Source organism: Embleya sp. NPDC059237, assembly GCF_042754105.1.
Taxonomy (GTDB): domain Bacteria; phylum Actinomycetota; class Actinomycetes; order Streptomycetales; family Streptomycetaceae; genus Embleya.
In genome coordinates this window covers 114220-171044 of the sequence record NZ_JBHZAE010000008.1, presented here as the reverse complement: position 1 = coordinate 171044, position 56825 = coordinate 114220, and the positions used below count along the sequence as shown (strand labels likewise).

50 protein-coding genes and 3 tRNA genes (1 of these 53 running past the window's edge) are annotated in these 56825 nt (G+C 70.8%); 32 read left to right on the top strand and 21 right to left on the bottom strand.

What is annotated here, in order from left to right; translation table 11 throughout:
• The first annotated feature begins 540 nt into the window (after positions 1 to 540).
• The 9 genes from dnaN to ACFXKZ_RS25500 all read left to right on the top strand — a co-directional run bounded on the left by dnaN (position 541) and on the right by ACFXKZ_RS25500 (position 12264).
• Positions 541 to 1674, top strand: coding sequence for a DNA polymerase III subunit beta (dnaN, locus tag ACFXKZ_RS25540; protein ID WP_078976313.1), 1134 nt, complete (start codon positions 541 to 543; stop codon positions 1672 to 1674).
• 200 nt (positions 1675 to 1874) lie between these two features.
• Entirely contained in the window at positions 1875 to 2816 is a 942-nt protein-coding gene (gnd, locus tag ACFXKZ_RS25535) for a phosphogluconate dehydrogenase (NAD(+)-dependent, decarboxylating) (RefSeq protein WP_380003309.1), read from the top strand.
• Between the two features lie 18 nt (positions 2817 to 2834).
• Positions 2835 to 3992 carry a DNA replication/repair protein RecF gene (gene recF, locus ACFXKZ_RS25530; RefSeq protein ID WP_380003308.1) on the top strand — a complete coding sequence of 386 codons (1158 nt, stop codon included), beginning with the start codon at positions 2835 to 2837 and terminating at the stop codon, positions 3990 to 3992.
• Positions 3985 to 4500 (top strand): DUF721 domain-containing protein, encoded by a 516-nt coding sequence (locus ACFXKZ_RS25525; RefSeq protein ID WP_380003307.1) that lies wholly within the window; start codon positions 3985 to 3987, stop codon positions 4498 to 4500. Before recF ends, ACFXKZ_RS25525 begins: the two co-directional genes overlap by 8 nt.
• Positions 4501 to 4891: 391 nt before the next feature.
• Positions 4892 to 6928, top strand: a complete 2037-nt coding sequence (gene gyrB / locus ACFXKZ_RS25520; protein WP_380003306.1) for a DNA topoisomerase (ATP-hydrolyzing) subunit B — start codon at positions 4892 to 4894, stop codon at positions 6926 to 6928.
• A gap of 81 nt (positions 6929 to 7009) precedes the next feature.
• A complete protein-coding gene (gene gyrA, locus ACFXKZ_RS25515) occupies positions 7010 to 9634 on the top strand; it encodes a DNA gyrase subunit A (RefSeq protein ID WP_126640253.1) in 2625 nt (874 codons plus the stop codon).
• A 393-nt stretch (positions 9635 to 10027) separates the two neighbouring features.
• Positions 10028 to 10459: a DUF3566 domain-containing protein gene (locus ACFXKZ_RS25510; RefSeq protein ID WP_380003305.1), complete on the top strand. Its 432-nt coding sequence runs from the start codon at positions 10028 to 10030 to the stop codon at positions 10457 to 10459.
• 50 nt (positions 10460 to 10509) lie between these two features.
• Positions 10510 to 10583, top strand: a tRNA-Ile gene (locus ACFXKZ_RS25505).
• 478 nt (positions 10584 to 11061) lie between these two features.
• A complete protein-coding gene (locus ACFXKZ_RS25500) occupies positions 11062 to 12264 on the top strand; it encodes a hypothetical protein (RefSeq protein WP_380003304.1) in 1203 nt (400 codons plus the stop codon).
• A gap of 31 nt (positions 12265 to 12295) precedes the next feature.
• Here the strand turns inward: ACFXKZ_RS25500 and gcvH are convergent, their stop codons facing one another.
• From gcvH to ACFXKZ_RS25460, 8 genes are all read right to left on the bottom strand, one after another.
• The gene (gene gcvH / locus ACFXKZ_RS25495; protein ID WP_380003303.1) at positions 12296 to 12691 is read right to left on the bottom strand and encodes a glycine cleavage system protein GcvH; all 396 of its coding nucleotides are present in this window, start codon (positions 12689 to 12691) and stop codon (positions 12296 to 12298) included.
• Positions 12692 to 12816: 125 nt separating this feature from the next.
• Positions 12817 to 14130 (bottom strand): hypothetical protein, encoded by a 1314-nt coding sequence (locus tag ACFXKZ_RS25490; protein ID WP_380003302.1) that lies wholly within the window; start codon positions 14128 to 14130, stop codon positions 12817 to 12819.
• 152 nt (positions 14131 to 14282) lie between these two features.
• Entirely contained in the window at positions 14283 to 15044 is a 762-nt protein-coding gene (locus tag ACFXKZ_RS25485; RefSeq protein ID WP_380003300.1) for a class E sortase, read from the bottom strand.
• Positions 15045 to 15109: 65 nt separating this feature from the next.
• On the bottom strand, positions 15110 to 16192 hold the full coding sequence (locus ACFXKZ_RS25480) for a class E sortase (RefSeq protein WP_380003299.1): 1083 nt from the start codon (positions 16190 to 16192) through the stop codon (positions 15110 to 15112).
• 350 nt (positions 16193 to 16542) lie between these two features.
• Entirely contained in the window at positions 16543 to 17181 is a 639-nt protein-coding gene (locus ACFXKZ_RS25475; RefSeq protein WP_380003297.1) for an aminodeoxychorismate/anthranilate synthase component II, read from the bottom strand.
• On the bottom strand, positions 17178 to 17444 hold the full coding sequence (locus ACFXKZ_RS25470) for a hypothetical protein (RefSeq protein WP_380003541.1): 267 nt from the start codon (positions 17442 to 17444) through the stop codon (positions 17178 to 17180). The genes ACFXKZ_RS25475 and ACFXKZ_RS25470 overlap by 4 nt, the downstream gene beginning before the upstream one ends.
• Before the next feature lie 61 nt (positions 17445 to 17505).
• Positions 17506 to 18201 carry a class E sortase gene (locus ACFXKZ_RS25465; RefSeq protein WP_380003296.1) on the bottom strand — a complete coding sequence of 232 codons (696 nt, stop codon included), beginning with the start codon at positions 18199 to 18201 and terminating at the stop codon, positions 17506 to 17508.
• Between the two features lie 49 nt (positions 18202 to 18250).
• On the bottom strand, positions 18251 to 19000 hold the full coding sequence (locus ACFXKZ_RS25460) for a DUF881 domain-containing protein (protein WP_126640326.1): 750 nt from the start codon (positions 18998 to 19000) through the stop codon (positions 18251 to 18253).
• Positions 19001 to 19130: 130 nt separating this feature from the next.
• Between ACFXKZ_RS25460 and crgA the strand changes: the two genes are divergently transcribed.
• On the top strand, positions 19131 to 19382 hold the full coding sequence (crgA, locus tag ACFXKZ_RS25455; protein WP_078976324.1) for a cell division protein CrgA: 252 nt from the start codon (positions 19131 to 19133) through the stop codon (positions 19380 to 19382).
• A gap of 247 nt (positions 19383 to 19629) precedes the next feature.
• On the opposite strand, the gene ACFXKZ_RS25450 is transcribed toward crgA, so the two are convergent.
• Positions 19630 to 20511 carry a rhomboid family intramembrane serine protease gene (locus ACFXKZ_RS25450; protein ID WP_380003295.1) on the bottom strand — a complete coding sequence of 294 codons (882 nt, stop codon included), beginning with the start codon at positions 20509 to 20511 and terminating at the stop codon, positions 19630 to 19632.
• Between the two features lie 62 nt (positions 20512 to 20573).
• Positions 20574 to 21104, bottom strand: a complete 531-nt coding sequence (locus tag ACFXKZ_RS25445; RefSeq protein WP_380003294.1) for a peptidylprolyl isomerase — start codon at positions 21102 to 21104, stop codon at positions 20574 to 20576.
• Between the two features lie 201 nt (positions 21105 to 21305).
• Here ACFXKZ_RS25445 and ACFXKZ_RS25440 point away from each other — a divergent pair, with 201 nt between their 5' ends.
• Entirely contained in the window at positions 21306 to 21914 is a 609-nt protein-coding gene (locus ACFXKZ_RS25440) for a DUF5324 family protein (RefSeq protein ID WP_380003530.1), read from the top strand.
• An 83-nt stretch (positions 21915 to 21997) separates the two neighbouring features.
• Here ACFXKZ_RS25440 and ACFXKZ_RS25435 read toward each other — a convergent pair.
• The 3 genes from ACFXKZ_RS25435 to ACFXKZ_RS25425 form a co-directional block, all read right to left on the bottom strand.
• A tRNA-Ala gene (locus ACFXKZ_RS25435) sits at positions 21998 to 22070 on the bottom strand.
• 136 nt (positions 22071 to 22206) lie between these two features.
• Positions 22207 to 22344: a DLW-39 family protein gene (locus ACFXKZ_RS25430; RefSeq protein WP_170222265.1), complete on the bottom strand. Its 138-nt coding sequence runs from the start codon at positions 22342 to 22344 to the stop codon at positions 22207 to 22209.
• Between the two features lie 236 nt (positions 22345 to 22580).
• Positions 22581 to 23393, bottom strand: coding sequence for an NAD(P)H-dependent oxidoreductase (locus tag ACFXKZ_RS25425; protein WP_380003293.1), 813 nt, complete (start codon positions 23391 to 23393; stop codon positions 22581 to 22583).
• A 125-nt stretch (positions 23394 to 23518) separates the two neighbouring features.
• On the opposite strand from ACFXKZ_RS25425, the gene ACFXKZ_RS25420 reads away from it, so the two are divergent.
• Positions 23519 to 24526 (top strand): helix-turn-helix domain-containing protein, encoded by a 1008-nt coding sequence (locus ACFXKZ_RS25420; RefSeq protein WP_380003292.1) that lies wholly within the window; start codon positions 23519 to 23521, stop codon positions 24524 to 24526.
• Positions 24527 to 24628: 102 nt separating this feature from the next.
• Here ACFXKZ_RS25420 and pknB read toward each other — a convergent pair whose 3' ends face one another.
• From pknB to ACFXKZ_RS25390, 6 genes are all read right to left on the bottom strand, one after another.
• Positions 24629 to 26521, bottom strand: coding sequence for a Stk1 family PASTA domain-containing Ser/Thr kinase (pknB, locus tag ACFXKZ_RS25415; RefSeq protein WP_380003291.1), 1893 nt, complete (start codon positions 26519 to 26521; stop codon positions 24629 to 24631).
• A 206-nt stretch (positions 26522 to 26727) separates the two neighbouring features.
• Positions 26728 to 28257, bottom strand: coding sequence for a peptidoglycan D,D-transpeptidase FtsI family protein (locus tag ACFXKZ_RS25410; protein ID WP_380003290.1), 1530 nt, complete (start codon positions 28255 to 28257; stop codon positions 26728 to 26730).
• A gap of 34 nt (positions 28258 to 28291) precedes the next feature.
• Positions 28292 to 29959, bottom strand: a complete 1668-nt coding sequence (locus ACFXKZ_RS25405) for an FtsW/RodA/SpoVE family cell cycle protein (RefSeq protein WP_380003289.1) — start codon at positions 29957 to 29959, stop codon at positions 28292 to 28294.
• A 10-nt stretch (positions 29960 to 29969) separates the two neighbouring features.
• Positions 29970 to 31565: a PP2C family protein-serine/threonine phosphatase gene (locus ACFXKZ_RS25400; RefSeq protein WP_380003288.1), complete on the bottom strand. Its 1596-nt coding sequence runs from the start codon at positions 31563 to 31565 to the stop codon at positions 29970 to 29972.
• A 5-nt stretch (positions 31566 to 31570) separates the two neighbouring features.
• Positions 31571 to 32110, bottom strand: coding sequence for an FHA domain-containing protein (locus ACFXKZ_RS25395; protein WP_380003287.1), 540 nt, complete (start codon positions 32108 to 32110; stop codon positions 31571 to 31573).
• Between the two features lie 10 nt (positions 32111 to 32120).
• Positions 32121 to 33005 carry an FhaA domain-containing protein gene (locus tag ACFXKZ_RS25390; protein ID WP_380003285.1) on the bottom strand — a complete coding sequence of 295 codons (885 nt, stop codon included), beginning with the start codon at positions 33003 to 33005 and terminating at the stop codon, positions 32121 to 32123.
• Positions 33006 to 33392: 387 nt separating this feature from the next.
• Here ACFXKZ_RS25390 and ACFXKZ_RS25385 point away from each other — a divergent pair.
• Together ACFXKZ_RS25385 and ACFXKZ_RS25380 are read left to right on the top strand one after the other, a co-directional pair.
• Positions 33393 to 33476 (top strand) — tRNA-Leu (locus tag ACFXKZ_RS25385).
• Positions 33477 to 33577: 101 nt separating this feature from the next.
• Positions 33578 to 34960 carry a DUF2252 domain-containing protein gene (locus tag ACFXKZ_RS25380; protein WP_380003284.1) on the top strand — a complete coding sequence of 461 codons (1383 nt, stop codon included), beginning with the start codon at positions 33578 to 33580 and terminating at the stop codon, positions 34958 to 34960.
• A 389-nt stretch (positions 34961 to 35349) separates the two neighbouring features.
• Here the strand turns inward: ACFXKZ_RS25380 and ACFXKZ_RS25375 are convergent, their stop codons facing one another.
• A complete protein-coding gene (locus ACFXKZ_RS25375; RefSeq protein WP_078976338.1) occupies positions 35350 to 35937 on the bottom strand; it encodes a TetR/AcrR family transcriptional regulator in 588 nt (195 codons plus the stop codon).
• A 182-nt stretch (positions 35938 to 36119) separates the two neighbouring features.
• On the opposite strand from ACFXKZ_RS25375, the gene ACFXKZ_RS25370 reads away from it, so the two are divergent.
• Together ACFXKZ_RS25370 and ACFXKZ_RS25365 are read left to right on the top strand one after the other, a co-directional pair.
• A complete protein-coding gene (locus ACFXKZ_RS25370; RefSeq protein WP_078979368.1) occupies positions 36120 to 36926 on the top strand; it encodes a hypothetical protein in 807 nt (268 codons plus the stop codon).
• 167 nt (positions 36927 to 37093) lie between these two features.
• Positions 37094 to 37426 carry a rhodanese-like domain-containing protein gene (locus ACFXKZ_RS25365; protein ID WP_380003283.1) on the top strand — a complete coding sequence of 111 codons (333 nt, stop codon included), beginning with the start codon at positions 37094 to 37096 and terminating at the stop codon, positions 37424 to 37426.
• A 61-nt stretch (positions 37427 to 37487) separates the two neighbouring features.
• Here the strand turns inward: ACFXKZ_RS25365 and ACFXKZ_RS25360 are convergent, their stop codons facing one another.
• Positions 37488 to 38177 (bottom strand): PaaI family thioesterase, encoded by a 690-nt coding sequence (locus tag ACFXKZ_RS25360; protein WP_380003282.1) that lies wholly within the window; start codon positions 38175 to 38177, stop codon positions 37488 to 37490.
• Between the two features lie 162 nt (positions 38178 to 38339).
• Here ACFXKZ_RS25360 and ACFXKZ_RS25355 point away from each other — a divergent pair, with 162 nt between their 5' ends.
• The 16 genes from ACFXKZ_RS25355 to ACFXKZ_RS25280 form a co-directional block, all read left to right on the top strand.
• On the top strand, positions 38340 to 39986 hold the full coding sequence (locus ACFXKZ_RS25355) for an AMP-binding protein (protein WP_380003281.1): 1647 nt from the start codon (positions 38340 to 38342) through the stop codon (positions 39984 to 39986).
• 307 nt (positions 39987 to 40293) lie between these two features.
• Positions 40294 to 40932, top strand: coding sequence for a DUF5819 family protein (locus tag ACFXKZ_RS25350; RefSeq protein WP_380003280.1), 639 nt, complete (start codon positions 40294 to 40296; stop codon positions 40930 to 40932).
• The gene (locus tag ACFXKZ_RS25345) at positions 40919 to 42214 is read left to right on the top strand and encodes an HTTM domain-containing protein (RefSeq protein ID WP_380003279.1); all 1296 of its coding nucleotides are present in this window, start codon (positions 40919 to 40921) and stop codon (positions 42212 to 42214) included. Before ACFXKZ_RS25350 ends, ACFXKZ_RS25345 begins: the two co-directional genes overlap by 14 nt.
• Before the next feature lie 77 nt (positions 42215 to 42291).
• Positions 42292 to 43038: a TrmH family RNA methyltransferase gene (locus ACFXKZ_RS25340; RefSeq protein WP_380003278.1), complete on the top strand. Its 747-nt coding sequence runs from the start codon at positions 42292 to 42294 to the stop codon at positions 43036 to 43038.
• Positions 43035 to 43901 (top strand): NTP transferase domain-containing protein, encoded by an 867-nt coding sequence (locus tag ACFXKZ_RS25335; RefSeq protein ID WP_380003277.1) that lies wholly within the window; start codon positions 43035 to 43037, stop codon positions 43899 to 43901. The genes ACFXKZ_RS25340 and ACFXKZ_RS25335 overlap by 4 nt, the downstream gene beginning before the upstream one ends.
• Positions 43902 to 43924: 23 nt before the next feature.
• Positions 43925 to 45121, top strand: coding sequence for a molybdopterin molybdotransferase MoeA (locus ACFXKZ_RS25330; RefSeq protein WP_380003276.1), 1197 nt, complete (start codon positions 43925 to 43927; stop codon positions 45119 to 45121).
• On the top strand, positions 45118 to 46266 hold the full coding sequence (locus tag ACFXKZ_RS25325; RefSeq protein ID WP_380003275.1) for a potassium channel family protein: 1149 nt from the start codon (positions 45118 to 45120) through the stop codon (positions 46264 to 46266). Before ACFXKZ_RS25330 ends, ACFXKZ_RS25325 begins: the two co-directional genes overlap by 4 nt.
• A 9-nt stretch (positions 46267 to 46275) precedes the next feature.
• Positions 46276 to 47256 (top strand): NAD(P)H-quinone oxidoreductase, encoded by a 981-nt coding sequence (locus tag ACFXKZ_RS25320; RefSeq protein ID WP_380003274.1) that lies wholly within the window; start codon positions 46276 to 46278, stop codon positions 47254 to 47256.
• A gap of 116 nt (positions 47257 to 47372) precedes the next feature.
• A complete protein-coding gene (locus ACFXKZ_RS25315; RefSeq protein WP_380003273.1) occupies positions 47373 to 48086 on the top strand; it encodes a hypothetical protein in 714 nt (237 codons plus the stop codon).
• Positions 48087 to 48230: 144 nt separating this feature from the next.
• The gene (locus tag ACFXKZ_RS25310) at positions 48231 to 49037 is read left to right on the top strand and encodes a hypothetical protein (RefSeq protein WP_380003272.1); all 807 of its coding nucleotides are present in this window, start codon (positions 48231 to 48233) and stop codon (positions 49035 to 49037) included.
• 132 nt (positions 49038 to 49169) lie between these two features.
• A complete protein-coding gene (locus tag ACFXKZ_RS25305) occupies positions 49170 to 49748 on the top strand; it encodes a PadR family transcriptional regulator (protein WP_380003271.1) in 579 nt (192 codons plus the stop codon).
• Positions 49745 to 50506: an ABC transporter ATP-binding protein gene (locus ACFXKZ_RS25300; protein ID WP_380003270.1), complete on the top strand. Its 762-nt coding sequence runs from the start codon at positions 49745 to 49747 to the stop codon at positions 50504 to 50506. The genes ACFXKZ_RS25305 and ACFXKZ_RS25300 overlap by 4 nt, the downstream gene beginning before the upstream one ends.
• A complete protein-coding gene (locus ACFXKZ_RS25295; RefSeq protein ID WP_380003269.1) occupies positions 50503 to 53355 on the top strand; it encodes an FtsX-like permease family protein in 2853 nt (950 codons plus the stop codon). The genes ACFXKZ_RS25300 and ACFXKZ_RS25295 overlap by 4 nt, the downstream gene beginning before the upstream one ends.
• 27 nt (positions 53356 to 53382) lie before the next feature.
• Entirely contained in the window at positions 53383 to 53916 is a 534-nt protein-coding gene (locus ACFXKZ_RS25290) for a bacterial proteasome activator family protein (RefSeq protein WP_078976350.1), read from the top strand.
• Positions 53917 to 54133: 217 nt separating this feature from the next.
• Positions 54134 to 55279 carry a protein kinase gene (locus ACFXKZ_RS25285; RefSeq protein ID WP_380003267.1) on the top strand — a complete coding sequence of 382 codons (1146 nt, stop codon included), beginning with the start codon at positions 54134 to 54136 and terminating at the stop codon, positions 55277 to 55279.
• A 410-nt stretch (positions 55280 to 55689) separates the two neighbouring features.
• Positions 55690 to 56825, top strand: the 5' portion of a protein-coding gene (locus ACFXKZ_RS25280) for a protein kinase (RefSeq protein WP_380003266.1). Its footprint extends 436 nt past the window's final position; 1136 of the gene's 1572 nt are visible here — the first part of the coding sequence; its start codon is at positions 55690 to 55692; its stop codon lies beyond the right edge, outside the window.

The window sequence follows — 56825 nt, the reverse complement described above, 5'->3', positions numbered from 1 at the left end:
CGCGTTGTCCGGTTGTCCACGTCCCGTCCACCGGAATTCGCGGCTTGTCCCCAGGTTGTCCACGGATCTGTCCACAGTCGGGCCGGTTTCACCCTTTACGGTGAATCCCGTGCCGAACGGCGTCCGCAGGGGGTGGGGACAAGTGGCCCCCAACCTGGGGATTGATTGGGGACAACCGGGGGTACGGCTGGGGACGACCTGTGGAGCCAATTCGGGCATCCACAGACACAGGGGGTTTATCCACGGGTCCACCCACACCCCGAAGTGGATAAAAAAGCGGCTCTGACCTGCGCATATACCGGTTATCCACGGTATCCACACCCCCTACTACTACGACCACGCGTAGTTCAAGATCGATCCACGGAAAACGGTCGGGGCGGGCCGAATCTGTGGACTGCGGGTTTGCCGGGGGCTGCGCGGGCTGTCGGCGCGGTGCGTCAGACTGTGTCCCGGTGGTAGGCCCCGACGGCCCGACACCGACGCCGAAACGAACGGCGACCAAACGACAGACGGCCGGCAACGGCAGGAGGCGGTGAACCGGTGAAGTTCCGGGTCGAGCGTGACGTTCTCGCTGATGCGGTGGCGTGGACCGCGCGGAGTCTCCCGGCGCGGCCGGCGGTTCCCGTCCTCGCCGGATTGCTCTTGGAGGCGGCGGACCAGCGCCTGACGCTGTCCAGCTTCGACTACGAGGTCTCCGCCCGGGGTGGCGTCGAGGCCGAGGTGGACGAGCCGGGCCGGGTGCTGGTGTCCGGGCGACTGCTCGCCGACATCTCCAAGAGCCTGCCGAACCGCCCCGTCGAGGTGTCCACAGACGGTGCCAAGGTGACCGTGGTCTGCGGCAGCGCCCGCTTCACGTTGCCCACACTCCCTGTGGAGGACTATCCGGCGCTGCCGGAGATGCCCACCGCCGCGGGCGCCGTCGAGGGCGACGTCTTCGCCGCCGCCGTGGCCCAGGTGGCCATCGCCGCCGGCCGCGACGACACGCTGCCGATGCTGACCGGCGTCCGGGTCGAGATCGAGGGCGACCTGGTCACCCTGGCCGCCACCGACCGATACCGGCTCGCGGTCCGCCAGTTCCACTGGAAGCCCGAGGCCGACGGCCTCTCCTCGGCGGTGGCTCTGGTGCCCGCCAAGACGCTCAACGACACCGCCAAGTCGCTGACCCAGGGCGACAGCGTGCAGATCGCGCTGTCCGGGGACAAGATCGGCGAGGGCATGATCGGCTTCGAGGGTTCGGGCCGGCGCACCACCACCCGCCTGCTCGAAGGCGAATTCCCCAAGTACCGCGCGCTGTTCCCGGAGCAGTCGGAGACGGTCGCCACCGTCGAGACCGCGCCGTTCGTGGACGCGGTCAAGCGCGTGTCCCTGGTCGCCGAGCGCAACACCCCGGTGCGGCTGTCCTTCTCCGACGGCCGACTCGTGCTCGAAGCCGGCTCCGGCGACGAGGCGCAGGCGTCCGAGGCGATCGAGGCGGGCCTGGAGGGCGAGGAGATCTCGATCGCCTTCAACCCGACGTTCCTGCTCGAGGGGCTCAGCGCGATCAACTCCCCGGTCGCCCAGATCTCCTTCACCACGTCCACGAAGCCCGCCGTGATGACCGGCAAGCCCGACGTGGAGGCCGAGGCCACCGACGAGTACCGCTACCTGATCATGCCGGTGCGGCTCTCCGGCTGATCCGGGCGGCGTCGAACCGGGCCGGGGCGCAACCGGGTTCGGCCGACGCGCCGGTGCATACCCCGCGAGCGCACGGGCAACCGCTACCCGCGTACCGTCGACGCGGTGAAAGCCCCCGCCCCTACGAGGGCGCCGGGGGTGCGGAAGCGGCCTCGGCGGTGCCCCACCCGGCATCGCAGCAGCGAACGAAGGATTTCAGGATGCAGCTCGGACTCGTCGGCCTCGGCAAGATGGGTGGCAACATGCGCGAGCGGTTGCGCCGCGCGGGCCACACGGTGGTGGGCTACGACCGCAACCCCGACGTGGCGGACGTCCACAGCCTCAAGGAACTTGTGGACACGCTCGCCGAGCCGCGCGTGGTGTGGGTGATGGTGCCGGCGGGGGCGCCGACCCAGGCCACCATCGACGAGCTGGGCGAACTGCTGTCCCCGGGCGATGTGGTCGTCGACGGCGGCAACTCGCGCTGGACGGACGACATCAAGCATGCCGAGGCGCTGGCCAAGAAGGACATCGGCTTCGTGGACTGCGGCGTCTCCGGCGGCGTGTGGGGCCGGGACAACGGCTACGCGCTGATGTGCGGCGGGGACGCGGCCGACATCGCCAAGGTGCAGCCGATCTTCGACGCGCTCAAGCCCGAGGGCCCGGCCGGCTTCGTGCATGCGGGCAAGGTCGGTGCCGGGCACTTCGCCAAGATGGTGCACAACGGCATCGAATACGCGCTGATGCAGGCCTACGCCGAGGGCTGGGAACTGCTCGAGGCCGCCGACGTGGTCACCGATGTGCGCGAGGTCTTCCGCAGCTGGCAGGAGGGCACGGTCATCCGTTCCTGGCTGCTCGACCTGGCCGTGCGCGCGATGGACGACGACGAGCACCTGGAGGGCCTGCGCGGCTACGCGGAGGACTCCGGCGAGGGCCGCTGGACGGTCGAGGCGGCGATCGACCACGCCGTACCGCTGCCCGCGATCACCGCGTCGCTGTTCGCCCGGTTCGCCTCGCGTCAGGACGACTCGCCGCAGATGAAGATGGTCGCCGCGCTGCGCAACCAGTTCGGTGGGCACGCGGTCACCGCCGCGTCGACGCACAAGGGCGCCGACGCCCCCGGCGCCGACGTCACGCCGCCGAAGGAGGCCGACGCGGGCTGACCGGCAGCCCGCCCGCCCATGCATGTAGCGCACCTGTCACTCGTCGACTACCGGTCGTACGCCCGGGTCGAGGTTCCCCTCGAACCGGGCGTGACCGCGTTCGTGGGGCCCAACGGCCAGGGCAAGACCAACCTGGTCGAGGCGATCGGCTACCTGGCCACGCTCGGCAGCCACCGGGTCGCCTCCGACGCGCCCCTGGTCCGGCTCGGCGCCGAGCGGGCCTATGTCCGCGCGAGCATCGTCCGCGAGGACGGCCGCAGCGCGCTGGCCGAGTTGGAGATCAACCCCGGCAAGGCCAACCGGGCCCGGATCAACCGCGCGGCCGCCACCCGGCCGCGCGATCTGCTCGGGCTGCTGCGCACCGTGCTGTTCGCGCCGGAGGACCTGGCCCTGGTCAAGGGCGACCCGGGGGAACGCCGCCGGTTCCTGGACGAGTTGTTGACCGCGCGCACTCCTCGGCTGCTCGGGGTGCGGCAGGACTACGACCGGGTGCTCAAGCAGCGCAACACGCTGCTGCGGACCGCGGCGCTGGCCCGTCGGGCGGGCGGCGGCCGCAGCGGGGCGTTGAGCACGCTCGACGTGTGGGACGAACATCTGGCCGCGACCGGCGCCGAGTTGACCGCGGCCCGGCTCGACTTGGTCGCCGCGCTGCAGCCCCTGGTGGACAAGGCGTACGACGCGTTGTCCACAGGCGGTGGACCGATCGTGCTCGACTACCGCAGTTCGATGTCGGAGGACCCGTTGCCCTCGGACCGGGCCGGGATCCACGCGGTGCTCACCGCCGCGATCGCCGCCGGTCGGGCGGCGGAGGTCGAGCGCGGACAGACCCTGGTCGGCCCGCATCGGGACGATCTCGTGTTGCGGCTGGGCCCGTTGCCCGCGAAGGGCTACGCCAGCCACGGTGAGTCCTGGTCGTACGCGCTGGCGCTGCGGCTGGGCTCCTACGAGCTGCTGCGCGCGGACGGGGGCGAGCCGGTGCTCGTGCTCGACGACGTGTTCGCCGAGCTGGACGTCACCCGGCGGGCGCGGCTGGCCGAGATGGTCGCGCACGGCGAGCAGGTGCTGGTCACGGCCGCGGTGGCCGAGGACGTGCCGCCCGCGCTCGTGGGCGCGCGCTACGACGTCGCCGCCGGCGAGGTGCAAAAGGTCGAGGGGACGGGGGTCGAGGGTGAGTGACGAGGGCCACATTCCGCCCGCCGCGGGGGGCGCCGGCGCGGCCGAGCCGACGCGCGGCATCGACCTGGCCCGCGCCGCGCTGACCCAGGCCCGGGCCCAGGCGCGCACCCGTCACGACCACCGGCAGGACCAGGACCGGGCCCGGCGTGGCTTGAAACGCAGCGGTTCCGGACCCGACGACCGCGACCCCCAGCCGCTGCGGCAGATCATGGGGCGCCTGGTCAGCGAGCGCGGCTGGCAGACCCCGGCGGCGGTGCACGGCGTACTCCAGCGCTGGCCGGAAATCGTCGGCCCGGCGCTGGCGGCCAACTGCCGTCCGGAACGTTTCGAGGACGGCGAACTCGTGGTGCGCGCCGAATCCGACAACTACGCCACCCAATTGCGCTGGCTCGCGCCGAAACTGCTCGCCCGGCTCAACCAGGAGCTGGGCGACGGCACCGTCACCTACATCCGCGTCCTCGCTCCGGCCCAGGAGCGCCGCCGGGGCGCGTGGCGCGCCCAGCCGTAGACGGTTTCCGGCCACGGGCCACATGGTCCGCGCCGATCCGGGCGGGTGCGCCGGCCGCCGGGGACGGCGCCGGCGGGGGCGATGTGTCCGGTGTCATACCGGTCTGACACGCTGTCACCATCCGAGTCGCCCGCGCCGCGTGGACAGGCATGAGAGCGATTCGGGACCCCGGGGCAAGTGGGGGGACATGCGACAGGGCGCATCAGGGCGCCACACGCGGACACAGGGCCCTTGGGAACCCATCTTTGTGTCGCCCCGACCGGTAGACTGAACCAGCAATACCGCTCATGCGGATCCTGTTTCGACTTCCGCGGCTCCGTGCCCGGGGGCGCGTCGGGCCGGCTGCCTGCCTTCGACGCACCCTGCCGTTCCTGCTCCCGGGCAGGGAGCCGTGCTGTGCCAGAAAGGGCGCTTCGTGGCCGATTCCGGCAACCCCAAGGAGAATGACGTGGCCGGCTCGCCGGAAACCTCTGCCGCGAGCAACGGGCAGTCCTACGGCGCGAGCGACATCCAGGTCCTGGAGGGCCTCGACGCGGTCCGCAAGCGCCCGGGCATGTACATCGGTTCCACCGGTGAGCGCGGTCTGCACCACCTCGTCTACGAGGTCGTGGACAACTCGGTCGACGAGGCGCTGGCGGGGCACGCGACGCACATCGAGGCGACGATCCTCGCCGACGGCGGCGTGCGCGTGGTGGACAACGGCCGCGGTATCCCGGTCGACATGCACCCGGTGGAGAAGAAGCCCGCGGTCGAGGTCGTCCTGACCATCCTGCACGCCGGCGGCAAGTTCGGCGGCGGCGGCTACTCGGTCTCCGGCGGTCTGCACGGCGTCGGCGTCTCCGTGGTCAACGCGCTGTCCTCGCGTCTCGCGGTGGACATCCGCCGCGACGGCTACCGCTGGACGCAGGACTACAAGCTGGGCACCCCCACCGCGCCGCTGGAGCGGCACGAGGCGGCCACCGAGACCGGCACCACGGTCACCTTCTGGGCCGACCCGGACATCTTCGAGACCACGGTCTACTCGTTCGAGACGCTCTCCCGGCGCTTCCAGGAGATGGCCTTCCTCAACAAGGGCCTGACCATCTCGCTCCGGGACGAGCGCCCGGACCACGTGGACGAGAAGGGCGAGCAGCTCGCGGTCACGTACCACTACGAGGGCGGCATCGCCGACTTCGTGCGCTACCTCAACTCGCGCAAGGGCGAGCTGGTCCACCCCTCGGTGATCGACATCGAGGCCGAGGACAAGTCGCGCACCATCTCGGTGGAAGTCGCGATGCAGTGGAACTCGCAGTACACCGAGGGTGTGCACAGCTTCGCGAACACGATCCACACGCATGGCGGCGGCACCCACGAAGAGGGCTTCCGGTCCGCGCTGACCGCGCTGATCAACCGCTACGCGCGGGAGAAGAAGCTGCTCAAGGAGAAGGACGAGAACCTCGCCGGCGAGGACATCCGCGAGGGTCTGACCGCGATCATCTCGGTCAAGCTCGGCGACCCGCAGTTCGAGGGCCAGACCAAGGACAAGCTGGGCAACACCGAGGCGAAGACGTTCGTGCAGCGGGTGGTGCACGAACACCTCACCGACTGGCTCGACCGCAACCCGAGCGAGGCCGCGGACATCATCCGCAAGGGCATCCAGGCGGCCACCGCGCGGATGGCGGCGCGCAAGGCGCGCGACCTGACCCGGCGCAAGGGTCTGCTGGAGACCGCCTCGCTGCCGGGCAAGCTCAGCGACTGCCAGAGCAACGACCCGTCCAAGTGCGAGATCTTCATCGTCGAGGGCGACTCGGCCGGCGGCTCGGCCAAGTCCGGCCGCGACCCGATGTACCAGGCGATCCTGCCGATCCGCGGCAAGATCCTGAACGTCGAGAAGGCCCGGATCGACAAGATCCTGCAGAACACCGAGGTCCAGGCGCTCATCTCGGCCTTCGGCACCGGTGTGCACGAGGACTTCGACATCGAGAAGCTGCGCTATCACAAGATCATCCTGATGGCGGACGCCGACGTCGACGGTCAGCACATCAACACCCTGCTGCTGACCTTCCTGTTCCGCTTCATGCGCCCGCTGGTCGAGGCTGGCCACGTGTATCTCTCCCGGCCGCCGCTGTACAAGATCAAGTGGAGCCGGGACGACTTCGAGTACGCCTACTCCGACCGCGAGCGCGACGCGCTGCTCGAACTCGGCCGACAGGCGGGCAAGCGGGCCAAGGACGACTCGATCCAGCGCTTCAAGGGCCTCGGCGAGATGAACGCCGAGGAGCTTCGGGTGACCACGATGGACATCGACCACCGCGTCCTGGGTCAGGTCACCCTCGACGACGCGGCCCAGGCCGACGAACTGTTCTCGGTGCTCATGGGTGAGGACGTCGAGGCCCGTCGCTCGTTCATCCAGCGCAACGCCAAGGACGTCAGGTTCCTGGACATCTGACCGGCCGGGGCATCCGCCTGCCGGCGGATATCCACATCCGAGTCGGCCCCACGTCACAGCTCGAAAGGACATTGACCAGCAATGGCCGATGAGAACACCCCGGCGCCCGAAGGCGACCAGGAGGACGCGGTCAACAGCACCGGCGGCCTGCGGATCGAGCCGGTCGGGCTCGAGACCGAGATGCAGCGCAGCTACCTCGACTACGCGATGAGCGTGATCGTCTCGCGTGCCCTGCCCGACGTGCGCGACGGCCTCAAGCCGGTGCACCGGCGCGTGCTCTACGCGATGTACGACGGCGGCTACCGGCCCGAGAAGGGCTTCTACAAGTGCGCCCGCGTCGTCGGTGACGTCATGGGTACGTACCACCCGCACGGCGACACCTCCATCTACGACGCGCTGGTGCGCCTGGCCCAGCCGTGGTCGATGCGCATGCCGCTGGTGGACAGCAACGGCAACTTCGGCTCGCCGGGCAACGACCCGGCCGCGGCCATGCGGTACACCGAGTGCAAGCTCAAGTGGCTGTCCATGGAGATGCTCCGGGACATCGACGAGGAGACCGTCGATCTCCAGGACAACTACGACGGCCGCAACCAGGAGCCGACGGTCCTGCCGGCCCGGTTCCCGAACCTGCTGGTCAACGGGTCCGCCGGCATCGCGGTCGGCATGGCGACCAACATCCCGCCGCACAACCTGCGCGAGGTCGCATCGGGCGCGCAGTGGTTCCTGCAGAACCCGGACGTGTCCGCGGAGGAGCTGCAGGACGCCCTGATCGAGCGGATCAAGGGCCCGGACTTCCCCAGCGGCGCACTGGTCGTCGGCCGGCGCGGCATCGAGGACGCGTACCGCACCGGGCGCGGCTCGATCACCATGCGTGCCGTGGTCGAGGTCGAGGAGATCCAGAACCGGCAGTGCCTGGTGGTCACCGAACTGCCCTACCAGGTCAACCCGGACAACCTCGCGCAGAAGATCGCCGACCTGGTCAAGGACGGCAAGATCGGCGGCATCGCCGACGTGCGCGACGAGACTTCCTCGCGTACCGGGCAGCGCCTGGTGATCGTGCTCAAGCGCGACGCGGTGGCCAAGGTCGTGCTGAACAACCTGTACAAGCACACCCAGCTGCAGGACACCTTCGGCGCGAACATGCTCGCGCTGGTGGACGGCGTGCCGCGCACGCTCTCGATCGACCTGTTCATCCGCAACTGGGTGGACCACCAGATCGAGGTGATCATCCGGCGGACCCGCTTCCGGCTGCGCAAGGCGGAGGAGCGCGCACACATCCTGCGCGGTCTGCTCAAGGCCCTCGACGCGATCGAGGAGGTCATCGCGCTGATCCGGGCCTCGAACACGGTGGACGAGGCGCGTACCGGCCTGATCGGGCTCCTGGAGATCGACGAGATCCAGGCCAACGCGATCCTGGAGATGCAGCTTCGCCGGCTGGCCGCCCTGGAGCACCAGAAGATCACCGCCGAGCACGACGAGCTGATGGCGAAGATCACCGACTACCAGGCGATCCTGGCCTCGCCGGAGCGGCAGCGGCAGATCATCAGCGAGGAACTGGCCGCGATCGTCGAGAAGTTCGGCGACGACCGGCGCAGCCAGCTGGTGCCCTTCGACGGCGACATGTCCATCGAGGACCTGATCGCCGAAGAGGACATCGTCATCACCATCACCCGGGGCGGCTACGTCAAGCGCACCCGGACCGACCTGTACCGCTCGCAAAAGCGCGGCGGTAAGGGTGTGCGTGGGGCGCATCTGAAGCAGGACGACATCGTCGACCACTTCTTCGTGACCACCACGCACCACTGGATCCTGTTCTTCACGAACAAGGGCCGGGTGTATCGGGCGAAGGCGTACGAGCTGCCGGACACCGGTCGTGAGGCGCGTGGGCAACACGTGGCCAACCTGCTGGCGTTCCAGCCCGACGAAAAGATCGCCCAGGTGCTCGACCTGCGCGACTACGAGGTCGCGCCGTATCTGGTGCTCGCGACCAAGGCCGGTCTGGTGAAGAAGACCGCGCTCAAGGAGTACGACACCAACCGCTCGGCGGGCGTGATCGCGATCAACCTGCGCTCGGACGAGGCCGGTGACGACGACGAGGTGATCGGCGCCGAGCTGGTCTCCGCGGACGACGACCTGCTGCTGGTCAGCAAGAAGGCGCAGTCGATCCGGTTCACCGCCACGGACGAGTCGTTGCGGCCGATGGGTCGCGCGACGTCCGGGGTGAAGGGCATGAGCTTCCGCGAAGGCGACGAACTGTTGTCGATGAACGTGGTGCGCGAGGGTACTTTCGTGTTCACCGCCACCGATGGGGGCTTCGCGAAGCGAACCAGTGTGGACGAGTATCGCGTCCAGGGTCGTGGGGGCCTCGGCATCAAGGCCGCCAAGATCGTCGAGGATCGCGGTTCACTCGTCGGGGCACTCGTGGTGGACGACACGGATGAAATCCTGGCCATCACCCTCGGCGGCGGAGTGATCCGTACCCGCGCCGCGGGTGTCCGGCACACCGGACGTGACACGATGGGTGTGCAGCTGATCAACCTGGGTAAGGGCGACGCCGTTGTCGGCATCGCACGTAACGCCGAACCTGAGCCCGAGGCCGAGATCGACCCTGAGGTCGATGGGGCCGAAGCCGGTGCGGCCGATGGCACGCACGAGCCGACCTCCACCATCGCAGGGGAGGTCGCGCCCGGCGGGCAGGAAGGGTGACGCGTGAGCACAGACCGGAAGTCGGCCGGCGGGAGAGGCGAGCGCGCCGACCGGGGTCGAACCGGCGGGCGCGCTGACAGCACGGGTCGCGGCGAGGCGGTGCCGCCGGACGCGGTGCCGCCGAGGCCGGCCGGTCCACCCCCCGTGCACGGGGCCGGGCCCTCCCGGGACGCGGCGGCGCATCCGCCGCGTCCCGCGGGGCCGACCCCGTTCGCGTCCCCCTTCCCTCCCGCGGCTGCGGCGAGCGAGGGTACGGAGCGGCCGCCGGCCGCGGTCAACGGCAGGCCGGCGGCGGCCCGTCCGACGGCGGGCGGCACGATCACCACGCCGCGCCCGATCCGGGGCACCCCGGCCGGCGGGGCCCCGTCGGCCGCCCACCAGCCGGGGCAGCCCATGGCGCAGCAGGGGGGCCGGCCCGGTTTGGGTCCGGAGCCGCAACCGCGGCCGAGCGCGCGCACGCGGCGGGCCCGACTGCGGGCGGCGCGGGTGGATCCGTGGTCGGTGATGAAGGTCGGTTTCCTGCTGTCCCTGGCACTGGGCGTGGTGCTGATGGTGGCGGTGACCGTGTTGTGGCTGGTGCTGGACGGCCTCGGCGTCTTCGCCTCGGTCGGCGACACGGTGAAGGAGGCGACCCAGTCGGAGAACAACTCCGGCTTCGACCTCCAACACGTCCTGTCCCTGAAGAACACGCTCTTCTTCAGCGGCATCGTGGCCATCGTCGACGTCATCCTGGTGACCGCACTGGCCACTCTCGGAGCCTTCCTCTACAACCTCACCGCATCCTTCACCGGAGGCATCGAGGTCACCCTGGCGGAGGAGGACTAAGGATTTTGGTGGCGGGCAAGCGGTGCGGTACGCTCTCTGAGCACGCACGCGGGCCTATAGCTCAGACGGTTAGAGCGCTTCCCTGATAAGGAAGAGGCCACAGGTTCAAGTCCTGTTAGGCCCACTCTCGCAAGTGCAGATCAAGGGCCCTTCCCCATGTTTTGGGGGAGGGCCCTTGATCCGTCCCGGGGGCGAAACGGGGGTGAGCTGATCAGACCGCCCGCCCCTCCGGACGACTTGGCGTAACGACGATTCGGCGCCTTGGGTGCCGGCCCGCACAAGCGCGGCGCGTTCGGACTTCCTCCACGTGTTCAAGGACCGTTTGCCCGCGCTCGGCCGGGGCGCGCCGCGCCTGTGGCGGGTGGGTGTGCCGGGCGCTACATCGAAGCGAAGCGCGCACGCTCCACGTGGCCCCGTTCGGCCGGGTCGAATCGGCGTGGGTCGGTGTGTTCGCGAGGGTGCGTGGCCTGAATGCCCGACCTTGTGTCGGCCAACCTTTTCACGGCTTCTTGTGACGTCCGAAACACGTTCCGATACTGGCACCTGGCCACCGCGAACCGCTCACCGACCGCACATCCGTGGCGGTCCCGGGAGGAGACGCCATGCCGCCTTTCGATCAGCCCGTCGACGGAATACTCGCGCCCCGCTCGGGGGCCGAGGGGACCCACGCCGCGAAACTCGACATCAGCGGAGACATCTATACCGAGTTCAGCGGCTTCCAGGTCACGATTCACCTGAGCCGGGAGGCCGTCGAGTGGATCAGCACCATGGAGAAGCTCTTCGACGCGTATCTGGAAGTGTCCATGGAGGCGCTGGAGGAGGTCGCGCCGTTCTTCGACGTGATCAGTGCCTACATCCAGGCCGAGGTGACGGCGATCGAGGCCGTCTCGGAGACGGTGCCGGACGGTCGGGTCAAGCTGGTGGGGGTCATTCCCTTTTCCGTCCTGGTGCCCGAGCCGGACGAGGGCTTCGTCCCGCCGGGAGGATGGCACCCCCCGCCCGTCGTGAACGGTCTGCGGTGGTGGACCGTGAACTCCATCAACCTCTACAACGGCCGGTGGTGTTTCACCGCCACCAACTCGAACCCGAACAAGTCCTCGGTGTCGTCGATCTACTTCACCACGGACTACGACGGGAACTCCATGCACATCGACCCCCGGGATTTCCGGGACACCTACGGATGGACCGGCCTCAGAGGCCACGCGGAGTTCAACAGTGGGCTGGACACGTGCGTCTACGTCAAGCGCACCGGGATGTGGTGGCTGTTCAACGGCGAGTACTGCGCGAGGACGAACGGCTACGGAGACACCGTCACCTGGTCGCCGCAGAAAATGACGGATGCCTGGAGGGGGTTCGCCCGGATCGCCAACGGAGAATTCGGCCGGGACGAGCAGGACCAATGGGCCGGCGGCGTCTCCTGCGTCACGGCCGTCGACGACTACTACCTGTTCACCGCGGGGACCCGGGTCGCCATGCTCGACGCGGGCAGCGGGGACTTCAAAGCCGACTGGCCCCGCCCCGTGGACATGACCGACGTATGGCCGGCTCTCGAGAATCTCCCCGCGGCCGGCATCAAGGACGGCAGCGGACCGAAAGCCGTGTGCTGGTACCAACACGGCAATACGAGGACATGGCTCCTGGTCTTCCACAGCAAGATCTTCGTCAACAGCTCCGCCTTCTACAGCCCGGTCGGCTTCATCTACGACTACCTGGCATGTCGATCCGACGTGGCGAACGAGCACTTCAGCTGGAACGCCATGTTCAACTACCTGAACGGCCCGTGGCCCTACCCCCGCTGCGATTGATGGCGGTACAGGGGTGAAATAGGGGCGCGGGTCAGTCCGACGCTTCTTCTTTGATGTAGTCGGCGTACTGGTCCGCGGTGAGCAGGCCGTCGGTCCGGGCCGATCCCTCCGTGCGGAGTCGGATGGTCCAGCCGTCGCCGTAGGGGTCGTCGTTGACCTGTTCCGGGCTTTCGCTCAGGGTTTCGTTCACCTCGACGACCTCGCCGGTCACGGGTACGTAGACCTCGCTCACGGCCTTCACCGATTCCACGTTGCCGAACGGCTCGCCGGCCTCGAAGCGGTCGCCCACGCCGGGCAGCTCGACGTAGACGACGTCGCCGAGTTGCTTTTGCGCGTGATCCGTCAGACCGACCCGCACCAGGTCGCCCTCGACCTGGGCCCACTCGTGGTCCTTGCTGTAGAGACGATCGCTCGGGATGTTTGCCATGCCGGCCTCCGGGGCTTTTTTCATCGCTTTGTGGGTGGCGATGGCAAGCCTGCTACACCCCCGCCCCGGGCGGAACCGGACACACTCGTACGAGTGACAACGAGCACCGGAGGCACGGCGAGGCTTCAGACCGCGGAGTTCGAAGGCCCTGCCGCCGGCATGCCGGCAGGGTCGGCGGACTGTCGGGTCTGCCGGCCGAGGTAGGCGGACCAGGCTTCGGGCCCGCGGCGCATCTGCACCTCGGGATCGTCGTCCCGAAGTCGGACCAGGTGGCGCCGCGCGGCCGAGAGCGCTCCGCCGGGGCCGGGTACGAGTTCCCGAAGGGCGACGATCGACGGGCCCACTCGGCGCGCGTCGTCCCCGTTGGGGATGCGCAGCCACGCGGCATGGGCGCAGTCGGTGGGGCCGACGACGGTCGCATGGTCGTGGGGCAGGCCCCGCATGCGTCGCCGGGCGACGTCCCGGTACAGCTCGCAGGCATGCAGGTAGCGGCCGGCCATCGCCGACGCCCAGGCGTGGACTTCCCGAGCGGCCCATGAATCCGGGTGATCGAACCCCAGGGTTGTGGCCAAGCGGTGGTCCAGCTCTTGAGCCGCGAGGACGGCGACCGTGTGGTCACCCGCTTCACTCGCCGTGCGAATCCGCGTGAGATCCCCCGTGTACGCCGCCGGGTCGGACGGTTGCAGGAGTATCCGCTCGGGCGTCTCGGCAGTCGTGACCTCGGAGGGGGCGAGCGCGGCCGGCGGCGCCCCGGGGTGGACGTTCCCCAGCTGCAACCCGGATGCATCGGGTACGAGTTCCACGGTGTCGACGGCCAGGCCGGCCCGCTCGACCACCGCGCGGTGGATGTCGGACGGATGCACCTCGGCAGGCACCCGAGGTATGCCCTGCGGTAGCACGGCGGACAGCGCGCGGGTGAAGGGACTGGTGCCGTCCGCCGATTTGGCCGGCGGGTTGATCACGCCCCACACCGGGAGGCTGCTCGTCAGTGACGCGGGGGCGGTGTCGTGAAGGCGGGCCCAGCTCTGTGCGTCGGTGGCGAAGTCCACGATGACCAGTGTTTGGTTGCGAGGCCGCGAACGAAGCGCGTTCACCAGCCACTCCCACGGCAGCCCGTCGTAGCGCACGCTGCGCGGCGTGGAGTCCCGCAGCCCGAGATGCGCGGCGCCGGTGCGATCGAACATCAGCAGACCCGAGACGTACACGACCACGGGCCCGGGCACGCGCGCCGCCGCCTTGATGCGGCTCAACACCGCGTGAGGGTTGACCGCATCGTCGATCTGGACCACGTCGACACCCGAGGCCCGAGGAGCGAAGCACGTCGGAGGTATCTCGGTCATCGCGCCCAGGTTGGCGCCGGTGCCGCGCAGGTGTCGACGGGACGCACGACCCCGTGCGCTCTCGATCAACAAGAGGTGGCCCCGTACAGCAAGGGTCATCTTCACCCTCCGTTGCTGAGATCAAGAGGAGAGCGAAGCTATCAAGTGCCGTCGCCGTTGGGTAGCGATGTCGAGCCGACAGGCCGTGTCCGTCGGGTCCGGTGCCCGTTCGCGGGCCGTGAAATCCCCGAGACCCGCATTTGCCCCCGCGCTCAGCGGCGTAGGGCCGCCGGCTTCGTGTCGCCCTGTTTCGGGTCCGTCGTGGTGAGTTCGCCCCAGTAGATCATGCGGTTCTTGGAGGTGAACTCCGGATCGCACGTGGTCAGGGTGATCAGGCTGCGGCCGGCGGGCCCGCCCAGGTCCGGGGGGCGGGAGGTGAGGACCGAGCCGTTGGAGGGCTTGGTGATGAACGGGCCCTTGACGATCGTGTACGTGAACCACTGGGTCTTGGTCTCGACCACGACCTTGTCGCCGGCCCGCAGGTTGTTCAGGTGGCGGAACGGCTCGCCGTGTCCGTTGCGGTGGCCGGCGAGGCCGAAGTTGCCGGCGCCGCCGGGGCCGACGTAGGGCGGGTACGTGTAGTGGCCGACACCCTTCGAGAGCGAGGCCAGGCTCGACCCCTCGATGATCGGCTGGTACCAGTCCGAGCCGAGTCTGGGGATCCACAGGATGGCCAGCGTCTCGCCGCGGATGGTGTGCGAACCCACCACCTTCTGGCCGTCCTTGCCGCCGTCCACGCTCACGTCGGTGGGGCCGTTCAGGACGTCGGTGGGCGGCTGCGCGGCGGGCGGTTGGGTGTTCTCGGTGCCCTGTCTGGCCCAGTCCCTGCGCAGTTGGTCCACCTCGCTGCGGGCCTCGGCCCGGGCCTCGAAGTTGGTCCAGTAGAGCTGGTGTACACACAGCAGCAGGCCGACCAGGCCCAGGGTCAGGAGGAGTTCCGCCCCGACGCGAATGGTTTTGCGTACAGCGCCCATGGGTCGACAGCTTGGCACAGACAATAAGTTCGGTCAGGACCCGGAGACCGGAATGTGATGCGCCGTCACTTCGCCCCGGCCAGCAGCGCGTCCGGTTTGCCCTGGGAACGCGGCCGCTCCTCCTCCAGGTGGCCCCAGACGATCAGGCGATACGTCGAGGCGCCGTCCGGCGTGCACGTGGTCAGCGTGATGTAGCGGCCGGGCTTGGTGTACGGCCCCTTGTCGGGGATCGGATCGATCACCTGGATGTGCGACGGCGAGGTCTGCGGCAGGTCCGCGTCGACGGTGTACGTGAAGTACGTGGTCGCGGTCTCCACGACCACCTTGTCGCCGGGCTTGAGCTTGTTGATGTAGCGGAACGGCTCGCCGTGCCCGTTGCGGTGCGCGGCCACCGCGAAGTTGCCCTGGGCATCCCACGGCATCGCGGTCTTCGGGTCGTTGTAGTGGCCCACCAGGCCGTTGTTGAGCACTTTGCCCCGGTCGGTGCCCTCCGCTATCGCCTGCTTCTCCATCCCGATCCGGGGGATGTACAGCAGCGCGAACCCCTTGTTCGGGGCGACGTACTGGCCGGGATTGCGCGGGTCGACCACCTGGCCGGGCGTGTCGTTCCAGCTCTGCTGTATGTCGTGCGCCTCGTTCCGGGCCTTCTCCGCCGCCACGATGTTCGTCCACCAGGTCAGATACACCACGTACAGGACCAGGAGTACGCCCACCGTCATCGCGAGTTCGCCCACGAGGCGGGCGCCGGCGGTCAGTATCCGCGCGCCCGTCGACGGCTTGGCCGCCCGCCGCCGCGCGGCCCGTCCGGCGCCCTCGGCCGGCTCCGGGCGCGCGGGCGGACGGGAGCCGCCCCGGCCGGCCTTCTTGCGCTGCGCCTTGCGCCGCTCCGCCCGCCCGCCGGGTACGACCGCGCCGCCGTCCGCCGCGGCCGGCGTCGGCGTCGACCGCGGAACGGCCTCCGGAGCGGGCGCGTACACCGGGTCGAGCACCGGATCGGCGCCCACCACCCCCGCGTCGGCCCGAAACCACGCATCCATCGCGTCGGACGCGTCCACGGCATTCGCCGCGCCCACCATGTCCGGCGCACCCGCCGCGGCCCGCACCCCCGGCAGCGCCCGAGGCGCCTCCACCATCGCCGCCGGCGGCATGTAGACCGCAGTCTGCTCGACCGACTCGGCCCGCTGCCGCTGCGCGGCCCGCCGACGGGCCGCGCGCCCGCCCGGAACCGGATCCGAAACGGCCGGAAGAGCCGCTGTGGGCGGTGCCGTGAAGCCGGGGTCGACCAGGTCCCGCGCATAGTCCTCGGGCGCATACGGGGCCGGCTCTCCCGCTCCGTGCCGCCCGCCGCCACCCGCTCCGTGCCGTCCGCCGCCGCCCGAGGCGTGCGAACCGCCCGGCCCAGCCGAGCCGCCCGCACCCGGCCCGTACGGGACACCTTCCGCCCCATACGCCCCGGCCTCGCCCGCCCCGTACCCGCCGTCGGGTATCGACCCCTCGGTCAGGCCGGGAGCGGCGTGCGCCCGACGACGGGTGCCAGACCCGCCGACCGGTCCGGCGCCGTCGGGTCCCCGCAGCTCACCAGCCAGTTCGCCAGCATCCGGTGGCCGTACTCCGTCAGCACCGACTCCGGGTGGAACTGCACGCCTTCGACCGGTCGGTCGCGGTGCCGCAGGCCCATGATCACGCCGGTCCCGGTCCATGCGGTCACCTCCAGTTCGGCCGGAATCGTGTCCGGATCCACCGCGAGCGAGTGATAGCGCGTCGCGGTGAACGGCGACGGCAGGCCGGCGAAGACGCCCGCCCCCTCATGCACCACAGGGCTGGTCTTGCCGTGGAGAAGCTCGGGCGCCCGGCCAACGGTAGCGCCGTGCGCCGCCGCGATGGACTGCATCCCCAGGCACACCCCGAAGACCGGCACCCGGCCGCCCTCGCGGCGCACCATCTCCATGCAGATCCCGGCGGCCTCGGGTGTCCCGGGGCCCGGGGACAGCAGTACGCCGTCGAATTCCTCGGCCTCCTCGACCGTCACCGCGTCGTTGCGCCGCACCTCACAGGTCGCGCCGAGTTGGTAGAGGTACTGCACGAGGTTGAAGACGAAGCTGTCGTAGTTGTCCACGACGAGAATGCGCGCGCTCATCCCGGCAGTCCTCCCGGCAGTGAAGAAGGTGACCCGGATGACCCCGCCGAGGTCGCACCCGCCGGAAGCGGTACGCCGCCGGGCCCGGTGGTGTTCGTCACGTTGTCCTGATCGACCGTCACATCGCTGAACGGCAGCAGGGGTTCGGCCCACGGGAAGACCCACGTGAACAGCGCGTACACGATGGCCAGCACCAGGACCAGGGAGAGCAGGAGCTTCACCCACACGTTCCCCGGCAGGGTGCGCCAGATCCAGCCGTACATCAGGCCCAGGCCCTCTCTCGCTCGCCGCCCGCGCGGCCCGACTCGCTCATCCGCGCCCCGCTCATCCCTGCAACGCCGCCGGTCGACCGGAGGACAGCGGGGTCCGCGACTCCAGGTGGCCCCAGACGATCAACCGGTGCGTGCTGCCGAACTCGGGTTCGCAGGTGGTCAGGGTGATGTATTTCCCGGGCGCCGTATAGGCCTTCGCCGGCACCGGGTCGAGCACGTGTACATCCTCGGGAACGGTCTTCAGGACCGCCTTGTCCCCGGGAAGGCTGACCGGCTTGTCGATCGAGTAGACGAACCACTCGGTGATGCCCTCGATCACGACCTTGTCGCCCACCTGCAGCTTGGGCACGTTCAGGAACGGGTCGCCGTACGTCTTGCGGTGCCCGGCAATGGCGAAGTTGCCGTCCTGACCCGCCTGCGCGCTGCCCTTGTACCAACCCAGGCCCTTTTGCAGCTCCTTGGGCGTGACCCCGGGCCGGATCGTCTTGTACCAGCCGTCACCGAAACGGGGGATGTACATGGTCCCGAACGGCTCACCGTCCTCGTACGGGGCCTGTGCCGCGGGTACCTGCGCGACCGGCACGTCCTTGGGCACGCTCGCCCCGATCCGCTTGCGCGCCTCGTCGAGCTTGTGCATCTCGTCGGCCCGCGCACGATCGGCCAGCACGCCGGTCCAGTAGAGCTGATAGACGACGAACAAAAGGATGACGACGCCCAGTGTGATGAAGACCTCCCCGAGGCCTCGCATCGTGGTCCGCAACACTGTCGTCAGACTCCCCTCGATTCACCGCTGCCGATCACGTCCCGGAGACTTTCGCATACTCCAGGCCCAGCGGGCCCGTATACCCCGGCGCATCGATGCGCTTGCGGTCCTCGACCTTCCACCCGAGGCCGAACGCCTCGACGTAGTCGGTGTAGTTGGACACGCTCTTGCTCTGATCCAGGGCGCGCCGCAGGGCGCCGATGTCGCCGACCGCCGAGATCACGTACGGGGGCGAGTACACCCGGCCGTGCAGGATCAGCGTGTTGCCGACGCAGCGCACCGCGGACGTGGCCACGATCCGCTGGTCCATGATCTGAATCGCCCGCGCGCCGCCGTTCCACAGCGCGTTCACCACGCCCTGGATGTCCTGCTGGTGCACCACGAGGTCGTCGGCGGTGGGTTCGCGCACGCCGGGTACGCGGGACTTGGCGTCGGGAGGGGCGTCGGTCAGGGTGACCGTCAGGCCCTCGCCGGAGACCGGGGTGACCCCGGCCGGGTCCGCGACGGCGTCGATGCGACCGCGCGCCTGGGGGTCGTTGGCCTGCTCCTGGACCAGCCCGTCCACGTCCCGCTGCAGCTTGGACAGGTCCTGCTGGGCGCTCTCGTTGCGCCGACCCTGGTCCCGGATCACGTCGGAGAGTTTGAGCATCTGCGCGTCGCTGCGCAGATTGGTGCCGTGGGAGGTGTCGGCGCTGATCCAGAAGAGCAGACCGGCCAGGGCGAACACCACAAGTGCGGACAATCGGGGTACGATCGCACGCCAGGACATCCCGGACGGCCGCATGGCGAAGATACGCACGTCGCCGTACCCTCCTTCCGGACCTGACAGCGACTACGCTAACCGACACATCACCGGATCGTGTCGCGTGTGCTGCGCACCCACTCGTCCGGCTACATCGACAGGAGAGACTCTCGTGCCGAAGTCCCGGATCCGTAAGAAGGACGACTTCACCCCGCCGCCCGTCAAGAAGACGACCATAAAGCTGGACTCGCGCCGCTGGGTGGCGCCGTTCATGCTGGCCCTCTTCGCGATCGGCCTGCTGTGGATCGTGGTCTTCTACGTGACCGACATGCGCTTCCCGATCGAGTCCCTGAAGAACTGGAACATCGTTGTCGGCTTCGGCTTCATCGCCGCCGGCTTCGGCGTGTCCACTCAGTGGAAGTAGCGCATACGCGCAGCTCAGCGAGTTTTCCCGGGGAGACTCCACAGAGTTATCCACAGTGGGGATAACTGGGCGGATCCTGTGGATAACCCGTTACGGTCCAACGACCGGCCGGGATGTGGGTAACGGCTCGCATCCCGGATTCATCACTTTGGGTCATTGGTGAGATTCACGGGGTGACCGTGCTCGGGTGTCGGGGCCGGGTCGTGTGTCTGTTGCCCGTTGTCTCGTGCCCCCGCGCCCTCGTGCCTCAGACGATCTGCGCGGTCCGGATCAGCACGATCGCCACGATGACCGCCAGCACCGCGAGCAGGCTGCCCACCTGGACCAGGGTCCGCTGCCGCGCCGGCGCGTAGACGACACCGATCGCGGCGAGCGTGCCCGCGACCAGTCCCCCGAGATGGGCGCGCCAGTCGATCGTGCTCATGTTGAGGAACGTGATCATCAGGTTCAGCGCCAGCAGGATGATCAGCGGTTTCAGGTCGTAGTTCATCCGCCGGCCGAGCACGATCATCGCGCCGAACAGTCCGAACAACGCGCCCGAGGCGCCCAGCGAGCCCTGGTTCGGTTCGGCGATCAGATACGACAGCGCGCTGCCGCCCAGGCCCGCGACCAGGTAGAGAGCGACGAACCGGGTCCGGCCCAGCGCCGCCTCGAGCGGCGGACCCAGCATCCACAGGCCGAGCATGTTCAACCCGATGTGCCAGAACTGCTGGTGCAGGAACGTCGCGGTGAGCAACCGGTACCACTGGCCCTCGGCGACACCCTGCCACTCGCCGCCCATGAAGAAGCGGCCGACGAGTATCCACCGGTCCACGAACGTATTGCCGACCACCTGGACCAGCACGAAGACGGCGAGGTTGAGCCCGATCAGGGACTTGGTCACGATCGCGGGCGCGGTCGTGGGCGCGACCCGGCCGCCCGCAACGGTGCGCGCCTCGCGCACCTGGCGACTGCCCTGCCGGACACAGTCCGGGCACTGGAAGCCGACGGACGCGCTCACCATGCAATCGCCGCAGACGGGCCGCTCGCAGCGCGTACAGCGAATGTTCGACTCCCGATCGGGATGCCGATAACACACGGGCGGACCGGCCGGTCCGGTCGCACTCGGCTGCTGCTCGTCGGGGCTCATGCTCACCTTCAGGCACGCGCCGCGGGCCGGGACCCGAAGGCCCCGGCCCGTGCGCTCGGGGTTCAGGACGAGACGGTCTCGACCTCGACCGTGTTGATCACGACGTCGGATGCCGGACGGTCGCGCATGTCGGTCTGGGTACCGGCGATCGCGTCGACGACCTTGCGGCTCTCCGCGTCGGCGACCTCACCGAAGATCGTGTGCTTGTTGTTCAGGTGCGGCGTGGCACCCACGGTGATGAAGAACTGCGAACCGTTGGTGCCCGGTCCGGCATTGGCCATCGCCAGCAGGTACGGCTTGGAGAACGCCAGGTCCGGGTGGAACTCGTCGGCGAAGCGGTAGCCCGGGCCGCCGGTTCCGGTGCCCAGCGGGTCACCGCCCTGGATCATGAAGCCGGAGATGACGCGGTGGAACACGGTGCCGTCGTAGAGGCGGGCGGTGGTCTTCTGCCCCTTGGCCGGGTGGACCCACTCGCGCTGCCCCTGCGACAGCTCCACGAAGTTCGCGACCGTCTTCGGTGCGTGGTTCGGGAACAACCGGATGCGGATGTCCCCGTGGTTGGTCTTGATGGTGGCGAAAAGTTCCTCGGCCACTGATGTGCCTTCCCTACGGTTACACGGACGGTCTTCTTGAATCCTCGGAATCCTCGCATGCCGCGGGCGGCTCCTGCCACGAGACCACCGCGGACACCATTCCACCGTACGGACCGCACGCCGATACGCGGCGCATGAACCCGGGATCGTCGGGAACAGATAGCGGATGAACCCGGCGAGGAGGAGGATGTCGTGACCCGCATGGATCCGGTCCGCGAGGCGACCGGCAGGACCAGGGACCGGCTTGCCCCACACGCCGCGCACGCCAAGGAGGCGGCGATCCACTACGCGGGCGCGGCACGTGAGCGAGCAGTCGAGACCACCCGCGAGAAGGTCGTACCCGCACTGGTGAACGCCAAGGACACGGCCGCACCGCACGTCGAGCACGCCGTCGAGACAGCCCGCCTCCGGGTCCGCAACGACGTGGTCCCGCGCGTATACCAGGTGGTCGACCAGGCACGGGGCGCCGCCGAACCCGTTCGTGACGAGGCCCTCCTGCGGGCCGGCGCCGCGCTGTCCGTCCTCAAGGGCGAGATCAGCGCCGAGGACGTCGCCCGGGTCGGCCGCGCCAAGCGGCGCCGGGCCCGGCGCCGCAGGTTCCTGCTGGGCACGGTCGTCGCGGGTGGCGGCTTCGCGGCCTTCCTGTGGTGGCGCCGCCGCAACGCCCGGCCCGAGTGGCTGACCGACGAGCCCGACGAGGCCCCACAGGGCTCCGCCACCACCCCGCAGACTCCCGCGTCCCTCGACGACGAGGTCAAGCTGACCGAGGACGAGTTCCGCTCAACCGCCCCGAAGCGGGACGCCGACTGACCTGCCCGAACACACGACGAAGGGCCCGGCATCGCGCCGGGCCCTTCGTCGTATCGCCAGTCGTGGATCCTGTACGGATCCTGTGGAGCCTAGGGGAGTCGAACCCCTGACATCTGCCTTGCAAAGGCAGCGCTCTACCAGCTGAGCTAAGGCCCCTCGGTACCGAACCAGATTAGCGGCAACCGGGCCGCGATTTCACGACACCCCATCCGGGCAAGTGTGACGTTTCACGTGAAACGTCACACTTCCCCGGATGGGTTCAAGCCTCTGCGGGGTCTCCCGCACGATCTGTTCAGCGAGTGCCGGTGCCCGCCGGAACCGCGTCCGTCGCCTCGGTCCACAGATCCTGCTCGGCCCGATCCGCCTGAATCTGCCGGTAGACCAACAGGCCGGCTACAGCAGCCAAAGCCACCAGGATCAGCTTCTTCATCAGCGTGGCCTCTCCGTCCTGCGAGTGACGTTCGTGCACCTGTCCGCGTGCCGTGGGCGCTGCGGTCGGGTCGGGCTCGACAATAACAGGTGCACCGAGGCACCGACCAATACCGAAAGTCGTGGTCCGAGCGCCGGTCGTCGGCCCCGGCGACGCCGGTCCGCGCAGGTCGCCGCCCGTTTCGCGGCCCCGAACCACCCCCGCGCACCGGGGAGTCGGGCACGACCGGCCCGGGCTCAGGCGCCCGACCGCACATGCATGTCGATCCCGCTCGCCCCGGGCTCCTCGACGCCCGGCAGCAGCCGCATCTCACGGTCGTAGTCGCCGCCGTCGAGCGCGCGGAAGGCCACCGGCTCGTCGGTGAAGAGCCCGTCGAGCCGTCGGGCGTACTCCTCCTTCGCCGCCTCGAACCGCTCCGGCGATACGTCGTTCGAGCCGTACACCACGAACGGCTCGAGCGGGGCCAACCCGGTGAACCAGAACAACCCGTGCTGGAGCGGGAAGAGCAGTTCCGCCGGCCGCCCGTGAATGCCCCGGTCGGAGAACGCGGTCTCCCGGGCGCCGGCCGTCACCGACAACAATGCCCGCCGCCCGGCCAACGCGCCCTCACTGTATGGGGGCGGGACCTTTGGACCGTAGGCGAATCCGGCGGTGAACACCCGGTCGATCCAGCCCTTCAGAATCGCCGGCGCGGAGAACCACCACATCGGAAACTGCAGGACGACCGCGTCCGCCCAGAGCACCTTCTCCTGCTCGGCGGCGATATCCGGGGCCAGCCGCTCGGCCAGCGTGGCCCGCTGCGATTCGGCCATGACCCGAAGGCGGTGGTCCGCGACGTGCTCCGGGAAGTCGTCGCCGTCCACCGCCGCCTTCCACTTCATCGCGTACAGGTCGGACACCCGCACGTGGTGTCCCGCCGCCCGCAGCCGTTCGACCGCGAACTCGGTGAGCGCGCCGTTGAGCGAGCGTGGCTCGGGATGGGCGACGACGACGAGGACCTTGCGGGGCGACGGCGTGGGCCGGCCGGACTGCGGCGTGGTGGGGTTCATGGAGCCAACGCTCCTCCGGACGCGAACGGGTAGCCAGGACCCGGTTCAACCGGCGGAACCCCGTTCCTGGTACTGCGAGAACCACACAGGCCCGATCCGCCCGGCGCCCGCGCATACTTGACCGCATGAACGGGGTGGAGCAGGGCGAGCGTACGACCGCCACCGAGCGGCGCACCGGGACGGCGGGCGCGCCCGCCGCGCCCGCCGCGCACACCGACGACGAGGTCGAGGGCATCGGCGACGCCCGGCGCGCGCTGGGCGGCTTCCTGCGGGCCCGCCGAGGCCGCGTCGCACCGGAGCACGTCGGACTCGTCGGCGGCCGGCGACGCCGGGTCCGCGGCCTGCGCCGCGAGGAGTTGGCCCAGCTCGCCGGGATCAGCGTCGACTACTACGTACGCCTCGAACAGGGTCGGGCCACCCAGCCCTCCCCCGAGGTGCTGGACGCACTCGCCCGGGCGCTCGGCCTCGACGCCGCCGAGCACCGGCACCTGATCACGCTGGCCGGCACGCGCCGCGCCCCCGCGCCGACGGCCCGGGTCAGCCCGCTGATCCAGCAGATCCTGGACTCGCTGACCCGGCTCCCGGCCTTCGCCACGAACCACCGCCTGGACACGGTGGCCTGGAACGACCTGGGCGCCGAACTCGTCGGCGGCCTGGCCGATTCGAGCCGCCGCGACCGCAACAACGCCAGGTTCCTCTTCCTCGACCCCGCCTCCCGCCTCGTGTTCCCCGAGTGGGAGGAGCGGGCCGAGGACGCGGTGGGCCAGCTGCGGGTCTCGGCCGGGCGCTATCCCGACGATGCGGAACTGGCCACGCTGATCACCGAACTCTCCACCCACAGCGCCGATTTCCGGCGGATCTGGGCCACCGGCAAGGTGCTGGTCTGCGGCGCCGGCCACAAGAGCGTGCACCACCCGGCGGTCGGCTCGATGCACCTGGACTACGAAACCCTCCGAGTTCCCACCCCGACCGGCGACACCGCCCTGGAAATCCACGTCTTCCGCGCCCGCCCGAACACCCCGTCCGCAACCGCCCTGTCCCACCTGGCCACACTCGCCACCCGGGCAACCACCCCCGACCTCGCCCCCGCCGATGCACGGCACCGGACGCCGCGGAGCCCGACGGGAGATTGAAGACACGCCCCAGGCCCTGTTCGCCCCCCGCGCGTCGGCCGGAAACCGCCGAGGCCCCGGGAGCTTTGGCTCTCGGGGCCTCGGTTGGGTGGTGCCTGCGGGTCAGTTCGGCCAGTTGCCGTGGCCGCCTCTCAGGTCGCCGCCCAACACCGAGTTGCCCCCGCCGCCCTGGTTGTTGCCCGACGGGGGCGGGCTGCTGGAGCCCGTGTTGCCGCCCGGGGTGCCCGTGGCCGGAGGAGCCGTGGTGGCCGGGGTCGGGCCCTTGGAGACGGTGAGGTTGATGGTGCCACCCTCGTTGATCTTCGAGCCCGCGGTCTCGCTCTGCTTGAACACCTGGCCGGCCGGCTTCTCCGTCGTGTACTGGTCGGAGGACTTGGTGACCTTGAACCCGAGGTTCTCCAGCTTGGCCTTGGCGTCGTCGTAGCTGAGGCCGACCACCTGCGGCACCTGCACCTGGGTCTTGCCGGTGAAGATGTTCAGGGTGACCTTGTCGCCCTCGTTCAGCTCGGCGCCCGCGTCGGGGCTGGTCGAGCAGACGGTGTCCCGGGTGCAGTTGGTCAGCGTCTGGCTGCGCACGGGGTCGGCGACCAGGTTGGCGTCCTTGAGCTTCTTGGTCGCGTCATCCTCGGAAAGGCCCTTGAGGCCCGGCGGGACGGTGGTCTTCTTCGGGCCGCCGAAGGCCCAGACCTGGATGGTGTCGCCCTTCTTGGCGCTCCCTCCGGCCGGCGGGGTCTGCTTGCAGATGGTCCCCTTGGTCCCGGTGGCGTCCTTGGGGCACTGCGACGGGTCGTTGTTCATGTTGATCTTGAACCCGGCGTTGTCCACCGCCTTGGTGGCTTCCTCCAGGGTCTTGCCGGTCAGGGTGGGCACCCCCGCCGACTTGTCCTCGCCGTCGCCCATCAGGGTCTTGCCGATGAAGAAGGCCGCGACCAGGACCGCGATGCAGGCCAGCGCCAGCAGGATCCAGGCGCCGCCCCGGGACTTCCTCGGCTCGTCCCGGCGGCGGTCGTTGTCGTCGAGCTCGTACTGCCCCGTGGCCGGCCCCTGGCCGTGAGCCGGGATGACCTGGGTCGCCCCGCCCGCCGTCGGCGGCAGGTACTGCGTCGCCGGGTCGGCCCCCATCGGCGCGGCCATCACGCTCGGCGCCCCCACCGGCAGGCCGTGCAGCGCCCGCTCGATGTCGGCGCGCATCTCGTCGGCGCTCTGGTACCGGTTGTCCGGATTCTTCGCCAGCGACTTGAGCACGATCGAGTCGATGGTCGGCGAGACCTCGGGGTCGAACGTGCTCGGCGGCAGCGGGTCCTCGCGGACGTGCTGATAGGCCACCGCGACCGGGGAGTCGCCGATGAACGGCGGACGTTCGGTCAGCAGCTCGTAGAGCAGGCAACCGGTGGAGTAGAGGTCGGTCCGGGCGTCCACGGTCTCGCCGCGGGCCTGCTCCGGCGACAGGTACTGCGCGGTGCCGATCACGGCCGCGGTCTGCGTCATGGTCATGCCGTTGTCGGCCATGGACCGCGCGATGCCGAAGTCCATCACCTTGACTGTGCCCTGCCGCGTCAGCATGACGTTGGCGGGCTTGATGTCGCGGTGGATGATGCCGTTGCGGTGGCTGTACTCCAGCGCCTGGAGCACGCCGGCGGTCATCTCCAGGGCTCGTTCCGGCAGCAGCCGGCGGCCCGAGTGCAACAGCTCGCGCAGCGTCGAGCCGTCCACGTACTCCATCACGATGTACGGGATCGAGATCCCGTCGATGTAGTCCTCGCCGGTGTCGTAGACCGCGACGATCGCCGGGTGGTTCAACGAGGCGGCCGACTGCGCCTCGCGGCGGAACCGGGCCTGGAACGTTGGGTCACGGGCGAGATCGGCGCGCAGTGTCTTGACCGCCACACTGCGTCCCAGACGAATGTCACGGCCCATGTACACCTCGGCCATGCCACCACGGCCGAGGACCGCGCCGATCTCGTACCGGTCGCCGAGGCGACGCGGCTCTTCCATAACTTCCAGCCCTTCCCTTACCGGTCCACGGCCTTCGGTCTTCGGCCGGCCGGTACCGCGGCGATTGCCCCAACGGTCCGGCGCGTTCTCCGACACGGTACCGGTGCGGCGGCCCGGCGGGCCGTCACACCCGAGCCACGAGGGCACGTCGATATCTGATTGCAGTAGTGGTCGGAGTGACTATTGGAGTGGTCGTGTGCCATGGCTCACTTCTTGACCACGGCTTCCATGATCGCCTTGGCGATCGGGCCGGCGAGCTGGCCGCCGGCGATGTCGCTGCGGTCGATCTCGGTGTCCGGCTCCACCACGACCGCGACGGCCACGTTCTTGCCGTCCGGGCCCTTGGCGTACGAGACGAACCACGCGTACGGCTTCTTGCCGTTGTTGAACCCCTGCTGCGCGGTGCCGGTCTTGCCGCCGACCTCGACGCCCGGGATCGCGGCCGGCTTGCCGGTGCCGTCCTTGACCACGCCCTGCATCATGTCCCGCAGCTGTGCCGAGACCTCGGGCGAGACCGCCTCGCTGATCATCTGCGGTTGGGTCTTCTCCAGCACCGAGAGGTTCTGCGCCCGCAACTCGTCCACCACGTACGGCTTCATCACCTTGCCGTTGTTGGCGATCGCGGCCGCGACCATGGCCATCTCGATCGGGGTGGACGCCACGCTCTCCTGGCCGATCGAGGCCCGCATGAGCTGTCCACCGTCGTTGCTGCCCGGGAACAGACTGGGCTTGGCCCGCGTGGGGATGTCGAGCGGGTTGGTGTTGACACCCTTGCCGAAGTTGTTGAAGCCGAACTTCTCGGCCTGCTCCTTGAGCTTCGCCTCGCCGACGTCAGTGCCGAGCTGGGCGAAGACGGTGTTGCAGGACAGTTCGAGCGCCCGTTGCAGGGTGGCACCGACACAGCCCGGGTGCGAGGCCTCGCTCAGGCCCTGGTTCGAGGACGGGTAGAAGAGCGTGTCGCCCCTGAGCGGGACCGTCGGCGCCTCGTTCGGCTTGGCCTTGCCCTCGGACAGCGCCGCCGCCGCGGTGATCAGCTTGAAGGTCGACCCGGGCGGATAGGTGTAGCGCAGCGCCCGGTTGTCCATCGGCATCTTCGGGTCGAACTTGGTGTCCGGCTTCTTGCGCTTGGGGTCGGTGTCCAGGGTGAGCTGGTCGTACGCCTCGGCCACCGCGTTGCGGTCGTTCTGGGCCAGCACGTTCGGGTCGTAGGACGGCGTGCTGACCATGGCCAGCACCTTGCCGGTGTCCGGGTCGATCGCGACCGCCGCGCCGGTCTTGTCCTTGAGGCCGTTGTACGCGGCCTCCTGCGCCTTGGCGTTGATCGTCAGCGCGACATTGCCGCCCCGGGTGCCCTTGTTCGTCACCGTGTCCAGCACCTTGCGCACGAACAGCCTGCTGTCCTTGCCGCTGAGGATGTCGTCGTCGAGGTTCTCCAGCAGGTTCTTGCCGACGAACGGCGAGATGTAGCCGGTGACCGGCGCGTACATCGGGCCGAACTCGTACTTGCGCAGGAACTCGTACTGCTTGTCGTCGGTCTTGACCGAGCTGGTGATCGGCTTGCCCTCGACGAGGAAGTCGCCGCGCGGATGCGAGTACTTCTCGTAGATCGCCCGCTTGTTGTGGTCGTTGTTCGCGTAGTCGTCGGCCTTGACGACCTGGACCCAGTTGGCCCGCAGCATCAGTGCCGCGACCAGGATCAGGCAGAAGACGGAGACCCGCCTCAACGGCTTGTTCACGGTGTTTCCCTCCCCTGGACGTGCGTTGCGGCGGTCACGGGTTCGGCCCGCCGGAGCCGCCCTGGCCCGGTGGGCCGAACGGGGCTCCGCCGCCGGGGCTCGGCGGGGGCACGAATGGTCTCGGTGGCGTCCCGGAGCCACCCGGAGGCGGGGTACCGGGGCCGCCGGGGGCGCTGGGCACCCCGCCCGCCACGGTCAGCGCCTCGGGATCGGGAGCGGACGAACCGTCGGCGGGCGTCGCGTTCGGCGGCGGGGTGGTGCCGCCGGCCGGCGTGCCGTCGCGGCCCGAGGCGTGCGAGCCACGCCGGGGGGCCACTCCCGCGCCCGGGTCGAAGGTCCCGGCGGGCGGCGCGGGGCGGCGGGCGGTGTCGCTGATCCGGATCAGGATCGCCACCAGTGCCCAGTTGGTGATCACGGACGAGCCGCCCTGGGCCAGGAACGGCATCGTCATACCGGTGAGCGGGATCAGACCGGTGACGCCGCCCGCGACCACGAAGACCTGGAGCGCGATGGTGACCGACAGGCCGGCCGCGAGCAGCTTGCCGAACGGGTCGCGCGCGGCCAGCGAGGTACGCAGACCACGCTCGATCAGCAGCGCGTACACCATGAAGATGGCCATCATCCCGGCCAGGCCCAACTCCTCGCCGACCGTGGTCAGGATGAAGTCGCTGCGCGCGGCGAAGCCGATCTCGGTCGGGTGGCCCTGGTTGAGGCCGGTGCCGAGCAGGCCGCCGGTGCCGTAACCGAACAGGGCCTGGGCCAGTTGCTCGGACTGCACCGATCCGCTGCCGTTGTAGGCGGCCAGCGGATCCAGCCAGGCCGCCACGCGGTCGTGCACGTGCGGTTCGAGCGTGCCGACCACGACCGCGCCGCCGACGGCCATGAACAGACCGAACAGCAGCCAACTCGTGCGCTCGGTGGCCACGTAGAGCATGACCACGAACAGGCCGAAGAACAGCAGCGAGGTGCCGAGGTCGCGCTCGAACACCAGGATCAGGATGCTCAGCAGCCAGACCACCACGATCGGGCCCATGTCCCGACCGCGCGGGAAGTACAGCCCCATCACCTTGCGGCTGGCCAGCGCGAGCGCGTCGCGCTTGGCCATCAGGTAGCCCGCGAAGAAGACCGTCAGCACGATCTTGGTGAACTCGCCGGGCTGGAAGTTGAACGGGCCGAGCCGGATCCAGATCTTCGCGCCGTACATGTCGCCCGGGAACGGGATCGGCGACACGAGCAGGACCAGCGCGAGTGCCATGAACGTGTACGTGTAGCGCTGGAGCAGCCGGTGGTCCTTCAAAAGCACCACGATGCCCACGAACAGCCCGATGCCGATCGCCGAGTACATCAGCTGCGAACCGGCCGCCGCGGTGCCGTGCCTGCCGCCCAGACCGATGCCCTTGACGATGTCCAGGTCGAGCCGATTGATGAACATCAGGCCCATGCCGTTGAGGAACGTGGCCAACGGCAGCAGCAGCGGGTCGGCGTACGGCGCGAACTTGCGGACCAGCAGGTGCGCGATTCCCGCGAAGATGCCGAGGCCGAAGCCGTACTTGATCAGGCTGCCCATGGGCAGTGACCCGTCCCCCGCCAGTCCCACGTTGGCGTAGGCCAGCATCGGCACCAGGACCGCGAATCCGAGCATCATCAACTCGGTGTTGCGGCGATTCGGTGCGGCTTGGGGGGTGATCGTCGTGTTGCTCACGGCGCTCCCCTCAGTTCGTTCCGGCGGTTCCGGCCGGTCGCGGATAACACTGCTTGGCCAGCTCGGCCTCTTCGGCGCTCAGCCCCGCCCCGGGTGCCTCCGGTGTCGCCGCCGGTGGTGTCGTGCTTGTACTCGGTGGTGCCGAACTCGCCGGTGCACTCGGGCTCGTGGTCGTGCTGCCCTTGCTTCGACCGCCCGACTCGGTGGGCGGCGCGGTCGAACTCCGGTTGCTGCGCGAGGCCGTGGTCGAGGTGTGCTTGGCGACCGGCAGGTTGGTCTGCAGCGCCACCGGGAGACCTTGTACCTGCTGCGGGAACGCGTCCACGCTGCCCGCCGGCTGGGCGCCGGGGTTGCCGGGAGTCTCGGTCTTCTTCATGTCCTGCGCCGAGTACGACCTGCGGCACACGTCGGCCTGGCGCTTGAGCCGGTCGATGGTGTGCCGCGCGTCGCTCAGGCTCGTCGCGTCGAGCGTGCTGTTGACCGCGTCCCGATTGGGCTGACCGATCAGGGACAGCTTCACCTCGTCGTAACTCTGGTACGTGCTCGCGAGGTTGATGCCCAGGATCTTCGAGTCGATCCCCCGGTAGATCGCTACGTGGTCTCCTTTGTCGGCCACGAAGTATTGCGTCTGGGTCCAGTAGTAGGCGCCGCCGAGCGCCGCCACCAGCACCGCGACGCCGCCCCAGATGGGCAGCGTCTTGCGCAGGGTGGACTTGGGCTTGGGCTTGCGCCGGCTGCCCGGCTCGGAGACCAGGGCCTCGGTCTCGTACTCGCCGGCGGTCAGCTCCCGGGCCCGGGAGGCCGGGGTGGTCGGCAGCGTCGTGGTGTCGTCCACCACGGCCGCGACCGCCCCCACCACGATCGGGCTGTCGGAGGGCTGGTCGGAGGGGTCGACCACGTCCGCGACGATGCAGGTGATGTTGTCCGGGCCGCCGCCGCGCAGCGCGAGCTGGATCAGCTCCTGGACCGCGTCGTTCGGATTGCCGTAGGTGAGGAGGGTGGTCTCCATCGTCTCCCGGCTGACCACCCCCGACAGGCCGTCGCTGCAGATCAGGTAGCGATCGCCGGGCCGGGCCTCGCGCACCGACAGGTCCGGCTCGACGTGGCCGCGCCCGTCCAGCGCGCGCATCAGCAGCGAGCGCTGCGGATGGTGGTCGGCCTCCTCCTCGGTGATCCGACCCTCGTCGACCAGGCGCTGCACCCAGGTGTGGTCCTGGGTGATCTGCTCCAGGGCGCCGTCGCGCAGGAGGTAGGCACGGGAGTCGCCGATGTGGGCGAGGCCGAGTCGGCTCCCGGTCCACAGCAGCGCCGTCAACGTGGTCCCCATGCCCTCGAGCTGGGGATCGTCGTCGACCATCACACGCAGTCGGTCGTTGGCGCGATCGACCGCCGAACGCAGCGCGTCGAGCAGGTCGGCCCCGGGCACGTCCTCGTCGAGTTCGACGATGGTGGACAGGACTTCGGAGCTGGCGACTTCGCCCGCTGCCTGCCCGCCCATGCCGTCGGCGACCGCGAGCAGGCGAGGACCGGCATACCCGGAGTCCTCGTTGCCTTCTCGGATCATGCCCTTGTGGGATCCGGCGGCGAAGCGGAGAGAGAGGCTCATTCAGGCTACCTGCGCAGCTCGATAACGGTCTTGCCGATGCGGATCGGCGCACCGAGCGGCACGGGGGTCGGACCGGTCAGGCGCGTACGGTCCAGGTAGGTACCGTTCGTCGACCCGAGGTCTTCGACCACCCAGCTGCCGTCGGGCGCAGGGTAGATGCGGGCGTGCCGACTCGATGCGTAGTCGTCGTCGAGCACGATGGTCGAGTCGTGCGCCCGGCCGATGGTGATCTGCTGATCCGTCAGATTTATCGTCGTGCCGGTCAGCGAGCCTTCGGTGATCACCAGTTTGCTCGGGCTGTTGTTGCGTTGGCCGCGGCGGGGCCGGGCCTGCTGCCGCTGCGGAGGCGGAGCCTGCTGCGCCTGCGGAGGCGGAGTGGCACCTCCTCCGGCTGCGGCCGGCGCGGCGGTTCTGCGCCGCGTGGGTCGTTGGGTCACGCGTGTGCCGAAGAGGTCGCTACGGATCACCTGTACGGCGACGATCACGAACAACCACAGCACAGCGAGGAAACCCAACCGCATAACGGTGAGGGTCAGCTCAGACATGCGCCCGTTGTCACCCCTCGGCTTGGCGGAACACGACAGTGGTGCTGCCGAGCACGATGCGCGATCCGTCCCGCAGGCCGGCACGTTGGCAGTGCTGGCCGTCGACGACGATCCCATTGGTCGAACCGAGGTCCGTGATCGACGCCGGGGCGCCTACGCGGATCTCGGCGTGGTGCCGCGAAACGCTCGGATCGTCGACGCGAACTTCCACATCGGTGCTGCGGCCCAACTTCACGACCGGGGCGGTGAGCTCGTGACGCACCCCGTTGACCTCCAGCCAGGTACGCAGCCGTGGTGTCGGCGGCGGAGTCTGACCGTAGCCGGCCTGCTCCCCCGGCTGTGGCCGGGGCGGCGTTCCCGGGGTCCCGGGCGGGCCGAAGGGGGGCGGTGCGGGCACCCCGGGCGGGGGTGGCCCGCCGGGTCGACCGTATCCATAACCCTGTGGCGGCTGCTCGGGTTGCGGCCCCCCGCCCGGGAAGGGCGATGCCTGCGGGGGCTGCTGCTGGTCCAAGTGGGACTGGCTGCCCGCGAGTGCCTGACTGCGCACCCGGTACAGACCCGTGTCCAGATCGTCGGCATGTTCGAAATGGACCTCGACGGGGCCGATGAACGAGTAGCGCTGCTGTTGCGCGTAATCGCGCACCACGGTCGCCAGCTCACCGCCGAGTTGCTGCACGTACGGGCTCAGGCGCTCATAGTCGTGTTGTCCGAGCTCGACGACGAAGTCGTTCGGGACCATGGTGCGGTCTCGGTTCCAGATCGTCGCGTTGTTGTCGCACTCGCGCTTGAGGGCGCTGGCGATCTCGACGGGCTGGACATCGGACTTGAACGCCTTGGCGAAGGCGCCGTTGACCAGGCCCTCGAGCCGTTGCTCGAACTTCTTCAGGGGACCCACGGGCACCTCCTTCCGTACGCGATCGGCCGGTCCGGTCCTACAGTCTGCTCACTGATCGTATCCACGCGTGGGAAACGGGCGCGGTTCCCTACCGTGGCCACTGTAAGGAGTGTTGGCTTTCACAGGGATTCCTACACCCTGTCGACCCCTCGGTGGCTCGCTTGCAGTAGTTGTGCCGCGACCGTGTGCGTGGCCCGGGTCGAAGCCCGTTCACCGTACGGTGCAGGGCAAGCATGCCGGAGAGGCGGGGGTCGTGGGGATCCCGGTACGGAAAGATGAACCGTTGGTTGCTCTGGGTGGCCATACGGGTGCTCATGGTGTGAGCCGTGGGGTCTGCGGGTAAGGATTCGTAATGGGCCTCGGGCCCGTGCTAATCTTTGATTGCTCGCGCGGGTGGCGGAATAGGCAGACGCGCTGGATTCAGGTTCCAGTGCCCGAAAGGGCGTGGGGGTTCAACTCCCCCCTCGCGCACCGAGCAAAGGCCCCAGGTCATCGACCTGGGGCCTTTTCGTATGTCCGGCCGTGTGTCGTGCATGGCCGGTCGTGGGCTTGCGTCCGGGGAGGATCGGTACATGTCGGGGACTTCGGTGGGGCGGGAATTCATCGTTCCGGGTTTTCGGGACAGGTCGGATGTCGCGTCCAAGGCGCTGGGCAAGGGCCTGCGCGAGCGGGTGTCGCGGTCCGCGCACGCGGCGTTCGAGCCGGCGGCGGATCGGCCGGACGTGGTGGAGAGCGTCGAGCGCTCCAACGTCGGGCGGCTCGAACACCTGGTGCCGTTGCGGATCGGGCGGATGGCGGCCTCGCCGTTCGCGTTCCTGCGCGGGGCGGCCGGGTTGATGGCGGCGGATCTGGCGGCGGAGCCGGTGACGGGGCTGACCGCCCAGATATGCGGTGACGCGCACGCGGCGAACTTCGGGGTGTTCGGGACGGCCGAGGGTCGGCTCGTGATGGACCTCAACGACTTCGACGAGACCGTGCAGGGACCGTGGGAGTGGGACCTCAAGCGGCTGGTGGCCTCGCTCGTGGTGGCGGGTCGGGTCGGCGGGCTCGACGAGGACGCGTGTCACGTGGCCGCCTACGACGCCGCCGCGTCGTATCGCAAGACGATGGCGCTGCTCGCCGGAATGCCGGTGCTCCAGGCCTGGAACGCGATCGCCGACGACTCGCTGGTGGCGCACGCGGACGCGGACGAGTTGTCCGGACTGCTGGCGCAGGTCACCGCGAAAGCGCGGCGCAACACCAGCGCGCGGTTCGCGGCCAAGTCGACCGCGCGGCGCTCCGACGGCACCTGGCACTTCGTGCCCGATCCGCCGGTGCTCACCGCGGTGGACGACGACCTCGCCCGCGCGGTGGCGGGCGGTCTGGAGAGCTACGTGGACACCCTCTCCACCGAGCGGCGGCCGCTGTTGGCCCGGTTCGCGGTGGAGGACGTGGCGTTTCGGGTGGTCGGTACCGGCAGTGTCGGTACCCGGGCCTATGTGGTGCTGCTCCTGGGCAACGGCGACGAGCCACTGGTGCTGCAGGTGAAGGAGGCTCGTCCGTCGGCGCTGGCGCCGTATCTGCCGCCCACCCGGGTCGAGCACGAGGGGCGTCGGGTGGTGGTCGGGCAGAAGTGGATGCAGGCCGGCACCGACGCGCTGCTCGGCTGGACCTCGATAGACGGGCGCGACTTCATGGTGCGGCGGTTCCGCAATATGAAGGGCAGCATCGACGCGACGCTGCTGGCCGCGCACGAGATAGACGACTACGCGCGGATGACCGGCGCGCTGCTGGCCCGGGCACACAGCCACTCGGTGGACCCGCAGGTGTTGGCCGGTTATTGCGGGAAGAACGACCGGCTGGAGGACGCGTTTGCGCGGTTCGCGGTGCGGTACGCGGACCGTACGGAGGCCGACCACGAACAACTGCTGGCCGCAGTGCGGTCGGGCCGGCTGCCGGCCGAGACCGGGGTCTGACTCGGCGGGGGTTCAGCCCCTGGGTGCGCGGGACGAGCCTGGCCGATTCCCTCGTTGCGATGAGGCGAGCGCCTGCTCAACCGGGGTGAAGGCCCGGGGCGCGGGACGAGCCTGGCCGATTCCCTCGTGCGCGTTGCCGCGCACGAGGGCTTCGTGTCGTGGACCGGCCGGCGGGGTGTTCCGGCGCGGTCGCCGCTCCGGGGCGGGGCGGCGGGGGGACGAGGTGTGCGGGCGGCGGGGGCATGGGGTGTACCGGCCGCCGCGCGTGCGGGGTGCCCGGGGGGAGGGCGGACCCCGGCCGTGCCTTCCTTCGAGGAGAGCGCGCCGGAAGGACGGCACGTTCGTGGGCATGCCGGATGAAGGGTGGACCCTTCATCCGGCCGTGCGCACTATGACTGCTTCATCGACGCGATGGACGCTCGCGTGAATTCGATGAGGTGCTTGCGCCGGTTCGCCCGGGCCTCCTCGGACTCCGAGTCGGCCCCGAGCAGTACCCGCGACATCTGCGGCATCGTCTGTTGCCAGGCGGCGACGCCGATGAGCGAGTAGAGCAGCTGGGCGACGTCGGGCGAGGGCTTCACGCCGAGGTGATCGGCGAACTCCTGAAGTTTCGCGGCGTAGCTCGTGACTCGCCGCTCCTCGTCCGGGACCGGGTCGTGCCCGTAGTACAACGCCTCCCACACCAGCAGCCGGAGCAATTCCGGGCGGGCGCAGTAGAAGTCGTACACCTGGGCGATGTACTCGGCCGGGTCGTCGTTGGGCATCGTGACGACCGTGTTGAGCTCTTGGAGCGACTCCGTCAGCACGTGCTGGAAGAGCTGCTCCTTGTTCCCGAAGTACGCGTAGATGCGCTCCTTGTTCACCCCGGCGCGCAGGGCGATGCGGTCGACGCGGGCGCCGGCGATGCCGTGCTCGGCGAACTCCGCGCGGGCGGCGTCGAGAAGTTTGGCTCGGGTGCGTGCGGTGTCGGGCGGCATGGCTGGATCTTATCCCCTCTAGCCAACTGCTTTGTTGGATCGACTGGCCAGGGACGGCCTGACCATGCTGCCCTACCACATAGGCTGCTGGGGGGTGTTGCGAGTGATTTGATCTTCAAAGTCCGGCAGAGGTGCCCGCCGGCCGGTGTCGCGCGGGAACAGAACAGCACACAAGGGACGTGATGGACGAGGTCAGCGCGCCGACCCCCTGGTCGGACCCCGAAATCGCCGAGTTGGAGCGACAGGTCGCCGCCGAGGAGACCGCGTTGCTCGACGACGAAGTGGATGTGACGACCCTTCAGGTCGAGCTGGACAACCTGGCGATCGTGCACCACCGCCGGCTCGGTCCGCTCTACGAGCGGCTGGACGAGCTGGACGCCTTGATCGCGGAGGCGATCGCGGCGCACACCGGCGATCCCGCGGACATCCGGCGTGCGGTCGAATTGCGTGGTGTGGTCACGGACATGCCGGACTTGGACTCGCTTTTGGGTGCCCTCGACGGGGCGCCCGGCGCGGAGGGCGGTTCGGCCGAGGAATCGATGCCGGTGCCGGAGGTGCACCGGGTCAGCCCCGGCGCCGAGGCGCGCAAGCTCTTTCGCGAGCTGGCCCGCCGGGCGCACCCGGACCTGGTCCAGGACCCGGAGGAGAAGCAGCGCCGGGGTGCCTTCATTGCCCGGGTGAACGCCGCGTACGCGCGCGGCGACGTGACCGAGCTGCTGGCGTTGGGTACGGAATGGGCCACGTCCCCGGAGGGCGCGAGCGGTCCGGGCACCGAGGGCCGGGGGCAGTGGTTGCGCAGCCGGCTGGCCTGGCTCACCCATCGCCGCACCGAGCTGGCCGGGCTGCGCGAGGAGCTGATGGCGGGTGCGATGGGGCAGCTGCTCCAGCTCGCCCCCGACGATCCGGACGGCCTGCTCGAACATCTGGCCGACCAGCTCCTGCACGACATCGCGGAGAAGGAGAAGGTGCTCGGCACGCTGGTGCCGTGATCGGCCGCCGCGGCCGGTGCCCGGGCCGCCCCCGCCCGCGCGTGTGTCGGGGAGGTGACGAGCGGGCGGTTCGCCGGTTCGGGGCACCTGTGCGCGGCGCCGATGACCGACAATGTGCGATGAGCGCGGCCGGACGGGTTCCGGACGCCTGACCTCCCGGAGATCCGATGCACCTGTCGCCCCCGCCGGCCGTGGCCGCCGCCGCGGTTCCCGACGACGCCTTCGTACTGGACGTACGGGAGGCGTACGAGTGGGACGCCGGTCACGTGGCCGGCGCCCGACACATCCCGATGAACACGCTGCTCGACCGGATCGACGAGGTGCCGCACGACACCCGGGTGTACGTGATGTGCCGGGTCGGCGGCCGGTCCGCGCAGGTCACCCACTATCTGGGTCAACAGGGCTGGGACGCGGTCAACGTGGACGGCGGGATGCTCGCCTGGGAGGCCGCGGGGCGGCCGATGGTGAGCGAGACCGAGGCGGCTCCGGCGGTGGTCTGAGGCCCGCCGCGCCGCCCCCCTCCGCTCGGGATCGTCCCTCCGCTCGGGATCGTCGTTCGGCTCAGGACCGCCGTTCTGCGATGAACACCGCGGTCGCCTCGGCGGTCACCTGCCCGTCGGCGCGGATCTCACCGGTCGCGAAGCTCTTGCGTCCTTCGCGGCCGGTCCAGCGCCCGGTCAGCTCCAGCGGTACGTCGTAGGGCGTCGCCCGGCGGTAGCGGATGTCGAGGCCGGCGGTCAGCCCCGGCGCGCCGGCCGTGGACGCGGCCACCCCGAGCAGCTGGTCCAGGATCACCGCCACGATGCCGCCGTGCGCGCGGGCGGGCGGGCCGCCGTGTGCCGCGGTCAGCGTGCATCGGGCGTGGATCTCCACCGACGCGGGCTCCGCCGTCGGGTCGGGCCTGGGGGTGACCTCGGCGAACACCAGCCGGGGAGCCTGCGGGTTGAGCCGTCCCGAGCCCATCTGGGTCAGATGTTCCAGCCTGCCGTCCGGATACCGGATCAGCGAGACCGCCTGCGGGCGGCGGGCCGCGCCGAGCAGCGCGGTCAGCTCGGCGATCCGCCCGGCCGCGTCCGCGCGTACCGCCGCGTCCACGTCGGTCCACACCACCGCCTCGACCAGATCCCGCACCCGGTCCGCGAGGTCGAGCGCCTCCGGGGTCACGCTCTCCGGTCCGGGCAGGGTGCCGGCCATCAGTTCGGCGAGGGCGGTGGCCGAGGCCGGCGGCAGCGGCCTGGTGTTCGAGTTCATGCCCGTCCCTTCGTGACACTTTGCTGGAACCTGCCGAGAATGCCCATCCTTCGTGACGCGGTTCTTGATCTTGCCAAGAATGCGGGCCAAGAATGTGACGGTGCATCAGATCTAACGGTCTATCAGACCCGGCGCGGCCGGATCGCGGTGAGGGAGTGCGGCATGGTGACGATCGCGGAGCTCGTACATCGCCAATGGGGCGACGAGCGGACCGGACTGCACTTCGAGGACCTGACCTGGACGCACGACCGGATCGCCCGCGACGCCGCCGCCCGGGCCGCGCTGCTCGCCGACCTGCTGCCGCGCGGGGTCGAGCCGCACGTGGGGGTCCTGCTCGACAACGTGCCCGAATTCCCGCTCTGGTTGTCCGCCGCAGCGGTGGCGGGCGCCACCCTCGTGGGGGTGAACTCGACCCGCCGCGGCGCGGAGTTGGCCCGCGACATCACCCACGCCGAATGCGCCGTCCTGGTCACCGAGCGGGCGCACCTGCCGCTGCTCGACGGATTGGACCTGGGCATCCCGGCGCACCGCGTCCTGGTGGTCGACGACCCCGGCTACGCCGACCTGCTGCGGCCGTACGCGGACGCCGCGCTGCCCACCCTGACCGTCGACCCCTCGGGTCGGCTGCTGATCGTGTTCACCTCCGGCTCCACCGGCGCGCCCAAGGGGGTCATCTGCTCGCAGGGCCGGTTGGCCGGCGCGGGCACCGCGCTGACCGCGCAGTTCGGCTTCGGCCCGGACGACGTCAACTACGTGTGCATGCCGATGTTCCACGGCAACGCGCTGATGGCGAACTGGGCGCCGGCGCTGCGCGCGGGCGGCGCGGTCGCGCTGCGCCGCCGGTTCTCCGCGTCGGCGTTCCTGCCCGACATCCGCCGCTACGGCGCGTCCTACTTCACCTACGTCGGGCGCGCGATCTCGTATCTGCTGGCCACCCCGGAGCGACCCGACGACCGGGACAACCCGCTGCGCGCCGGGTTCGGCACCGAAGCGGGCGCGGTGGACATGGCGCGCTTCGAGGCGCGCTTCGGATGCGCGCTGACCGAGGGATACGGCTCCTCGGAGGGCGGGATGAGCGTCAACCGGCGGCCCGGGACGCCCCCGGGCGCGGTCGGTCCGTGCCCGGAGCACGCCGCGGTGCTCGATCCGGCGACCGGCGAGGAGTGCGCGCGGGCCGAGTTCGACGCGGCGGGTCGGCTGCTCAACGGCGACGCCGCGATCGGCGAGCTGGTCAACACCGGGCGCAGCGGGTTCGAGGGCTACTGGCGCAACGAGCAGGCGTCGGCGGCGCGGTTGCGGGACGGCCGCTACTGGACGGGCGACCACTTCTACCGGGACGCGGCCGGGTACCTGTACTTCGCCGCGCGGGCGGACGACAAGCTCCGGGTGGACGGGGAGAACCTGGCGGTGGCCACGATCGAGGGCATCCTCGCCCGCCACGCGCCGTTCGAGGTGGTGGTCGTGTACGGGGTGCCGGACCCGGTGACCGGGGACCTGGTGATGGCGGCCGTGCAGGTGCGCGAGGGAGCCGCCTTCGATCCCGGGGAGTTTGCCGCGTTCATCGCCGAACAGCCCGACCTGGGCACCAAGATGGCGCCGACGTTCGTGCGGGTGGTGGACACGGTGCCGACCACCGCGACCAACAAGGTGCACAAGGTCGGATTGCGCCGCGAGGGATTTCGCACGGCGGACGAGGTGTGGTGGCGTCCCGAGCGCGAGGGGGCGTATCGCCCGCTCGACGATGCCGGGCGGCAGGAGCTGATCGGGCGCTACCGCGCGCACGAGCGGGAGTACGTGCTGGACCTGTGAGCCGCGCTCGCGGAAGCGGTCGGGAAGGGGTGGTCGGCGGTGGTTTCGGTACGCCCCGCCGACCGGACCCGGTAGCGTGCCGGGCGCACGGGTCCGGATCGGACCCATCGACCACGGGAGAGGCATGCAGTCGCCTGACGACGCGGTGCCCGGGCAACCGGTGGATCGGTCGAAGCCGCCAGTCGAGTCCGGGGCGGCGGTGGGCACCGCGACCGGCGGACCGACGACCGATTCGGGTCCGGCATCCGGCACACCATCGCCCGCCGTCCGCATTCCGGAACAGGCGGGGGAGCGTTCCCCCGTCGACGTGCCGACGGACACGGCGGTGCCCGCCGACGAGCGCCGGTCGACCGCGGTGCGCTCGGTCACGGCGGCGTTCGCCGTCCTCGCGATCCTGGTGACCCTCGTCCACGTCTTCTTCGTGTTCCTGCACGTGGCGCCGAGCAACGCGCTGAGCAAGGAGTACCAGAAGGAGACCGGCACCTGGATCTACCCCTACTTCGAGCAGAACTGGGCGCTGTTCGCGCCCAATCCGATGTCGGAGAACTTCCGCGTGCAGGCACAGTCGCGGGTGCGCGGTCCGGACGGCCGGGTCGTCGAGTCGGACTGGTCCGACCTGACCCTGGACGACCTGAACCACATCCGGGGCAACCCGTATCCGAGCAAGGCCGACCAGAACATGATCCGGCGCGCCTGGTCCAGCTACGCGGACAGCCACGACGCCAAGGACGAGTCGGCGATCGGCAGCCGCGGCCCGCTGACCCAGCGCTACCTGCGCCGGATCGTGGTGCACCGCTTCCAGGACGCCGGCCTGAACCGCTCGCTCGAGTCCATCCGGATCCGGGTCGCGACCACGTCGATCGGCCAGCCGGACGCGAGTCCCAAGCCGACGACCTCGTACCGCACGCTCGGCTGGTGGGAGACGAAGCCCGATGACTTCCGGTGAGTCGCAGCCGCGCAGCGCGGCGAGCCCGTGGCGCCGCAGGGAGGACGCCGTCGGCCGCGCGCTGGTCGCGGCCCTGGACGCGGTCGGTACGCGTACCTTCGCGGTGCACCAGGCGGCGCTGCTGCGGATCGGCTACGGCCTGGTGTTCCTGGTCAGCCTGCTGCGCGAATATCTGAACCGCCGGGAGATCTGGGGCGATCAGTCGGCCTGGTCGCCGGACATGGCCCGGGAGTTGCTGAACGGCATCCAGGGCGTGAGCCTGCTGCTCGAAAGCGACTCGCGCTGGTGGTTCGAGGGCGTCTACCTGGCCGCCGTCGTGGTCAGCGCGCTGTTCGTGCTCGGCTGGCACACCCGGGCGACGAGCATCCTGTTCGCCGTCATGGTGGTGTCGTTCAACAGCCGCTCCATCCTGATGACCGACGGCGGCGACACCGTGTTGTTGCTGATGTCGATCTACCTCGCCTTCACCGCCTGCGGTCGGGTGTGGTCGCTGGACGCCCGTCGGGCCCGGCGCACCGGGGTGCGCCCAGGCACCGGTCCCGGGCACGAGGTCGGGGTGCTCGTCGGGCTGATCGCCATGGTCGTGCTCGGCACCACCTGCCGGGGCGACTCGTGGGCCCTGCACCCCAAGTTCTCCTTCGCGTTCGTGTGCCAATGGATCTGGCTCCCCGGGATCCTCGTGGTCTTCGGCGCGCTGTGGCGCCTGCCGCGCGAGGTGGAGCAGGTCCGGGCCGGCGTGGTCACCGCGGTGCACAACTGCGCGCTGTTCGTGATCGCCGCCGAGGTGTGCTTCATCTACGGCGCGGCCGGCCTCTACAAGGTGCAGGGCTCGTACTGGCAGGACGGCACGGCGATGCACTACGTGCTGAACCTGGAGTACTTCGCGCCCTGGCCCGGGATCAGCCACACGCTCGCCGCGAACACCGAGATGGGCGTCGTGCTGGCCTACCTCACGGTGTTCATCCAGGTCGGCTTCGTCTTCATGCTGTTCGCGAAGCGGGTCAAGTACGTCGCGATCGTGATCCTGCTCGGCATGCACTTCGGCATCGCCGTCCTGCTCGGCCTGCCCGCGTTCTCCGCGTCGATGTCGGTGGGCGACGCGCTGTTCCTGCCCACCGCGTTCCTGATCTGGACCCGCTCGCGGGTGATCGGGCGGCTCACTGCCCGGCTGCGGCGCGGGCCCGCCGCGCCGGCGAAGGCGCCGGCCGATCCCCGGCCGCCGGCGGTGCCGCCCGCGTCCGACGGGCCGGCGGGGTTGTCGCCGACCGCGAGTCGGGCCTGAGCCAGGCACCCGCACCCCCGCCCCGACCCGCGCCACGCCGGTCGGGGCGGGGGTCGGTCGCGTTCTAGGCTGCCGTCATGGACTCCCACGACGTCGATGCCCGGGTGCGCCGGCTGGCCGCGGTGCCCGGGACGGTGCTGCTCGACGGCTTCCACGCGGTCAAGCACGCACTGCGGTTCGGCGCGGCGATCTCCCTGGTGGTGACCACCGACCGGGCCGCGGTCCGCACGCTCGCCGACGAACTCGCGGCCGACGTGGGCGAACACCTGGACGAGACGGCGATCGAGGTACCGGAAGCCCTGCTGCGCGAACTGGTCCCGCGCGCCGGTCCCACCGGCGTGCTCGCGTTCGCCCGGCGTCCCGAACCCGCGACCCCGGGCGAGCGCGCCGCGCCCGTCGTGCTCCTGGAGAACCCGCGCAACCTGGGCAACGTCGGGGCGGTGATCCGGCTGGCCGCCGGGTTCGGCGCCGCCGCCGTGCTGACCACCGGCGACCTGGACCCGTGGCATCCGCACGTGATCCGGGGCAGCGCGGGGCTGCACTTCGCCACCGAGGTCGCCCGGGTCGGCCTCGACGAGCTGCCCGACGGGCCGCTGTTCGTGCTCGACCCCGAGGGCGACGACCTGCGGGCCACCGACATCCCCGACGACGCGGTCCTCGCCTTCGGCACCGAACGACACGGCGTCTCCGCGGCGTTGCGCGGGCGGGCGGATCGACGGGTGGCCATCCCGATGCGGCCCAAGGTCTCCAGCTACAACCTGGCCACCAGCGTCGGGATGGCGCTCTTCCGCTGGTCCTGCACCTCCGCGAACGCGCCGGCATGAGCGGCCACGACGCCATCGTGCTCGCCGGCGGCGCGGCCCGGCGGCTGGCGGGCGCGGACAAGCCGGGCCTGCTCGTGGCCGGTGTCCCCCTGCTCGACCGGGTGCTCGCCGCGGCGGCCGGCGCCGAACGCACCATCGTGGTGGGCCCGCGCCGGCCGACCCACCGCGAGGTGGTGTGGGTGCGCGAGGACCCGCCCGGCGGCGGCCCGGTGGCCGCGCTCGCCGCCGCGCTGCCGGTCGTGCGGGCCGACGCGGTGGTCCTGCTCGCGGCCGATCTGCCGTTCCTGTCCGCCGCGTTGCTCGACCGCCTGCTGGCCGCGCTCGGCCCCGACCGGGGGCCGGACGCGCCGGCCGGCGTGGTCGCGGTCGACGCCGACGGGCGCGACCAGTACCTGCTCGCCGCCTACCGCACCGCCGCGCTCCGCACCGCGCTGGCCGATCTGGGCGAGCCCGCCGGGGCGGCGCTGCGCCGGGTGGTCGGCCCGCTGGCGACGCGCCGGATCCAGGCCGGTCCCGACGCCGCCTTCGACTGCGACACCTGGGCGGATGTGCGCGACGCGCGAGCACGGTCGGGGAGGATGGACACAGCCCCGAAGAGGAGAGAGATGACTGGCCTGGACGAGTGGACCGAAGCGGTCAAGCAGGAACTGGGCATCGAGTTGGACGTGGACATCGCGGCGCTGCTCGACATGACCCGGGTGGCGGCGCACAACGTGCAGCGACCCGCCGCGCCGCTCACCTCCTTCCTGGTCGGTTACGCCGCGGCCATGCGCGGCGGCGGCGCCGACGCGGTGGCCGAGGCGTTGCGGCAGGCACGCGAACTCGCCGAGCGTCGGGGCCCCGACGTCGAACCGGACGCCTGATGGTCCCTCGGGAGAGTCGGACCGTGCCGCGCCCCGAACCGCATGCGCCGGTGCCGTCGGCGCTCGGCTGGCCGGAGGCGCGGGCCACCGCGCGCGCGGCCGGACGACCGCTGCCCGCGGTCTCGCGCACCCTGCATCACGCGCGCGATCACGTGCTGGCCCGGCCCATCGTCGCGCTCACCGACCTGCCCTCCTTCGACACTTCCGCGATGGACGGCTGGGCGGTCGCGGGTCCCGGGCCGTGGCGGGTGCGCGGCCGGTTGCTCGCGGGCGACTCGGGCGGGGAGATCGGGGTGATGCGCGACGGGGACGCGGTGGAGATCGCCACCGGCGCGCGGGTGCCGCACGGGGCCACCGCCGTGCTGCGCAGCGAGCAGAGCCGGGTCGAGGGCCGCACGCTCTTCGCCGACGCGCACATCCAGCAGGGCACCGACATCCGCGCGTGCGGGCAGGAGTGTCGACGCGGCGACGAACTGCTGCCGGCGGGCACCACGGTCACCCCCGGGGTGACCGGCCTGGCCGCCGCGTCCGGCTACGACGAATTGGTCGTGGTGGACCGGCCGCGGGTGGAACTGCTGGTGCTCGGCGACGAGTTGCTGGACTCCGGGCTGCCTCGGGAGGGCCGGATCCGGGACGCGCTGGGCCCGCTGATCACGCCGTGGTTGCGCACCCTGGGCGCCGATCTGCTGCGGGTGCGCCGGGTCGGGGACAACCCGGACACGCTGCGCGCCCACGTGAGCGGGTCGCGCGCCGACGTGGTGATCACCACCGGCGGTACCGCCGACGGGCCGCGCGACCACGTGCACGGGCTGCTCGCCGAGTTGGCCGCGGACGTCCTCGTGGACGGCGTCGCGGTTCGCCCCGGGCATCCGATGTTGCTCGCCCACCTGCCGGGTGAACGCCCCGGCGCCGGGCGGTATCTGGTCGGCCTGCCGGGCAATCCGCTGGCCGCGGTCGCCGGCATGCTCACCCTCGCGGTGCCGCTGCTGCGCCGGTTGTCCGGGCGGCCCGAACCGCGCCCGCGCCGGATCCGGGCCGGCGCCGACATCGCCGGTCACCCGCACGACACCCGCCTGGTGCCGATGCGCGGGGATCGGCCGCTGGCCTTCGCCGGACCGGCGATGTTGCGCGGGCTCGCGGTCGCCGACCGGATTGCGGTGGTACCGCCGGGCGGGGTGCGCGCGGGCGATCCGGTCGAGGTGCTGGCGGCGCCCCGGTGAGGACGGTGCGTGTTCCCGACGACCGCCCGGCCGATCGGCGCGGGCCGCGCGGCGCGCTGACCCGGCCGCTGCCGACGCTGCGCAAACGACCCGAGGGGCCGGCGGGCATGGCCGGTCAGGCCGGCGCGAGCGTACACATCCCCAAGGACCGACCCGGGCCGCTGGCACAGGTGTTGCGCCGATTCGGGATGGCGCTGCTGGTGTTGGCGTTGACGATCCTGATCGTCTACGCCGACAGCGACGGCTATCGCGACGCGGTGGACGACCACGTCTCGTTCCTCGACGCGGTGTACTACGCGACGGTCACCCTCTCCACCACCGGCTACGGCGACATCACCCCCGCGAGCGACGGCGCCCGCCTGGTGAACGTGGTGCTGATCACCCCGCTGCGGGTGGTCTTCCTGATCATCCTGGTCGGCACCACCCTCGAGGTGCTCACCGAGCGCACCCGGGAGCAGTTGCGGCTCAACCGTTGGAGGTCCACGTTGCGCGACCACACCGTCCTGGTCGGCTACGGCACGACGGGATACAGCGCGGTGCACACCTTGATGGCGCAGGGCGTCTCGCGCGAGAACATCGTCGTGGTCGACTCCGACCCCGAGGCGGTCGCCGAGGCGAGCGACGACGACCGGCTCGTGGTGGTCTCCGGCGACGCGACCCGGGCGGAGGTGCTGCGCCGGGCCGAGGTCGAGCGGGCGCGGAACATCATCGTGTCGGTCAACCGGGACGACACCGCGGCCCTGGTCACGCTGACCGCACGGCAGTTGAACCGGCGCGCGTGGATCGTGGTTGCCGTGCGCGAGGACGAGAACGCGCCGCTGATCCGGCAGAGCGGTGCCGATTCGGTGGTCACCACCGCCAGCGCCGCGGGCCGGCTGCTCGGGGTCTCCATGCTCAGCCCGAACGTGGGCGAGGTGATGGAGGACCTGATGCACTACGGCGAGGGCATGGACCTGGTCGAACGGCCGCTCGAGAAGCACGAGAAGGGCAGGTCGCCGGGCGAGTGCGGCGATCTGGTGGTGGCGGTGGTGCGCGGACACCGCACGCTGCGGCACGACGATCCGGAGGCGGCGGTGCTCGGCGCGGGTGACCGACTCGTGGTGATCAAGACCCATAAGCCCCGTCCCAAGCCGGGTGACTCATAGGCTGGAGACATGTACGCCATCACGATTGCCGAGCCGGGCGGACCCGAGGTACTGACCTGGGGCGAGGTCCCGGACGAGAAACCCGAACCCGGCGAGGTTCTGGTGGAGGTGGCCGCCACGGCGGTCAATCGGGCCGACCTGATGCAGCGACAGGGGTTCTACCGCCCGCCGCCGGGCGCCTCCGAATACCCCGGTCTGGAGGCGTCGGGCCGGATCGTCGAGGTCGGCGCGGGCGTGTCCGGCTGGGCCGTGGGCGACGAGGTGTGCGCGCTGCTCGCGGGCGGCGGCTACGCCGAGCGGGTGCGGGTGCCCACCGGCCAACTGCTCCCGGTGCCCGAGGGGGTGGACCTGATCTCGGCGGCGGCGCTGCCCGAGGTGGTCTGTACGGTCTGGTCGAACGTGTTCATGGTGGCCCACCTGCGCAAGGGCGAGAACTTCCTGGTGCACGGCGGATCGAGCGGCATCGGCACGATGGCGATCCAACTGGCGAAGGTGGCCGGCGCGCGCATCCTGACCACCGCCGGATCGGCCGCCAAGCTGGAGCGCTGCCGCGAGTTGGGCGCCGACGTGACCATCGACTACCGCGGCGAGGACTTCGTGGCCCGGGTCGCGGAGGCCACCGGCGGCGCCGGGGTCGACGTGATCCTGGACAACATGGGCGCGAAGTACCTCGACCGCAACGTGGACGCGCTCGCGGTGAACGGGCGACTCGTGGTGATCGGGCTCCAGGGCGGCACCCGGGGCGAGTTGGACCTCAACAAGCTGCTGATGAAGCGGGCAGCGGTGGCCGCGACCTCGCTGCGGGCCCGGCCGATCGCGGAGAAGTCGGCGATCGTGGCGGCGGTGCGCGAGCACGTGTGGCCGCTGGTGGCGGCCGGCCGGGTCGTGCCGATCGTGGACCGGGTGATGCCGGTGGCCGAGGCGGCCGACGCGCACCGTGTGCTGGAGGAGAGCGGACACATCGGCAAGGTCGTGTTGCGGGTGCGCTGACGGGAGCCTGCCGGGGTGGGCCGATCTGCCGCCGGACGAATGAAAATCGGATGACCGGATCGGTGCGGCGTATGTCGCTGGATGGGTCTTTTGTCGATTTTCCTTAATCTGACGACATGCCTACCCCCGGCGGCTTCGCGCGTCGACTGGCTGCCGGGTGTGTGTTCGCGGCGGTCCACGTCCTCCCCGGCTTCGGCGTGCTCGCGAGCGCGGCGCCCGTACCCCCGCCGGCCCCGGTCGACGGATCGGCGTCGTCGGCGGAACGGGCCGTCGACGACGCGGGATCGACCGCGGGCCCGCGCGGTCGGGCGCCCGCCGCACCCGGGTTGCGGCCCGATCCGCCGGTGCCGCCGCAGGAGCCGGTGGTGCCCACCACGCCGGCCAAACCCGCGCCGATCACCGACGCGCCCACCCAACAGGAGTGGGACCGGCTGCTCGACCGGCTGGCCCGACACGGCGCCCGACCGGTGACCGACGAGTCGGGGCAGGCGGTCCTCGACGTCGAGCGGGAGCTCCTGCTCACCGGGGGGACCGAGGGTCTGGACGCGCTCCGATCCTGGGGGGCGGAGATCACCGGGGACGATCGACCCGGGGTGTACGCCGTGCGCTCCGGCGGGCGAGTCGTCGCGCGGTATCTGGTGGAGACCGAGCCGAACACCTCGACCGACGCCTCCGCCCCTGCCACCCCTCCGGCCTTCGGTGCGCCGCCCACCCTGCCCAGAACCGGCCCATCCGTTGTGAATTTGACTCTGATCGCCCTCGGAGGAGCCGGTATCGTCTGCGCCGGTGGACTGCTCGTCCGGTGTTCCCCTGCGCCGCGACGACGCTGAGCGGCGGGACGGGCGTCGGTCCCGCCGGGCAGACTGGGTGTCTGGCGCATCGCGGATGAAGGGTGCAGGCTCGTCGAGGATGCGGATCGGGATACGGGGTTACCTTCCGGCAACGTCCGTCCGATGGTGGGGGGAGGAGGCGTGATGTGGTCGATCCGCGGGTTTCACCGGCGGATTCCGCTGGGACCGACGATCATCGCGTTGGCCCTCATCACGCTGCTCGTGCTCACCAACGTCTGGGGCGCCGGCCCCGGGATCCGGGCCCGGCACGACGGGGCCGCGCCCAGTCCGGCCGACATCCCGCCGCAACTGCCCGCCCAGGACCAGAGCATCGAGGCCACCTCGACGCCGACCGATGGCACCACGCCCGCACCCGCCGGGCAGCCGAGCGCCGGTGGTCAGCGGGTCCCGGCGCCCACGGTGACGGTGACCGAGACGCCGGCCCCGCCGGCCGCGCAGGACAGCGGTTCCGGCAACCGGCCCGGGACCGGCGCCACATCGCCCCCGGTCGGCGAGCCCACCACCGGCGGATCGGGCGCCACCCCCACCACCGGCGGCGGTGATCCGGGCAGCCCGCCCCCGCTGGGTCAGCGTTTTCGGGTGACCGGCCTGCGGATCGTCGCGGACCGGGCGAACGGCTCCTACGTGTGGTGCAACGGGCTCGAACAGATACAGCTGATCGGGACCGTGCTCGTGGACGGGGTCGGCCCGGGCGACGTGGTCTATCAGTGGGTCTACGACAAGGTGCGGGTGTTCCCGCCGGACATCATGCGCTTCACCGGCTCGGGGCCGCGCCAGCAGAGCCTGTCCGTGCCCTGGCCGATCCCGCCGCAACTGCTCGGGGAGGTCAGCGGCGTGGTGCAACTGCTGATCCTGCAGCCGGTGGCCAACGCGCAGACCCAGCGCTACACGTTCGACTTCCGCTGCCGGGGCCCGTTCTCCGGCAACTGACCCCGCGCCGGCGCCCGGTGATCGGGTTTGTGTCGTAGGTCCCTCCCTTGCCCGGCGGCCGTTCCCGCCCGCCCCCGCTCTCGCGGGTGTCGGCCTTGCATGATGAGCATACCGGGTATACACATACTCGGTATGTCCATCAAACACGGCCTGCTCGCACTGCTCGATCAGGGTCCCCGGTACGGCTATCAACTCCGGAGCGAATTCGAGGCCCGGACCGGATCCACCTGGCCCCTGAACGTCGGGCAGGTCTACACCACGCTCGGCCGGCTGGATCGCGACGGCCTGGTCGCGCCCGACGGCGAGGACGCCGAAGGGCACGTCTTCTACCGGATCACCGAACCGGGCCGCGCCGAGTTGCGCGCCTGGTTCGACGCACCGGTCTCGCGCACCAACCCGCCCCGGGACGAACTCGCGATCAAGCTCGCGATGGCCGTCACCGTGCCCGGGGTCGACATCGCCACGGTGGTCCAGGGCCAACGCGCCCACACGCTGCGCGCGCTCCAGGACTACACCCGGCTCAAGACGCGCGCGGCCGAGGATGACTTGGCGTGGCAACTCGTCCTGGAATCGCTGATCTTCCACGCGGAGGCCGAGGTGCGCTGGCTCGACCACTGCGAGACCCGCCTGGCCCGCCGGGCCGCGGAGCGCGCGCCGGTCCCGGCGGTCGAGCAGTCCGTACCGCCGCGCAAGCGCGGAGCGCGCCGATGAACGGCGCCGAGCGCACGGACCCGGGGGCCGGCGCCATACCGGTCCTCGAACTCCGGTCGGTGGGCCGGATCCACGGCCGGGGCGAGGTCCGGGTGGAGGCCCTGGCCGAGGTGAACCTGAGCGTCGTACCGGGCGAGATGCTGGCCGTGATGGGACCCAGCGGGTCGGGCAAGTCGACCCTGCTGATGCTCGCCGGCGGACTGGACACACCCACCGGCGGCGCGGTCCTGGTCGAGGGGCAACCACTCGGCGCGCTCAATCGGCGCCGGATGGCCGCGCTGCGCCGGCGCCGCATCGGCTACGTCTTCCAGGACCTCAACCTGGTCCCGGCGCTGACCGCGGCGGAGAACGTCGCGCTGCCGCTCGAACTCGACGGCGCCTCGATCCGCCGGGCCCGGCAGGCCGCGCAGGCGGCACTGACCGAGGTCGGCCTCGAACACTTCGGCGACCGCTTCCCCGACGACATGTCCGGCGGCCAGCAACAACGCGTGGCGATCGCCCGGGCGTTGGTGGGCGAGCGCCGGCTGCTGCTGGCCGACGAGCCGACCGGCGCGCTCGACTCGACCACCGGCGAGGCGGTGTTGCGGGTGTTGCGCGGGCGCTGCGACGCGGGTGCGGCGGTGGTGCTGGTCACCCACGAGGCCCGGCACGCGGCCTGGGCGGACCGGATCGTGTTCCTGCGCGACGGCCGCCTGGTGGACGACACCGGTGCCGCGGCCTCCGCCGAGTCGTTGATCTCCCGAGGCGGTGCGCGATGAGCGTCGGCTCCTGGCGGGCCTGCCTGCGGATCGCCCGGCGGGACGCGCTGCGGGCCAAGGGACGCAGCGCCCTGATCGTCGCGATGATCGCCATCCCCGTGCTGGGGATGAGCGCGGCCGATGTGACCTGGCGCAGCGCGCAACTCGACACCGACGAGCTGATCTCGCGCACGCTCGGACAGGCGGACGCGCGGGTGAGCGACACCGCGCAGGAGCGCGGCTCGCGGATCCCCGGCCAACTCCCCACCGCGATTCTCCAGGACCCCGAAGGCAACGACTGGCAGACCGTCCCCCACGAGACGGCGTCGCCTCCCTCCCCATCCCCGCCCTCCGGCGCGCAGCCGGGGGGCGCGGCGGCGACCGGTACACCCGCGGCGGTGGACCCGGTCTCGGTGATACCGGGGATCACCGAGACCCTCACCGACCGCTTCGCCTACGTGATGGTGTCCACCGCGCACGGTCGAGGCAGCGTGATGTTCCGCGAGTTCGACTACGTGAAGCCGCTCGCGAAGGGCATTGTCCACCAACGCGAGGGGCGGGCCCCGGTCGCCCGGGACGAGGTGGTCGTCACCGAACGACTGCGCCGCTCGGCCGGGTACCGCGTCGGTGGAGAACTGACCGAGTTGGGTACCGGGCGCAGATACCGGATCGTCGGCACCGTCGACCTGCCGCAGGATCTGCGGGCGACCATGGTGTTTGCCGTGTCGGGCGCCCTGCTGGACGCCGTGTCCTCGGGCTCCGCGCCGAACGGGGGCACCACGGTGGAGACCGCCACGATGATCCGGATTCCCGGCGGCCTGCCCTGGAGCGGGGTCCTGGAGGCGAACCGGCGGGGAATCCTCGTCAGATCCGCCGCGGTGCTTCGGCATCCGCCGGCCGCGTCGGAGCAGCCGTTGCGGACCCCGCGACAGTGGGCCGGCTCGCACGCGCTCCGGCTCGGCGGCATCGGCCTGGGGCTCGGGCTGCTGGAGATGATCCTGCTGGCGGGTCCGGCCTTCGCCGTGGGCGCCCGCCGCAAGCGGCGCGAACTCGGGCTGATCGGCGTGGCGGGGGGTGGTCGCCGGCACATCGGCGGGGTGGTTCTCGGCGGCGGGCTGGTGCTCGGCACGGTCGGCGCGCTGCTCGGCACCTCGCTCGGCCTGGCGGTCGCGGCTGTGCTGCGCCCGTGGTTCGCCGAGCGCACCGGGCGACTGCTCGGCCACTACGACGTGCGCCCGCTCGAACTGCTCGGCATCGCCGGGGTCGGGGTCGCGATCGGTGTGCTCGCCGCGCTGATCCCGGCCTGGCTCGCGGCCCGCGAGGACATCGCCGCGTCGTTGACCGGCCGCCGCGGGGTTCGGCGCGGCTCGCGCCTGATGCCGATCGCCGGGACGACCGGTGTCGCGCTCGGCGCCGCGATCGCGCTGTACGGCGCGGACCGGGCGGACGAGACGATCATCGTCGTCGGGGTTGTGGTGGCCGAACTCGGCCTGGTCGCGTGTTGTCCGGCGCTGATCGGGCTGACCGCGCGGCTCGGCCGGTTCCTGCCGCTGAGCCCCCGGCTGGCGCTGCGCGACGCGGCCCGCAGCCGACCGCGCAGCGCGCCCGCGATGGCCGCGGTGATGGCGGCGGTGGCGGGTTCGGTGGCGGTGGCGGTGGTGTGGTCGAGTCAGACCGCCGACGAGCGCAACGCGTACCGCCCCAACGCCCTGACGAACCACGTCCTGGTCGGCATCCACGAGAGCGATCCCTTTCCCGGCCGGCCGGGTGCGCCGGTGACCGCCGGGCAGATCGAGGAGGTGCGCCGTGTGGTGGAGCGGACGCTGCCCGGCGCGAAGGGCGGTGCGCTCGGCTCGCTGACCGGGCCGTGTACCCCGGACCGGTCCGAGTGCGCCGGCTACCGGGTGCGGAAGCTGCCCGAGTTCCGGTGTCCGATCGAGGACGGCGGCGATCCGGCGCGGTGGCACGCCGATTCCAGATGCGCGTTCTCCTCGCCGGGCAACGGCTTTTTCCGATCGGTGGTCGGTGACGCCGACACGCTGCGCGAACTCACCGGTGCGCACGACCCGCGCGCGGCCGAGGTGTTGGCCCGGGGCGGCATCGTGCTGTTCGAGGACGGCTACATCGGCCCGGACGGCACGGCCGAGGTGGTCACGTACCGCAACGGTGCCGGCCCGGGCGGGATGTCGGTCATGGAGAAGCCGGACCCGGCGCGGCCCGTGGTGCGGCTGCCCGCAGTGGTGGTACGGGCGCCGTTCGGGTTGAGCAGTGGCATCTTCGCCTCCCCGGCGGCGGCGGCCACGCTCGGCGCGACCCCCGAACCGGCAGGTGTGGTCTACGACGCCGGGCGTTCGCCCTCGGACGCGCAGAAGCAGCGCCTGGAGGAGGACCTGGCCCGGATCTCCGACCGCACCTTCCTGTTCATCGAGCGCGGATTCCAGGGCAAGGACGACGTGCGCCTGCTGCTGCTCGCGGTGTTCGCGCTGGTCATCACCATCGGCGCGTCGGGAGTGGCCACCGGGCTCGCGCTCGCCGACGGCCGACAGGACCTGGCCACGCTCGGTGCGGTGGGCGCGCCACCGGGTGTGCGGCGTCGGTTGTCCGCTTTCCAGAGTGGGGTGATCGCCTTCCTGGGTACCGCGCTCGGCGTGGTCGTCGGGGTGCTCGCGGGGGTGGTCGTGCGTCGGGGTCAGCGCGCGGCCGTGTGGGAGAAGCTGCCCCCCGCCATCCAGGACAGGCTGCACGCTCCCACGGTGGCGGTTCCGTGGGCGCGGCTCGCGCTCGTGCTCGTCGTGCTGCCGCTGCTCGCGGGCCTGCTCGCGGCGCTTGTGACACGATCGCGTGCGGTGCTGCGCGGGAGGACGGCATAACCCTCCGGCGCTCCTAGGATGAGATGCATGGATACGCCGAACAGCGAAGCGAATGGTGAGAACCCGCAGGTGGTGATCGTCGGGCCGGATGGCATGGCGCTCGGCGGCGGCCTCGGTGAAGAGGGCGGTGAACTCGCGGTGACCGACATGGTGGAACAGCCCGCGAAGGTCATGCGCATCGGAAGCATGATCAAGCAGCTCCTCGAGGAGGTGCGTGCGGCTCCCCTCGACGAGGCGAGCCGGGTGCGCCTGAAGGAGATCCACGCCAGCTCGATCAAGGAACTGGAGAAGGGGCTCGCCCCGGAACTGGTCGAGGAGCTGGAGCGCCTGTCGCTTCCGTTCACCCACGACTCGGTGCCCAGCGAGTCCGAGCTGCGGATCGCGCAGGCACAATTGGTGGGATGGCTCGAAGGGCTGTTCCACGGCATCCAGACCGCGCTGTTCGCCCAGCAGATGGCGGCGCGCGCACAGCTGGAGACGATGCGTCGGGCGCTGCCGCCCGGCGTGGGACCCGGGGGACAGGGCGAGCCGCCGCACACCCAGTCGGGTCCGTATCTCTAGCCTTCGGCATCGTCCGTAGCCCTCGGGATCGTTCGGACGACGAGTCCGGACGCCCGTCGTCGCGGGGCGCACCGGGGCGGCGCCTGCCCGGCGCCGCCCCGGTGCGCTCGCGTCGGGTCTCTGACAGGCTGTCGGCGGTACGACGGGAGCGCTGTTCGGTAGGTCGACTCGCGGGGCCGTCGTGCCCGAGTCGTGAAGCGTGGAGGGCGGCCTGACGGTGACCGTTTCGGGGGACCCGGCTCGGGCGAGCGGGCGCGTCTTCGGTGGCGGGCGGTATCGCACCGGACGGCGGATCGGCGGCGGCGGGATGGCCGTGGTGCACGAGGCGCACGACCTGATGCTCGACCGGCTCGTCGCGGTCAAACGGCTGCGCAGCGACCTGGCCGAGGACACCGTCGCGCGTTCGCGCTTCGCCCGCGAGGCCGAGCACGCGGCCGCGCTGGATCATCCCACCATCGTCCGTGTGTTCGACACCGGCGCCGACCCCGGCGAGGACGGGGTCCTGGTGCCGTGGATCGTGATGGAGCTGGTGCGCGGGATCACCCTGCGCGACCTGCTGGAGGCGCACGGCCCGGTGCCCTGGCCGCGCGCGCTCGCGATCACCGCCAAGGTGCTCGACGCGCTGGAGTACAGCCACGATCGCGGCCTGGTGCATCGCGACATCAAGCCGGTCAACGTGATGATCACCCCGGACGGCGCGGTCAAGGTGATGGACTTCGGCATCGCCCGCGCCCTGTTCGTCACCGACGGCGCGCTGACCGACCCCGGTCGGATCATGGGCACCCCGCAATACTTCTCGCCCGAGCAGGCGTTCGGGCATCCCGCCTCCACCCGCAGCGACCTGTACTCGGTGGGCTGTCTGCTGCACGAGTTGCTGGTCGGCGTGCCGCCGTTCGACGGCGGTACCGCGGTGCACATCGCGTACCGGCACATGCGCGAGGACCCGACCCCGCCGTCGGCGTACCGCCCGGACCTGCCGGGAGCGGTCGACGACCTGGTGCTGCACGCGCTGCGCAAGGACCCGCACCTGCGCTTCGACACCGCCGGGCGGATGCGCGAGTCGGTGCGGCGGATCCTGCCGGAGAACGTCTGGGACTCGGTCCTGTACGGCGCGGGCGGCCCGCCGCCGGCCGGGCCGGGGCCGGCACCGACACCCGTGCCGATGGGGCACCGGCCGGGCCGCCCGCCGATCGGTGGTCCGCCGTGGGCGCGGGTGTTGTCCGGATTCGGGCCGCGGGCCCGTTCGGCGGGCGCGCACAGCGCGCCGGGCGGGCACGGTCGCCGGGCCGGCGCCGGTGCCGCGTTCGCGGCGACGGTGCTCGGCGTACTGGCCGTGCTCGCGTCCATCCTGATGTTGCGCTGAACCCGGAGCCGCGCCGAGCGGGTCGTCCGGCCCGGACGCCGGGTCGGTCCGGCCCGCGGAAGCCCTCGGCCGGGAATCCGGAATCCCGTTACCATGGCCTCTCCGCACCGGAGTACCGCCGATCCCGGTATCGTTTCGGGACTTGACGCGAGGATGCACCACATTTCATCAGCACATGGGCGCGGGCCCCAGCCCCGGCGCCACGTGAGGGGACTGTCGAGGATGATCGCCGAGTCCCCGGTCACAACCCCGACGCCCGAGACGGCGTGCCTTTGTGGCCGGCCGATCGTTGGAACCGTCGTGCTCCCCCGCTCCCGTGGTGTTTTCCGCTCCCCCCTGCTCGCGGCGGACCGTATCGCCACAGTTCGGCGGCCCCGAGCGGGTCGCCCCGACGCGCAGGGCGAGGAGCGATGACCGCGCCGCAGGGACCGGACGACCGCGAGGCGTCCGGCACACAGGTCAAGACGGTCGGATCCGGCCGCTACGAACTCGGTCGCCAACTCGGTCGAGGCGGCATGGCCGAGGTGCTGATGGCCCACGACGTGCGGCTCGGCCGTACGGTCGCGGTCAAGACGCTGCGCCCGGACCTGGCCCAGGACCCGGTCGCCCGCTCGCGGTTCGGCCGCGAGGCGCAAAACGCCGCGTCGCTGAACCACCCCGCGATCGTGTCCGTCTACGACACCGGCGAGGACCGGGTCGGCGACGAGCTGGTGCCGTTCATCGTGATGGAGTGCGTCGAGGGTCGCACCGTCCGGGAACTGCTCGGCGAAGGCAACCCGATACCGCTGGAACAGGCGCTGCGGGTCACCGAGGGGATCCTGGAGGCGCTGGAGTACAGCCACCGCCACGGCATCATCCACCGCGACATCAAGCCCGCGAACGTGATCATCACCAACTCGGGCGCGGTCAAGGTGATGGACTTCGGGATCGCCCGCGCGATGCACAGCGCGGCGACCACGATGACCCAGACCGGCATGGTGATGGGCACGCCGCAATACCTGTCGCCGGAACAGGCCCTGGGCCGGACCGTCGACGCGCGCAGCGACCTGTACTCCAGCGGTTGCCTGCTCTACGAACTGCTGGCGCTGCGTCCGCCGTTCAACGGGGACACCCCGCTGTCCGTGGTCTACCAGCATGTGCAGGACGATCCGCGCCCGCCGTCGATGATGGATCCGCGCGTGCCGCCGCACCTGGACGCGATCGCGTTGAAGGCGCTGGCCAAGAACCCCGACGATCGTTACCAGACGGCCGACGAGATGCGGATGGACATCCGCCGTGCGCTGGCCGGTCAGCAGGTGTCGGTGGCGGTTCCGCCGCGGGTGCCGACCCAGCAGGGTCAGCGGCCCGAGTTCGGCTCGTGGAGCCAGGTGGCCCCCGGGGCGACGGCGGTGTCGCCGCAGACCGGATCGGCCGAGGCCACCGCGGCGATGCCGCCGTTGGCGGGCCGGGCGGCGGGCGGCGGGCAACAACCGGGCGCCAACGACGGCGGCACCGGGCAACTGCCGATCGTGGCGCCCGCGTCGGAGCGGCCCAAGCGCAAGCTGCC

Coding starts and splice junctions, on each gene's coding strand:
- gnd (WP_380003309.1), top strand. CDS start 1,875: ATGCAGCTCGGACTCGTCGGCCTCGGCAAGATGGGTGGCAACATGCGC.
- recF (WP_380003308.1), top strand. CDS start 2,835: ATGCATGTAGCGCACCTGTCACTCGTCGACTACCGGTCGTACGCCCGG.
- gyrA (WP_126640253.1), top strand. CDS start 7,010: ATGGCCGATGAGAACACCCCGGCGCCCGAAGGCGACCAGGAGGACGCG.
- ACFXKZ_RS25510 (WP_380003305.1), top strand. CDS start 10,028: ATGGCGCAGCAGGGGGGCCGGCCCGGTTTGGGTCCGGAGCCGCAACCG.
- ACFXKZ_RS25500 (WP_380003304.1), top strand. CDS start 11,062: ATGCCGCCTTTCGATCAGCCCGTCGACGGAATACTCGCGCCCCGCTCG.
- gcvH (WP_380003303.1), bottom strand. CDS start 12,691: ATGGCAAACATCCCGAGCGATCGTCTCTACAGCAAGGACCACGAGTGG.
- ACFXKZ_RS25490 (WP_380003302.1), bottom strand. CDS start 14,130: ATGACCCTTGCTGTACGGGGCCACCTCTTGTTGATCGAGAGCGCACGG.
- ACFXKZ_RS25485 (WP_380003300.1), bottom strand. CDS start 15,044: ATGGGCGCTGTACGCAAAACCATTCGCGTCGGGGCGGAACTCCTCCTG.
- ACFXKZ_RS25480 (WP_380003299.1), bottom strand. CDS start 16,192: ATGCCGCCGGCGGCGATGGTGGAGGCGCCTCGGGCGCTGCCGGGGGTG.
- ACFXKZ_RS25475 (WP_380003297.1), bottom strand. CDS start 17,181: ATGAGCGCGCGCATTCTCGTCGTGGACAACTACGACAGCTTCGTCTTC.
- ACFXKZ_RS25470 (WP_380003541.1), bottom strand. CDS start 17,444: ATGTACGGCTGGATCTGGCGCACCCTGCCGGGGAACGTGTGGGTGAAG.
- ACFXKZ_RS25465 (WP_380003296.1), bottom strand. CDS start 18,201: ATGCGAGGCCTCGGGGAGGTCTTCATCACACTGGGCGTCGTCATCCTT.
- ACFXKZ_RS25460 (WP_126640326.1), bottom strand. CDS start 19,000: ATGCGGCCGTCCGGGATGTCCTGGCGTGCGATCGTACCCCGATTGTCC.
- ACFXKZ_RS25450 (WP_380003295.1), bottom strand. CDS start 20,511: ATGAGCCCCGACGAGCAGCAGCCGAGTGCGACCGGACCGGCCGGTCCG.
- ACFXKZ_RS25440 (WP_380003530.1), top strand. CDS start 21,306: ATGGATCCGGTCCGCGAGGCGACCGGCAGGACCAGGGACCGGCTTGCC.
- ACFXKZ_RS25430 (WP_170222265.1), bottom strand. CDS start 22,344: ATGAAGAAGCTGATCCTGGTGGCTTTGGCTGCTGTAGCCGGCCTGTTG.
- ACFXKZ_RS25425 (WP_380003293.1), bottom strand. CDS start 23,393: ATGAACCCCACCACGCCGCAGTCCGGCCGGCCCACGCCGTCGCCCCGC.
- ACFXKZ_RS25420 (WP_380003292.1), top strand. CDS start 23,519: ATGAACGGGGTGGAGCAGGGCGAGCGTACGACCGCCACCGAGCGGCGC.
- pknB (WP_380003291.1), bottom strand. CDS start 26,521: ATGGAAGAGCCGCGTCGCCTCGGCGACCGGTACGAGATCGGCGCGGTC.
- ACFXKZ_RS25400 (WP_380003288.1), bottom strand. CDS start 31,565: ATGAGCCTCTCTCTCCGCTTCGCCGCCGGATCCCACAAGGGCATGATC.
- ACFXKZ_RS25395 (WP_380003287.1), bottom strand. CDS start 32,110: ATGTCTGAGCTGACCCTCACCGTTATGCGGTTGGGTTTCCTCGCTGTG.
- ACFXKZ_RS25380 (WP_380003284.1), top strand. CDS start 33,578: ATGTCGGGGACTTCGGTGGGGCGGGAATTCATCGTTCCGGGTTTTCGG.
- ACFXKZ_RS25375 (WP_078976338.1), bottom strand. CDS start 35,937: ATGCCGCCCGACACCGCACGCACCCGAGCCAAACTTCTCGACGCCGCC.
- ACFXKZ_RS25370 (WP_078979368.1), top strand. CDS start 36,120: ATGGACGAGGTCAGCGCGCCGACCCCCTGGTCGGACCCCGAAATCGCC.
- ACFXKZ_RS25365 (WP_380003283.1), top strand. CDS start 37,094: ATGCACCTGTCGCCCCCGCCGGCCGTGGCCGCCGCCGCGGTTCCCGAC.
- ACFXKZ_RS25360 (WP_380003282.1), bottom strand. CDS start 38,177: ATGAACTCGAACACCAGGCCGCTGCCGCCGGCCTCGGCCACCGCCCTC.
- ACFXKZ_RS25355 (WP_380003281.1), top strand. CDS start 38,340: ATGGTGACGATCGCGGAGCTCGTACATCGCCAATGGGGCGACGAGCGG.
- ACFXKZ_RS25345 (WP_380003279.1), top strand. CDS start 40,919: ATGACTTCCGGTGAGTCGCAGCCGCGCAGCGCGGCGAGCCCGTGGCGC.
- ACFXKZ_RS25340 (WP_380003278.1), top strand. CDS start 42,292: ATGGACTCCCACGACGTCGATGCCCGGGTGCGCCGGCTGGCCGCGGTG.
- ACFXKZ_RS25335 (WP_380003277.1), top strand. CDS start 43,035: ATGAGCGGCCACGACGCCATCGTGCTCGCCGGCGGCGCGGCCCGGCGG.
- ACFXKZ_RS25320 (WP_380003274.1), top strand. CDS start 46,276: ATGTACGCCATCACGATTGCCGAGCCGGGCGGACCCGAGGTACTGACC.
- ACFXKZ_RS25315 (WP_380003273.1), top strand. CDS start 47,373: ATGCCTACCCCCGGCGGCTTCGCGCGTCGACTGGCTGCCGGGTGTGTG.
- ACFXKZ_RS25310 (WP_380003272.1), top strand. CDS start 48,231: ATGTGGTCGATCCGCGGGTTTCACCGGCGGATTCCGCTGGGACCGACG.
- ACFXKZ_RS25305 (WP_380003271.1), top strand. CDS start 49,170: ATGTCCATCAAACACGGCCTGCTCGCACTGCTCGATCAGGGTCCCCGG.
- ACFXKZ_RS25300 (WP_380003270.1), top strand. CDS start 49,745: ATGAACGGCGCCGAGCGCACGGACCCGGGGGCCGGCGCCATACCGGTC.
- ACFXKZ_RS25295 (WP_380003269.1), top strand. CDS start 50,503: ATGAGCGTCGGCTCCTGGCGGGCCTGCCTGCGGATCGCCCGGCGGGAC.
- ACFXKZ_RS25290 (WP_078976350.1), top strand. CDS start 53,383: ATGGATACGCCGAACAGCGAAGCGAATGGTGAGAACCCGCAGGTGGTG.